At 67.0% G+C, this 56,257-nt stretch carries 62 protein-coding genes (2 of these 62 only partly in view); 45 read left to right on the top strand and 17 right to left on the bottom strand.

Annotation, left to right across the window (positions count from 1 at the left end; genetic code table 11):
* The 22 genes from DPM12_RS10105 to DPM12_RS10005 form a co-directional block, all read left to right on the top strand.
* On the top strand, nt 1-722 hold the 3' portion of the coding sequence (locus DPM12_RS10105; protein WP_112258187.1) for a homoserine dehydrogenase. Its footprint begins 571 nt before the window's first position; only the last 722 of its 1,293 coding nucleotides appear in the window; its start codon lies beyond the left edge, outside the window; its stop codon occupies nt 720-722.
* 44 nt (nt 723-766) lie between these two features.
* The gene (gene thrC / locus DPM12_RS10100; RefSeq protein WP_112258260.1) at nt 767-1,852 is read left to right on the top strand and encodes a threonine synthase; all 1,086 of its coding nucleotides are present in this window, start codon (nt 767-769) and stop codon (nt 1,850-1,852) included.
* The gene (gene thrB / locus DPM12_RS10095) at nt 1,849-2,796 is read left to right on the top strand and encodes a homoserine kinase (protein ID WP_112258186.1); all 948 of its coding nucleotides are present in this window, start codon (nt 1,849-1,851) and stop codon (nt 2,794-2,796) included. The genes thrC and thrB overlap by 4 nt, the downstream gene beginning before the upstream one ends.
* A gap of 322 nt (nt 2,797-3,118) precedes the next feature.
* A complete protein-coding gene (gene rho / locus DPM12_RS10090) occupies nt 3,119-5,152 on the top strand; it encodes a transcription termination factor Rho (RefSeq protein ID WP_342778770.1) in 2,034 nt (677 codons plus the stop codon).
* Nucleotides 5,153-5,324: 172 nt separating this feature from the next.
* Nucleotides 5,325-5,549: a 50S ribosomal protein L31 gene (gene rpmE / locus DPM12_RS10085; protein WP_112258184.1), complete on the top strand. Its 225-nt coding sequence runs from the start codon at nt 5,325-5,327 to the stop codon at nt 5,547-5,549.
* A gap of 192 nt (nt 5,550-5,741) precedes the next feature.
* Nucleotides 5,742-6,830 carry a peptide chain release factor 1 gene (gene prfA, locus DPM12_RS10080; protein ID WP_112258183.1) on the top strand — a complete coding sequence of 363 codons (1,089 nt, stop codon included), beginning with the start codon at nt 5,742-5,744 and terminating at the stop codon, nt 6,828-6,830.
* Nucleotides 6,831-6,866: 36 nt separating this feature from the next.
* The gene (gene prmC / locus DPM12_RS10075; RefSeq protein ID WP_112258182.1) at nt 6,867-7,766 is read left to right on the top strand and encodes a peptide chain release factor N(5)-glutamine methyltransferase; all 900 of its coding nucleotides are present in this window, start codon (nt 6,867-6,869) and stop codon (nt 7,764-7,766) included.
* A 44-nt stretch (nt 7,767-7,810) separates the two neighbouring features.
* Nucleotides 7,811-8,599: an L-threonylcarbamoyladenylate synthase gene (locus tag DPM12_RS10070; RefSeq protein ID WP_112258181.1), complete on the top strand. Its 789-nt coding sequence runs from the start codon at nt 7,811-7,813 to the stop codon at nt 8,597-8,599.
* 109 nt (nt 8,600-8,708) lie between these two features.
* A complete protein-coding gene (locus tag DPM12_RS10065) occupies nt 8,709-9,836 on the top strand; it encodes an MraY family glycosyltransferase (protein ID WP_112258180.1) in 1,128 nt (375 codons plus the stop codon).
* 69 nt (nt 9,837-9,905) lie between these two features.
* Nucleotides 9,906-10,445 carry a Cg1360 family ATP-synthase-associated protein gene (locus DPM12_RS10060; protein WP_158542843.1) on the top strand — a complete coding sequence of 180 codons (540 nt, stop codon included), beginning with the start codon at nt 9,906-9,908 and terminating at the stop codon, nt 10,443-10,445.
* A 39-nt stretch (nt 10,446-10,484) separates the two neighbouring features.
* The gene (locus DPM12_RS23425) at nt 10,485-10,760 is read left to right on the top strand and encodes a DUF2207 domain-containing protein (RefSeq protein WP_164465262.1); all 276 of its coding nucleotides are present in this window, start codon (nt 10,485-10,487) and stop codon (nt 10,758-10,760) included.
* Nucleotides 10,761-10,812: 52 nt separating this feature from the next.
* Nucleotides 10,813-11,529 carry a F0F1 ATP synthase subunit A gene (atpB, locus tag DPM12_RS10055; RefSeq protein ID WP_245951242.1) on the top strand — a complete coding sequence of 239 codons (717 nt, stop codon included), beginning with the start codon at nt 10,813-10,815 and terminating at the stop codon, nt 11,527-11,529.
* 56 nt (nt 11,530-11,585) lie between these two features.
* A complete protein-coding gene (atpE, locus tag DPM12_RS10050; protein ID WP_112258178.1) occupies nt 11,586-11,810 on the top strand; it encodes a F0F1 ATP synthase subunit C in 225 nt (74 codons plus the stop codon).
* Nucleotides 11,807-12,367, top strand: a complete 561-nt coding sequence (locus tag DPM12_RS10045; RefSeq protein ID WP_211658762.1) for a F0F1 ATP synthase subunit B — start codon at nt 11,807-11,809, stop codon at nt 12,365-12,367. The genes atpE and DPM12_RS10045 overlap by 4 nt, the downstream gene beginning before the upstream one ends.
* Nucleotides 12,367-13,173 (top strand): F0F1 ATP synthase subunit delta, encoded by an 807-nt coding sequence (locus tag DPM12_RS10040; RefSeq protein WP_112258177.1) that lies wholly within the window; start codon nt 12,367-12,369, stop codon nt 13,171-13,173. The genes DPM12_RS10045 and DPM12_RS10040 overlap by 1 nt, the downstream gene beginning before the upstream one ends.
* Nucleotides 13,174-13,249: 76 nt before the next feature.
* A complete protein-coding gene (atpA, locus tag DPM12_RS10035; protein ID WP_112258176.1) occupies nt 13,250-14,941 on the top strand; it encodes a F0F1 ATP synthase subunit alpha in 1,692 nt (563 codons plus the stop codon).
* Between the two features lie 81 nt (nt 14,942-15,022).
* Nucleotides 15,023-16,000, top strand: a complete 978-nt coding sequence (locus DPM12_RS10030; RefSeq protein ID WP_112258175.1) for a F0F1 ATP synthase subunit gamma — start codon at nt 15,023-15,025, stop codon at nt 15,998-16,000.
* Between the two features lie 6 nt (nt 16,001-16,006).
* A complete protein-coding gene (gene atpD / locus DPM12_RS10025) occupies nt 16,007-17,449 on the top strand; it encodes a F0F1 ATP synthase subunit beta (protein WP_112258174.1) in 1,443 nt (480 codons plus the stop codon).
* 86 nt (nt 17,450-17,535) lie between these two features.
* Nucleotides 17,536-17,904: a F0F1 ATP synthase subunit epsilon gene (locus DPM12_RS10020; protein ID WP_112258257.1), complete on the top strand. Its 369-nt coding sequence runs from the start codon at nt 17,536-17,538 to the stop codon at nt 17,902-17,904.
* A 33-nt stretch (nt 17,905-17,937) separates the two neighbouring features.
* A complete protein-coding gene (locus DPM12_RS10015; protein WP_211658761.1) occupies nt 17,938-18,378 on the top strand; it encodes a DUF2550 domain-containing protein in 441 nt (146 codons plus the stop codon).
* 42 nt (nt 18,379-18,420) lie between these two features.
* Nucleotides 18,421-19,698 carry a UDP-N-acetylglucosamine 1-carboxyvinyltransferase gene (murA, locus tag DPM12_RS10010; RefSeq protein ID WP_112258173.1) on the top strand — a complete coding sequence of 426 codons (1,278 nt, stop codon included), beginning with the start codon at nt 18,421-18,423 and terminating at the stop codon, nt 19,696-19,698.
* 23 nt (nt 19,699-19,721) lie between these two features.
* Nucleotides 19,722-20,573: a 3-hydroxyacyl-CoA dehydrogenase family protein gene (locus DPM12_RS10005; RefSeq protein ID WP_112258172.1), complete on the top strand. Its 852-nt coding sequence runs from the start codon at nt 19,722-19,724 to the stop codon at nt 20,571-20,573.
* A 64-nt stretch (nt 20,574-20,637) separates the two neighbouring features.
* Here the strand turns inward: DPM12_RS10005 and DPM12_RS10000 are convergent, their stop codons facing one another.
* The gene (locus DPM12_RS10000; protein WP_112258171.1) at nt 20,638-22,311 is read right to left on the bottom strand and encodes a chitinase; all 1,674 of its coding nucleotides are present in this window, start codon (nt 22,309-22,311) and stop codon (nt 20,638-20,640) included.
* Nucleotides 22,312-22,515: 204 nt separating this feature from the next.
* Here DPM12_RS10000 and DPM12_RS09995 point away from each other — a divergent pair, with 204 nt between their 5' ends.
* Nucleotides 22,516-23,403: an acyl-CoA thioesterase gene (locus DPM12_RS09995; protein WP_170313687.1), complete on the top strand. Its 888-nt coding sequence runs from the start codon at nt 22,516-22,518 to the stop codon at nt 23,401-23,403.
* On the opposite strand, the gene DPM12_RS09990 is transcribed toward DPM12_RS09995, so the two are convergent.
* Complete coding sequence (locus tag DPM12_RS09990) at nt 23,400-24,605, bottom strand: NAD(P)/FAD-dependent oxidoreductase (protein ID WP_112258169.1); 1,206 nt, start codon at nt 24,603-24,605, stop codon at nt 23,400-23,402. The two genes, DPM12_RS09995 and DPM12_RS09990, sit on opposite strands and share 4 nt — an antisense overlap.
* A gap of 127 nt (nt 24,606-24,732) precedes the next feature.
* On the opposite strand from DPM12_RS09990, the gene DPM12_RS09985 reads away from it, so the two are divergent.
* From DPM12_RS09985 to DPM12_RS09975, 3 genes are read left to right on the top strand one after another with little or no spacing between them, the layout of a single operon-like run.
* Entirely contained in the window at nt 24,733-25,191 is a 459-nt protein-coding gene (locus DPM12_RS09985) for a YbhB/YbcL family Raf kinase inhibitor-like protein (protein ID WP_112258168.1), read from the top strand.
* Nucleotides 25,192-25,193: 2 nt separating this feature from the next.
* Nucleotides 25,194-25,613, top strand: a complete 420-nt coding sequence (locus DPM12_RS09980; RefSeq protein ID WP_112258167.1) for a VOC family protein — start codon at nt 25,194-25,196, stop codon at nt 25,611-25,613.
* Between the two features lie 11 nt (nt 25,614-25,624).
* A complete protein-coding gene (locus DPM12_RS09975; protein WP_123788556.1) occupies nt 25,625-25,825 on the top strand; it encodes a hypothetical protein in 201 nt (66 codons plus the stop codon).
* A 34-nt stretch (nt 25,826-25,859) separates the two neighbouring features.
* Here DPM12_RS09975 and DPM12_RS09970 read toward each other — a convergent pair whose 3' ends face one another.
* A complete protein-coding gene (locus DPM12_RS09970; RefSeq protein ID WP_112258165.1) occupies nt 25,860-26,771 on the bottom strand; it encodes a diacylglycerol/lipid kinase family protein in 912 nt (303 codons plus the stop codon).
* A gap of 146 nt (nt 26,772-26,917) precedes the next feature.
* Here DPM12_RS09970 and DPM12_RS09965 point away from each other — a divergent pair, with 146 nt between their 5' ends.
* Nucleotides 26,918-27,598 (top strand): ABC transporter ATP-binding protein, encoded by a 681-nt coding sequence (locus DPM12_RS09965; protein ID WP_342778769.1) that lies wholly within the window; start codon nt 26,918-26,920, stop codon nt 27,596-27,598.
* A 3-nt stretch (nt 27,599-27,601) separates the two neighbouring features.
* Nucleotides 27,602-28,384 (top strand): ABC transporter permease, encoded by a 783-nt coding sequence (locus DPM12_RS09960; RefSeq protein ID WP_112258164.1) that lies wholly within the window; start codon nt 27,602-27,604, stop codon nt 28,382-28,384.
* Nucleotides 28,385-28,433: 49 nt separating this feature from the next.
* On the opposite strand, the gene DPM12_RS09955 is transcribed toward DPM12_RS09960, so the two are convergent.
* The 4 genes from DPM12_RS09955 to DPM12_RS09940 form a co-directional block, all read right to left on the bottom strand.
* Nucleotides 28,434-28,937 (bottom strand): AmiS/UreI family transporter, encoded by a 504-nt coding sequence (locus DPM12_RS09955; protein ID WP_211658759.1) that lies wholly within the window; start codon nt 28,935-28,937, stop codon nt 28,434-28,436.
* Nucleotides 28,938-29,107: 170 nt separating this feature from the next.
* Entirely contained in the window at nt 29,108-30,361 is a 1,254-nt protein-coding gene (gene fmdA / locus DPM12_RS09950) for a formamidase (protein ID WP_112258162.1), read from the bottom strand.
* Nucleotides 30,362-30,448: 87 nt separating this feature from the next.
* Nucleotides 30,449-30,904 carry an FmdB family zinc ribbon protein gene (locus tag DPM12_RS24485; RefSeq protein ID WP_112258161.1) on the bottom strand — a complete coding sequence of 152 codons (456 nt, stop codon included), beginning with the start codon at nt 30,902-30,904 and terminating at the stop codon, nt 30,449-30,451.
* Complete coding sequence (locus DPM12_RS09940; RefSeq protein ID WP_211658758.1) at nt 30,852-31,955, bottom strand: substrate-binding domain-containing protein; 1,104 nt, start codon at nt 31,953-31,955, stop codon at nt 30,852-30,854. The genes DPM12_RS24485 and DPM12_RS09940 overlap by 53 nt, the downstream gene beginning before the upstream one ends.
* A gap of 145 nt (nt 31,956-32,100) precedes the next feature.
* On the opposite strand from DPM12_RS09940, the gene DPM12_RS09935 reads away from it, so the two are divergent.
* The 4 genes from DPM12_RS09935 (at nt 32,101) to DPM12_RS09920 (ending at nt 34,060) form a co-directional block, all read left to right on the top strand.
* On the top strand, nt 32,101-32,499 hold the full coding sequence (locus DPM12_RS09935; protein WP_158542841.1) for a MarR family winged helix-turn-helix transcriptional regulator: 399 nt from the start codon (nt 32,101-32,103) through the stop codon (nt 32,497-32,499).
* A 250-nt stretch (nt 32,500-32,749) separates the two neighbouring features.
* Nucleotides 32,750-32,980, top strand: a complete 231-nt coding sequence (locus DPM12_RS09930) for a PTS sugar transporter subunit IIB (protein ID WP_112258158.1) — start codon at nt 32,750-32,752, stop codon at nt 32,978-32,980.
* Nucleotides 32,981-33,219: 239 nt separating this feature from the next.
* Complete coding sequence (locus DPM12_RS09925; protein ID WP_123788555.1) at nt 33,220-33,426, top strand: hypothetical protein; 207 nt, start codon at nt 33,220-33,222, stop codon at nt 33,424-33,426.
* Between the two features lie 205 nt (nt 33,427-33,631).
* Entirely contained in the window at nt 33,632-34,060 is a 429-nt protein-coding gene (locus DPM12_RS09920) for a pyridoxamine 5'-phosphate oxidase family protein (protein WP_112258156.1), read from the top strand.
* 81 nt (nt 34,061-34,141) lie between these two features.
* On the opposite strand, the gene DPM12_RS09915 is transcribed toward DPM12_RS09920, so the two are convergent.
* On the bottom strand, nt 34,142-34,600 hold the full coding sequence (locus DPM12_RS09915; protein WP_112258155.1) for a PTS sugar transporter subunit IIA: 459 nt from the start codon (nt 34,598-34,600) through the stop codon (nt 34,142-34,144).
* Nucleotides 34,601-34,728: 128 nt separating this feature from the next.
* On the opposite strand from DPM12_RS09915, the gene DPM12_RS09910 reads away from it, so the two are divergent.
* The 5 genes from DPM12_RS09910 to DPM12_RS09890 all read left to right on the top strand — a co-directional run bounded on the left by DPM12_RS09910 (nt 34,729) and on the right by DPM12_RS09890 (nt 39,813).
* A complete protein-coding gene (locus DPM12_RS09910) occupies nt 34,729-35,727 on the top strand; it encodes an AIR synthase related protein (RefSeq protein WP_112258154.1) in 999 nt (332 codons plus the stop codon).
* Between the two features lie 12 nt (nt 35,728-35,739).
* Complete coding sequence (locus DPM12_RS09905) at nt 35,740-37,428, top strand: cation:proton antiporter (RefSeq protein WP_112258254.1); 1,689 nt, start codon at nt 35,740-35,742, stop codon at nt 37,426-37,428.
* A gap of 139 nt (nt 37,429-37,567) precedes the next feature.
* On the top strand, nt 37,568-38,143 hold the full coding sequence (locus DPM12_RS09900) for a Uma2 family endonuclease (RefSeq protein WP_158542840.1): 576 nt from the start codon (nt 37,568-37,570) through the stop codon (nt 38,141-38,143).
* Between the two features lie 57 nt (nt 38,144-38,200).
* Entirely contained in the window at nt 38,201-39,040 is an 840-nt protein-coding gene (locus tag DPM12_RS09895; RefSeq protein ID WP_112258152.1) for an LLM class flavin-dependent oxidoreductase, read from the top strand.
* Entirely contained in the window at nt 39,037-39,813 is a 777-nt protein-coding gene (locus tag DPM12_RS09890) for a class I SAM-dependent methyltransferase (protein WP_112258151.1), read from the top strand. Before DPM12_RS09895 ends, DPM12_RS09890 begins: the two co-directional genes overlap by 4 nt.
* An 11-nt stretch (nt 39,814-39,824) precedes the next feature.
* Here DPM12_RS09890 and DPM12_RS09885 read toward each other — a convergent pair whose 3' ends face one another.
* Nucleotides 39,825-42,281 (bottom strand): phosphoketolase family protein, encoded by a 2,457-nt coding sequence (locus DPM12_RS09885; protein ID WP_112258150.1) that lies wholly within the window; start codon nt 42,279-42,281, stop codon nt 39,825-39,827.
* 143 nt (nt 42,282-42,424) lie between these two features.
* Nucleotides 42,425-42,856 carry a hypothetical protein gene (locus DPM12_RS09880; protein ID WP_112258149.1) on the bottom strand — a complete coding sequence of 144 codons (432 nt, stop codon included), beginning with the start codon at nt 42,854-42,856 and terminating at the stop codon, nt 42,425-42,427.
* A gap of 174 nt (nt 42,857-43,030) precedes the next feature.
* Between DPM12_RS09880 and trxA the strand changes: the two genes are divergently transcribed.
* On the top strand, nt 43,031-43,438 hold the full coding sequence (gene trxA / locus DPM12_RS09875; protein ID WP_112258148.1) for a thioredoxin: 408 nt from the start codon (nt 43,031-43,033) through the stop codon (nt 43,436-43,438).
* Nucleotides 43,439-43,549: 111 nt separating this feature from the next.
* Here the strand turns inward: trxA and DPM12_RS09870 are convergent, their stop codons facing one another.
* A complete protein-coding gene (locus tag DPM12_RS09870; RefSeq protein WP_112258147.1) occupies nt 43,550-43,780 on the bottom strand; it encodes a hypothetical protein in 231 nt (76 codons plus the stop codon).
* A gap of 262 nt (nt 43,781-44,042) precedes the next feature.
* Here DPM12_RS09870 and DPM12_RS09865 point away from each other — a divergent pair, with 262 nt between their 5' ends.
* Together DPM12_RS09865 and DPM12_RS09860 are read left to right on the top strand one after the other, a co-directional pair.
* Nucleotides 44,043-44,921 carry a universal stress protein gene (locus DPM12_RS09865; RefSeq protein WP_158542839.1) on the top strand — a complete coding sequence of 293 codons (879 nt, stop codon included), beginning with the start codon at nt 44,043-44,045 and terminating at the stop codon, nt 44,919-44,921.
* Nucleotides 44,922-45,085: 164 nt separating this feature from the next.
* Complete coding sequence (locus tag DPM12_RS09860) at nt 45,086-46,801, top strand: sensor histidine kinase (RefSeq protein WP_112258145.1); 1,716 nt, start codon at nt 45,086-45,088, stop codon at nt 46,799-46,801.
* 30 nt (nt 46,802-46,831) lie between these two features.
* Here DPM12_RS09860 and DPM12_RS09855 read toward each other — a convergent pair whose 3' ends face one another.
* Nucleotides 46,832-47,482 carry a response regulator transcription factor gene (locus DPM12_RS09855; RefSeq protein ID WP_112258144.1) on the bottom strand — a complete coding sequence of 217 codons (651 nt, stop codon included), beginning with the start codon at nt 47,480-47,482 and terminating at the stop codon, nt 46,832-46,834.
* Between the two features lie 375 nt (nt 47,483-47,857).
* On the opposite strand from DPM12_RS09855, the gene DPM12_RS09850 reads away from it, so the two are divergent.
* The gene (locus DPM12_RS09850; RefSeq protein ID WP_170313690.1) at nt 47,858-48,382 is read left to right on the top strand and encodes a DoxX family protein; all 525 of its coding nucleotides are present in this window, start codon (nt 47,858-47,860) and stop codon (nt 48,380-48,382) included.
* Nucleotides 48,383-48,575: 193 nt separating this feature from the next.
* Nucleotides 48,576-49,871 carry an NCS2 family permease gene (locus DPM12_RS09845; RefSeq protein WP_425467588.1) on the top strand — a complete coding sequence of 432 codons (1,296 nt, stop codon included), beginning with the start codon at nt 48,576-48,578 and terminating at the stop codon, nt 49,869-49,871.
* Between the two features lie 228 nt (nt 49,872-50,099).
* Here DPM12_RS09845 and DPM12_RS09840 read toward each other — a convergent pair whose 3' ends face one another.
* Both DPM12_RS09840 and DPM12_RS09835 read right to left on the bottom strand, forming a co-directional pair.
* Complete coding sequence (locus DPM12_RS09840; RefSeq protein ID WP_112258142.1) at nt 50,100-50,462, bottom strand: DUF2203 domain-containing protein; 363 nt, start codon at nt 50,460-50,462, stop codon at nt 50,100-50,102.
* A 57-nt stretch (nt 50,463-50,519) separates the two neighbouring features.
* Nucleotides 50,520-50,729, bottom strand: coding sequence for a hypothetical protein (locus DPM12_RS09835; protein ID WP_112258141.1), 210 nt, complete (start codon nt 50,727-50,729; stop codon nt 50,520-50,522).
* A gap of 162 nt (nt 50,730-50,891) precedes the next feature.
* Here DPM12_RS09835 and DPM12_RS09830 point away from each other — a divergent pair, with 162 nt between their 5' ends.
* The 3 genes from DPM12_RS09830 (at nt 50,892) to xylB (ending at nt 54,809) form a co-directional block, all read left to right on the top strand.
* A complete protein-coding gene (locus tag DPM12_RS09830) occupies nt 50,892-52,154 on the top strand; it encodes an ROK family protein (protein ID WP_112258140.1) in 1,263 nt (420 codons plus the stop codon).
* Complete coding sequence (gene xylA, locus DPM12_RS09825) at nt 52,151-53,344, top strand: xylose isomerase (protein WP_112258139.1); 1,194 nt, start codon at nt 52,151-52,153, stop codon at nt 53,342-53,344. Before DPM12_RS09830 ends, xylA begins: the two co-directional genes overlap by 4 nt.
* A 73-nt stretch (nt 53,345-53,417) precedes the next feature.
* Complete coding sequence (xylB, locus tag DPM12_RS09820; protein ID WP_112258252.1) at nt 53,418-54,809, top strand: xylulokinase; 1,392 nt, start codon at nt 53,418-53,420, stop codon at nt 54,807-54,809.
* A gap of 72 nt (nt 54,810-54,881) precedes the next feature.
* Here xylB and DPM12_RS09815 read toward each other — a convergent pair whose 3' ends face one another.
* The 3 genes from DPM12_RS09815 to DPM12_RS09805 all read right to left on the bottom strand — a co-directional run.
* Nucleotides 54,882-55,514, bottom strand: coding sequence for an MBL fold metallo-hydrolase (locus tag DPM12_RS09815; protein WP_112258138.1), 633 nt, complete (start codon nt 55,512-55,514; stop codon nt 54,882-54,884).
* Nucleotides 55,511-55,990 carry an NUDIX hydrolase gene (locus DPM12_RS09810; RefSeq protein WP_112258137.1) on the bottom strand — a complete coding sequence of 160 codons (480 nt, stop codon included), beginning with the start codon at nt 55,988-55,990 and terminating at the stop codon, nt 55,511-55,513. Before DPM12_RS09810 ends, DPM12_RS09815 begins: the two co-directional genes overlap by 4 nt.
* A gap of 108 nt (nt 55,991-56,098) precedes the next feature.
* Nucleotides 56,099-56,257 carry the 3' portion of a response regulator gene (locus tag DPM12_RS09805; RefSeq protein ID WP_112258136.1) on the bottom strand. 486 nt of this gene lie beyond the right edge of the window, so only the last 159 of its 645 coding nucleotides appear in the window; its start codon lies beyond the right edge, outside the window; the stop codon is at nt 56,099-56,101.

The raw sequence follows: 56,257 nt of genomic DNA, 5'->3' as shown, positions 1-56,257 counted from the left end.
AGGCCGATCCCACGACGGACGTCGAGGGATACGACGCGGCCGCCAAGGCGGCGATCCTCGCCGGCATCGCCTTTCATTCTCCGGTCACGCTGGCCGATGTTCACCGTGAAGGCATGAGTGGCGTGACGGCATCGGATGTCGCCAGTGCCAAGGCGATGGGTTCGGTCGTGAAACTGCTCGCGATCTGCGAGCTCGCTCCGGAAGGCGACGCCGTCGGCGTGCGCGTGCACCCGGCGATGATCCCGCGCGAGCACCCGCTTGCGGGTGTGCGCGGCGCCTACAACGCCGTTTTCGTCGAGGCCGAGTACGCCGGTCAGCTCATGTTCTACGGTCCGGGAGCCGGGGGAGCCCCGACGGCCAGCGCCGTGCTGGGTGACGTGGTGACCGTCGCACGCAACCGGCTCGGTGGCGTGACCGGCCCGGGAGGCTCCTGGTATGCGGAGCGGCCGGTACGGCCGACGGGCGAGACGGTCACGCGCTATCACATCAGTCTCGACGTGGCCGACCGCCCGGGCGTGCTCGCCGCGGTGGCGGCCGTGTTCGCCGAACAAGGCGTGTCGATCGAGACCGTACGCCAGCGAACCGAGGATTCCGGCGACGCCGAACTCGTCGTCGTCACCCACCAGGCCACTGACGACGCCCTCTCGGCGACGGTGCGCGGGCTGACGGACCTCGCGACGGTGCGTGACGTCATGTCGGTGATGCGTGTCGAGGGCGAATGACGGTGTCCGACGGCGCCGTGAATAATGGTGCCGTGACCGATGGAATGGTGGAAGCCGTGCCCCGTACCCGGCTGTGGCGCGGGGTGATCGACGAGTATCGAGATCGGCTGCCGGTGTCTGCCGGCACGCCCGTGGTGACGCTGCGCGAAGGCGGCACGCCGTTGGTGCCGTCGCCGTGGTTGTCCGCCCAGACCGGATGTGACGTCCACTTGAAGGTGGAAGGCGTCAACCCGACGGGCTCGTTCAAGGATCGCGGCATGACGGTCGCCGTGTCCAAGGCTGCCGAAGAGGGCGCGGAAGCCGTCGTCTGCGCCTCGACCGGCAACACCAGCGCGTCGGCCTCGGCCTATGCGGTTCGTGCTGGCATGCGGCCGATCGTGCTGGTTCCGGACGGGAAGATCGCCGGGCCGAAGCTGGCACAGGCGGTCGTGCACGGCGGGATCATCGCCTCGGTTGACGGCAACTTCGACGACTGCCTCCGCCTCGCCCGAGAGCTCGCCGAGACCTACCCGGTGGCGCTGGTCAACTCGGTCAACCCGTATCGGCTGGCCGGGCAGAAGACTGCGGCTTTCGAGATCGTCGACGATCTCGGGGATGCTCCGGACATTCACGTCTTGCCGGTCGGTAACGCCGGGAATATCTCGGCCTACTGGATGGGTTACCGGGAGTACGGCGCCGACGGCATGAGCACGCGCCTTCCGATGATGTGGGGATTTCAAGCTGCCGGAGCGGCGCCGCTGGTGCACGGTGCTCCGGTCGAGATGCCGGACACCGTGGCCAGTGCGATCCGCATCGGCAGCCCGGCCTCGTGGGAGAGCGCCGTGCAGGCGCGCGACGAATCCGGTGGCCTGATCGACATGGTCACCGACGAGCAGATCCTCGCCGCACAGCAGGAACTGTCCGGGCGTGAGGGACTGTTCGTCGAGCCTGCATCCGCTGCCGGCGTGGCGGGCCTGTTGCACTACGCCCAGCACGGTCGGCTCGACCCGGCCCGGCGCGTGGTCGTCACGGTCACGGGCCACGGCCTGAAGGATGTCGACACCGCCAGCTCCTTCTACGGCGAGATTCGCCCGTATCCGGTGGCGGCCGATGCGGACGACGCGGCCGAAGCGCTCGGTCTGACGCGGTGACACGAGCGGTACGGGTTCGGGTTCCGGCCACGGCCGCCAACATCGGCCCTGGTTTCGATGCGCTGGGCCTGGCCTTGGGCATGTACGACGTTGTCGACGTCGCGGCGGACACGCGTACCGGCGCGGAACCGCGTTCCCCGCTGGTACGCGTGTCCGTTGCCGGGAACGGCGCGGATGACGTGCCCCGGGACGAGAACCATCTGGTCGCACGGTCGGTGCTGAGCGCGCTCGCCGAATTCGGCAAGCAGCCGTCGATGCTCGATGTGCACTGTCACAACGTGATACCGCACGGCCGCGGGCTGGGTTCGTCGGCGGCCGCGATCGTCGCCGGAGTGCTCGCCGCCCGCGAGCTGGCCGGCGGTGAGATCACCGACGACGCCGTGTTGCAGCTGGCCAATCGTCTCGAGGGCCATCCCGACAACGTCGCACCGTGTCTGTTCGGAGGTCTCACGATCGCGTGGATCGACGACGCGGGCATGGCGCGCGCCACCCGCAGGGACGTTCATCCAGATGTCCGGCCCATGGTGTGCGTGCCATCGACGTCGTTGGCCACCGAGACTGCCCGGGGGCTTCTTCCGGCGTCGGTGCCACACGCCGATGCCGTACACAATGCGGGGCGCGCGGCCCTGCTCGTCGATGCTCTCACGGATCGGCCGGAGCTCCTGCTCGACGCCACCGAGGACCGTCTTCACCAGGCATACCGTGAGCCGGCGATGCCGGAGACCCTGGCGTTGGTGCGCACCATGCGCCGTCATGGGCTCGCCGCGGTCGTCTCCGGCGCCGGCCCGTCGGTGCTGGTGCTCGCCAGAGACGAGGATGAGGGGCGCGTGCGTGAGCTGGGGGCGGGGTGGCACGTGTCGACCTTGACGGTCGAGCATGCAGGCGCCACGATAGAAACACGGGCAGACGATATGCTGGGCTCACGACCAGCCGACACGTCGTGATTCGTGCCCCGGGGGGTCTGGTCTGGGTCTCAGTGCCCAATTCGTGCTACGCTCATACAGCACCGACGCACTGTTTGGTCGGTTAAACCATGGCGTAGCGGAATCTCTGCAGTGAGCCGTGGATCTGAGAACCCTCTTCCAGGGCTTACGAGCGCTAAGTTCCAAAACGAGGTTGACCACCAGTGTCATCGTGCATGATCACACGTCCTCGAGGGTGGAGCCCTCGAGGTGTTAGGCGCACCGGCATGACAGACGGAGCCGGTGCTGGCCCAGGGAAGGACCCTGAGTGACAAACACCGAAATTCCCGGCGTCTCCGAGGCGCTGGATCCCCAGACTGAACAATCGGCAGAAGAATCTGCTCAGGCCAAGCGGCAGCGTCGTCGTGCCCCTGGTCTCGAGGGCATGGTGCTCGCAGAGCTCCAGCAGGTAGCGAGCCAGCTGGGCATCAAGGGTTCTGGCCGAATGCGCAAGGCGCAGCTGATCGACGCCATCAAGGCCGCTCAGACCGACGGCCCGGCGCCGCGGTCGGCCACCACGTCCACGCAGTCCGCCGCATCGCAGGCGGAGGGAGCGGATTCCGCGACGCAGGAGTCCGCCGGCGAGTCGGACGGTGGCGCGGCTGGACAGGCGGCTCGGCGCGGACCACGGCGGGCTGGCCGGGCTCAATCGGCGCCGGCTGGTCACGACGATGCGCAGCAGACGGGCGACGCGAGCGGGGCCGCCACGTCGCGGGACGAGAGCGGCGCATCGCGCGACGGCTCCCCGTCCGACAGTGGCCAGGGCACGCGCGAGCGGAATCGCACCGGCGACGATGCGTCGGCGCCCGAGCGGTCGGGTGATCGCGACCAGGGCCGCAAGCAGGACAATCGCCAGGAGAACCGGCGGGACAACCGTCAGGAGAACCGGCGGGACAACCGGCAAGACAACCGCCAGGACAGCCGGCGAGGCGAGGGCGACGACAATCGGCGCCAGGACAACCGGCAAGACAACCGCCAGGAGAACCGGCAAGACAACCGCCAGGACGATCGGCAGGACAGCCGGCGGGGCGAGGGCGACGACAACCGCCGCCAGCAAGGTGGTGGCCGGCCCGACGATGACGACGATCAGAGCGGTCGGCGTCGGCGGCGCCGGGACCGCGGGCGCGGTGGGCGCGACCGCCGCAGCCGTGATCGCCCCGACGAGCCGCAGATTCTCGACGACGACGTCCTGATTCCGATCGCCGGTATCCTCGACGTCCTCGACAACTACGCGTTCGTCCGCACGTCCGGATACCTGCCCGGTCCCAACGACGTGTACGTGTCGCTGGCGATGGTTCGCCGGTACGGTTTGCGCAAGGGCGATGCGATCACCGGCGCGGTCCGGCAGCCTCGCGAAGGCGAGAAGCAGCAGAAGTTCAATGCGTTGGTCCGGGTGGACACTATCAACGGTGCCGATCCGGAGACGGGCAAGCAGCGTTCGGACTTCTCCAAGCTCGTGCCGCTGTATCCACAGGATCGGCTGCGCATGGAAACCGATCCTGGCCAGCTCTCGACCCGGGTCATCGATCTGGTTGGCCCGATCGGCAAGGGGCAGCGCGGCCTCATCGTCTCGCCGCCGAAGGCCGGTAAGACGATGATCATGCAGTCGATCTGCCATGCGATCACCGCGAACAACCCGGAATGCCACCTCATGGTGGTTCTCGTCGACGAGCGGCCCGAGGAGGTCACGGACTTCCAGCGCTCGGTCAAGGGCGAGGTTATCTCCTCGACGTTCGACCGCCCCGCCGACGACCACACCACGGTGGCCGAGCTCGCCATCGAGCGGGCGAAGCGTCTCGTCGAGCTGGGTCACGATGTCGTCATCCTGCTCGACGGCATCACCCGGTTGAGCCGGGCCTACAACCTCTCGGCGCCCGCCAGCGGGCGCATCCTCTCCGGTGGTGTGGACTCCAGCGCGCTGTACCCGCCGAAGAAGTTCTTCGGTGCGGCTCGAAACATCGAGGACGGTGGTTCGCTGACCATCCTCGCCACGGCGCTGATCGAGACCGGCTCCAAGATGGACGAGGTCATCTTCGAGGAGTTCAAGGGCACCGGGAACATGGAACTCCGGCTGCGCCGCGATCTCGCCGACAAGCGGATCTTCCCGGCCATCGACGTCGACGCGTCGGGCACGAGGCGCGAGGAGATCCTCGTGTCGAAGGAAGAGCTCAGGATCATCTGGCAGCTACGCCGTGTGTTGTCGGCGCTCGATTCGCAGCAGGCCGTGGAGCTCTTGCTGGACCGGTTGAAGGGGACGAAGAGCAACGCCGAGTTCCTCATGACGGTCCAGAAGAACATGCCCACCGTCGGTGGAAACGGCTCGAAGGACGAAGACTAGCGGTTTTCACCCCCGCCACGCCGTGACGCCCCGACGTCCTGGCCGTCGGGGCGTCCGGGTGCGTTTGGTGATGGTGAGCAGGGGTGGAATACTAGATCGGTGGTGCCGGTTCACGGTGTGGCGGTCAGGACCCATCGACCCGGCACCAGAAGAGATCCAGGAGTGAATTCCCATGAAGAGCGACATCCATCCGTCGTACGTCGAGACGACGGTCACCTGTACCTGTGGCAACACCTTTACCACGCGTAGCACGGCCGAGAACGGCGCGATCCACGCTGACGTGTGCTCGAAGTGCCATCCGTTCTACACGGGCAAGCAGAAGATCCTCGATACCGGAGGCCGCGTCGCCCGGTTCGAGTCTCGCTATGGCAAGAGGCGGTCCTCCGGCTCGAAGTAGCTCGACGTCGGGCGTGTCCCGGATGGCCCGGCGACATGCCGGTGCGGGCGCACGCCGCGTGGCGCGTGCGCCCGCATTGTCGTTGTGCGGCCCGGTGCCGCCCAGGTGGCTACCTGGGCGGCGCGCCGCGATCGGAGGCGAGCGAGTGATGCCAGGCGAGCCGGTGGCCTGCAGGTGAGAAAGGAACGGGCAATGTTCGAGGGCGTCCAGGCGCTCGAGGCCGAGTTCGAGGATCTCGAACATCGGCTCGCCGACCCCGCCGTGCATGCCGACCAGGGCCAGGCCAAGCGGCTCAGCCGCCGGTACGCCGAGTTGACGCCGGTGATCAAGACGTACCGGGCATGGCAGCAGGCGCACGCGGATCGGCGTGCGGCGCTGGAGCTGGCATCGGACGACTCCGCGTTCGTCGCCGAGGCCGACGAGCTCGAAGCGCGCGCGGACCAGCTGGCCGACCAGCTGCGCGTGCTGTTGCTGCCACGCGATCCGCACGACGGCCGGGACGCGATCGTGGAGATCAAGGCCGGTGCCGGTGGCGAGGAATCGGCACTGTTCGCTGGTGATCTGCTGCGGATGTACATGAAGTATGCCGAGCGGGTTGGCTGGAGCACCGAGATTCTCGACTCCGAGGAATCGGATCTGGGTGGATACAAGGACGTCACGCTGGCCGTCAAGGCCCGCGGCACGCCGGAACCGGGAATGGCGCCGTATGCCCGGTTGAAGTTCGAAGGTGGCGTGCACCGGGTGCAGCGGGTACCGGTGACGGAGAGCCAGGGACGGATTCACACCTCGGCTGCCGGCGTACTGGTGCTGCCCGATGTCGAAGACGAGACAGAGGTCGAGATCAACACGAACGATCTGCGAATCGACGTGTTCCGTTCCTCTGGACCGGGCGGGCAGAGCGTCAACACCACCGACTCGGCAGTACGTATCACCCACCTGCCCAGCGGTATCGTGGTCTCCTGCCAGAATGAGAAGAGCCAGCTGCAGAACAAGGAACAGGCTCTTCGCAGGCTGCGTGCCCGGCTCCTCGCCGCAGCGCAGGAGGAGGCCGAGCGAGAGGCCGCGGACGCGCGGCGTAGCCAGGTCCGCACGGTTGACCGTTCGGAACGCGTCCGCACGTACAACTTCCCGGAGAACCGGATCAATGACCATCGCATCGGTTTCAAGGCGCACAATCTGGACATGGTGCTGGAAGGGGAACTCGAAGCGGTGATCCAGGCGCTGGTGGACGCGGACACCGACGCCCGGATCGGGTCGTCCGATGCCGCGGGTGAGGGGTGAGGCCGCGATGCTTGCCGGGCGCGAGGAGAGGCGACGATGACGGCTTCGACGTCGCTTCGCGAACGCGTCGAGGCGGCGGCCCGGCAACTCGCCGAGGCCGGCGTGCCGTCTCCACGGCACGATGCTGAGATGCTGGCTGCGCACGCCCTGGGCATCGACCGTCCGGAGCTGGCGGTGCGGCTGGCGCGGCACGACGCATCGCAGGAGGCCGCTGACAGCTATTCCGAGCTCGTCGCCCGCCGCGCCAAGCGAGAGCCGCTGCAGCACATCACCGGAACGGCACACTTTCGCCAGCTCACGCTCAGCGTCGGGCCCGGCGTCTTCATCCCCCGCCCGGAAACCGAGCTGACAGCAGGCGCGGCGATCGATGCCGCGCGCGCGATCGTCGACAGCGGTGGGGTGCCCGTCGTCGTCGACATGTATGCCGGCTCGGGAGCCATCGCGATCTCGGCCGCCCACGAGGTGCGGCCATGCGTGGTGCACGCTGTCGAGTCCGACGACGACGCCATCGCGTGGCTGCGTCGCAACGCATACGGAGCCTCGGTGGTGGTCCACCGTGACGACGTCGGCGGAGTCTGCGATCGGAGCATGTCGATGCTGCTCGGAACGGTCGACGTGGTCGTGGCGAACCCGCCATACGTGCCCGTGGGAGCCGGCATCCGAGATCCCGAAGTGGCCGAGCACGATCCACCGGTCGCGCTGTGGGCCGGGGACGACGGGCTGGACGCCCTGCGCGTGCTCGAATCGGCGGCGGCACGGCTGCTCCGTCCGGGAGGAGTGGTGGTGGCCGAGCATGGCGACACGCAAGGCGAGCCGGCGGTTGAGCTGTTCACCGATACGGGACGCTGGGCCGATATCGCCGACCACCTGGACCTGAACGGGCGTCCGCGTTACGTGACGGCCCGCCTGGCGTGGGCTGCGGGTGACGGCGGGTGATGGCGCTGAACGTCCGAGACGTCGCTGGTGGTTAAATACTCGACGTGGCACTGCTTTATGACTGCAAGGACGACACGAAACGCACGCGGGGTATCAGCGTGGCCGTCCGGGCGGTGCGCGCGGGCCGGCTCGTCGTTCTCCCGACGGACACCGTGTATGGCATCGGTGCGGACGCATTCACTCCCGACGCCATCGCCAAGCTGCTCGATGCGAAGGGCCGTGGACCGGACATGCCGGTGCCCGTCCTGGTCGGCACGACTGAGGCGTTCACAGCCGTTGCCGTGACGAACGAGGCGGCCGAGGCGCTGGCGGCGGTCTTCTGGCCGGGTGGTCTGAGCCTGCTGTGTCACGAGCAGCCGTCGCTGGACTGGAATCTCGGCGACACCGGCGGGACCGTCGTCGTCCGGATGCCCGAACACGATGTCGCGCTGGAGGTACTGCAAAAGACCGGGCCCATGGGTGTGAGCAGCGCCAATCTCTCCGGGAACCCGCCATCTACCTCAGCTGGGCAGGCCCGGGAACAGCTGGGTGATGCGGTCGCGGTGTATCTGGAGGCGGGTCCCACCGTGTCGGACACGCCCTCCACCATCGTCGACGTGACCGGTGACGTGCCGACGGTGGTGCGCCTCGGCGCGATCGGTCTGGACGAGCTGCGCTCCGTCGTTCCGGAGATTGTCGGGCCTGACGACGAGCCGGGCGCGCCCGCTGGTCCGGAAGAAACCGAGGAGGAGGCGCGAGCCCGGCGCGAAGCGGAGCGAGCGGCTGCGGACGAGAACGAGAACGATGTCGGGCCCGCTGCCGGGAGTTCCGGCGACGAGACGGCGCCGGGCTAGGGGCACGACGTGTGGTTCGCGCGTGATGTCCGCCGGGAGCTGGCCGGTACGACGATGGAGCGAGACATCGGTGTGATGGCTCTATGCGGTTGAAAGGCGCTGTTGTGCGGTGCGAGAGTACCTGCTGACCTTCTTCGTCGCCGCTTCCATCACGTATCTGATGGTGGGGCTGTGCGGGCGGATAGCGCACTGGGTCGGTGCCGTGCCACCCACCCGGGATCGCGATGTGCATCACGACCCGATCCCGCGGCTCGGTGGCTTGGCCATGCTCGCCGGTGTCCTGGGCGCCATGCTGGTGGCGAGCTATCTCCCGCGAATGCGCGCCGTGTTCGCCGAGTCCACGGATGCCCAGGCACTGATCACCGCGGTGATCGTCATCTGTGTGCTGGGTGCGGCCGACGACATCTGGGATCTGTCGGCGCTGGCGAAGTTCGCTGGCCAGCTCCTCGCTGCGGGCTTGCTCGTGGTCCAGGGTGTGGAGTTGCTGTGGTTGCCGTTGCCGAACGGCGTGTTCACTCTCGATCCCGCACAGCGGGCCATCCTGACAGTGATCTTGGTTGTCGGGGCGATCAATGCCGTCAACTTCGTTGATGGTCTCGACGGCCTGGCGGCGGGCGTCGTCGGCATTGGAGCCGCGGCGTTTTTCTCGTATGCCTATCTGCTGGCCGTGGAGGGTGGCGAGACCCGGATGACCACTCCGGCCCTCACCGCGGTGGTCCTGATGGGCGTCTGCGCGGGGTTCTTGCCGTACAACATCCATCCGGCCCGCGTGTTCATGGGCGATTCGGGTGCGATGCTGCTCGGCCTGTTGCTTGCCGCCGGATCCATCACGTTGACCGGGCGATCGGCGAGCCAGGACGTCGAGGAGTCGAGTTTTCTGCTCACCTTGCTGCCGTTGGTGTTGCCCGCGGCGGTGATCGCGTTGCCGTTTCTCGACATGCTCATGGCAGTGGTGCGGCGCACACGTGCGGGCCGCTCGCCGTTCGCGCCGGACAAGCAGCACCTTCATCACCGTCTGTTGCAAGTCGGTCACTCTGTGCGGCGTGCGGTTATGATCATGTGGGTCTGGGCGGCACTCGTGTCCGGTGGCGTAGTCACCATCGCCCTCGTGGGCGGCTGGACGACGTACGCGCTGCTGGGTATCGCAATTCTGGCCCTGCTCGCCTTCACCATGCGCCGTCCACGCCGATTGCTCCAGCGCACGCCGGCGTCGGCCGGGGCTGACGGTGACGCCTGATCGCGGGCCGCGTCCGTGTCCCTACCTCGCCCGTGACGGGCGGAGCCAGACCACGTAGGCTGTAGGCTCGTGTCCGATACGATGCCTACGCCAGCGCCGGAGTCGAGCTCAGCGGCCGCCTCGCCGCGGCCGGGGACGTCGTCGTTCATCCGCCCCATGCGTCACGTGCTGGCCGTCACCGGCGGCGGCCTGGCCGTGCTGCTGCCCGTCGCCACCGTCGTGGGATGGCTGGCGGGCGGGCGTGATATCGGTCTCGGAATCCTTGTCGGGCTGGCCGTGCCCGCCGTGTTCTTCGGTATTACGGTGTTGACCGGCATGCTTGCCGCACGGCTCGACAACGCACCCTTCGTCGGCGTGGTCATGGCCGCATGGGTGGTCAAAATGGGTGGACTGCTCGCGATCATGGCGGTCCTCCGCGACGCCGGATTCTTCCACCGGACAGCTTTCTTCATCGCTTTCGTCGTCGGCGTGACCGGCTGGCTCGCCGCCGAAGTGATCGTGTTGCTGCGAAGCCGCGTGCCGTACGTGGAAGTAGCCCCACGGGCCGAAGCGGCGGAGGAAGCAGCCGGATCGGATGCCCTCTCCACCGGAGGGGCCAGGGGTGTGTGACGGGGCGATGTGTATGGCTTGGTATGGTCGGAGCGATCCATGAGCGCCCGGACACACACTCCGCACGGTGGGGAGTCGATCGTCTGGCACATCATGGGCACCCTGATCGCCGGGCCCGCCCTGTATGGGCTGATCGGCTTTGGGGTGGACGAAATCGCTGGCGTGTCGTTCGGACTGCCGATCGGCATCGTCATCGGTTTCGTGTTGTCGGGTTACATCATCTATATACGCTACGGCCGGGAAGCTGCCCCGGGCCCTGATCCAAACGGAGAAGACCCTGAGCACACTCACGACGACGGTTACCATCGCCGCTGAGGACGACGGCTTCCACGCTCCGTCGCTGGCCGACTTCTTCCCACCGGCGATCATGTTCGAAGGCACGCTCTTCGAATTCACCCGTGTGAATCTGATCCAGCTGATCATGACGGTGGCGGTCGCGTCGTTCTTCATCGTGGCGTTCCGCAACCCAAAGATCGTTCCGCGAGGTGTGCAGAACCTCGGTGAATTGGCCGTGCAGTTCGTGCAGACCCAGATCATCGATATGATCATGGGTGTTTCGGGACGGCGCTACTTGCCGTATCTGGCCACCTTGTTCTTCTTCATCCTGGCCATGAACTTGGCTGGCCTTGTGCCCTTCTTGAACTTGGCGGGCACGAGCGTCGTCGCCATTCCCCTGATGTTCGCCATCGTCGCCTGGCTCACTTTCAATATCGCGGGGATTCGCAAACACGGGTTCGTCCCGTACCTGAAGACGAACCTGTTTCCGCCCGGTGTGCCGAAGCCGGTTTACGTGCTGCTGACGCCCATCGAATTTCTCTCCACGTTCATCCTGCGGCCGGTCACACTGACGATCCGTCTGCTTGCGAACATGATGGCCGGGCACCTGATGCTCGTGCTGTTCTTCTCGGGAGCGACATATCTGCTGCTGGATGCCGAATGGTTCCTGAAACCCTTCGGTTTGGGCGCCGCGGCGATGGGTTTCTTCATCACGGCGTTCGAGATACTGATCGCACTTTTGCAGGCTTATATCTTCACCCTTCTCACCGCGTTGTACATCGCCGGTGCGGAGAGTGAGCACCACTGACGTCAACCCGGCGTCCGGGCGCCGTCCGGACGTTCGAAGAGAAGAAAGGAAACACCGTGGAGCTTCTTGCTCAGGTTGAGGGAAACGTCAATGCCATCGGCTACGGCCTCGCCGCCATCGGCCCGGGTATCGGCCTGGGAATCCTGATCGGTAAGGCACTCGAAGGTATGGCGCGCCAGCCCGAAGCCACCGGGGTCCTGAGGACCAACATGTTCATCGGTATCGCGCTGGTCGAGGCTCTCGCCCTGCTCGGTATCGTGGCGGGCTTCCTGTTCACGTGAGTATCGACATGGTTCACGCAGCTGAGGGCGACGTGCCAGAGGGCATAGATATCTTCATCCCGCCCTGGTACGACATCTTCTGGAGTGCGGTGATGTTCATCGCACTCTTCGGGATCTTCTGGAAGTATGTCCTGCCCAGGATGAAGACGGCGCTCGAGGCACGGTCCGAGGGCATCGAGAAGAAGCTGGAACAGGCCGAGGTCGAGCGGAACGAGGCTCGTGCACTGCTGGAGCAGTACCGCGAGCAACTCGCCGAGGCACGTTCGGAAGCTGCCCGCATCCGTGCGGACGCGCAGGCCGAACGAGAATCCATCGTGACCGAGGCACGTTCGGAGGCTCAGGAGGCGGCAGCCGCCGTGAACGAGCGGGCCGAGATGCAGCTCACGGCGGAGGCCGAGCGAGTGCGTACGGCGTTGTCCGGGGACATCGGGCGGTTGGCCACCGAACTCGCGGAGAAGATCGTCGGTGAGACCCTGGATCGTGAGCGGGTCAGCGCGACCGTCGATCGTTTCATCGATGAGCTTGAGGCCGCGGGCGGCGGACAGGAGCAGCGCTGATGCTGGGGTCGAGCCGGAACTCGTTCGAGGCGGCACGTGTCGCGCTCGCGCAGGGGGACACCCCGGTGAGCTTGGACATGGCGGCCGAACTGATGGCCGTCGCGAATGGCGTGGCGGCCTCGTCGGTGCTGCGCAACGCCTTGTCCGATTCCGGCAGCGAGCCTGCCGCGCGGGTGGCGCTGGCTCGGTCGGTCTTCGAGGGCAAGGTGGCCTCGGCCACACTCGATGTGGTCACCGATGTGGTCGGGAGGCGCTGGACCAGCGGACGGGATCTCGTCGATGCGATCGAGGCACTCGGATTCGAGGCCGTGTTCATCGTCGCCGAGCGGGAAGGGCGGCTAGACGCGGTCGAGGATGAGCTGTTCCGGGTGGATCGGACCGTCGCGAGCAACGGCGAGCTGCGGCATGCGCTGTCCGACCCGACGAGGGATTCGGCAGCACACGCCGAGCTGTTGGATGGCTTGCTCGCCGGCAAGGCCGACGAGCGCACGGTGATGCTGGTACACCAGGTCGTGCAGCATCCGCGTGGGCGACAGCTCGGCGACGCGCTGAATGCCCTGGTCGAGCAGTCCGCCCGCCGACGCGAGCGGCTGCTGGCGAGAATCAGGGTGGCCGCGCCGTTGCGGCCGGATCAGGAGACCCGGCTCACCGCGGCGCTCGCGCGGATCTACCAGCGCGAGGTCGATCTGCAGGTGGAGGTCGACCCGGAGGTGCTCGGTGGCGTCGTCGTTCGTGTCGGTGACGAGGTGATCGACGGCAGCGTGGCACATCGGCTGGAGGAAATACGGCGGCAGCTTTCCGCGTGAACGGAGAGCCGGCGTCACCATTGACGGTGAGGCAGAACAAACCACGGGTTCGAGGACGAAAGAGTAGGGACCAAAGATGGCGGAGCTGACGATCCGGCCGGAGGAGATCCGGGACGCGATCGAGCGACACGTCCAGTCGTACGCGCCGGAGGCCTCGCGTGCCGAGGTCGGCCGGGTTGTGGACGCCGGCGACGGCATCGCTCACGTCGAGGGATTGCACTCGGCGATGGCCAACGAGTTGCTGGAGTTCGAAGACGGCACGCTCGGGCTGGCACTGAACCTCGACGTGCGCGAGATCGGCGTCGTGGTGCTCGGTGAGTTCGCGGGTATCGAGGAAGGGCAGACAGTCCGGCGCACGGGTGAGGTGCTGTCCGTGCCGGTCGGTGACGGCTTCCTCGGCCGCACGATCGATCCGCTGGGCAAGCCGCTGGATGGGCTCGGCGAGATCGAGTCCGAAGGGCGGCGTGCCCTGGAATTGCAGGCGCCCTCGGTCATCCAGCGGCAGAGCGTGAACGAGCCACTGCAAACCGGGATCAAGGCGATCGACTCGATGACGCCGATCGGCCGGGGCCAGCGACAGCTGATCATCGGCGACCGGCAGACCGGGAAGACGACGATCGCGATCGACACGATCCTCAACCAGGTCGAGAACTGGAAGAGTGGCGATCCGAAGAAGCAGGTGCGCTGCATCTACGTCGCGACCGGGCAGAAGGGGTCGACGATCGCCGGTGTCCGCCAGGAGCTGCAAGACGCCGGGGCACTGGAGTACACGACGATCGTCGCGGCACCGGCATCGGATCCGGCAGGCTACAAGTACCTGTCGCCGTACACTGGCTCGGCGATCGGCCAGCACTGGATGTATCAGGGCTACCACGTGCTGGTCGTCTTCGACGATCTGACCAAGCAGGCCGAGGCCTACCGCGCCGTCTCGCTGCTGCTGCGCCGCCCGCCGGGACGTGAGGCATACCCGGGCGATGTGTTCTACCTGCACTCCCGCTTGCTGGAGCGGTGCGCCAAGCTTTCGGACGAGATGGGTGGCGGCTCGATGACCGGCTTGCCGATTGTCGAGACGAAGGCCAACGACGTCTCGGCCTACATCCCCACCAACGTCATTTCCATCACCGATGGGCAGTGCTTCCTGGAGACGGACCTGTTCCACTCGGGAATCCGCCCGGCGGTCAACGTCGGAATCTCGGTCTCGCGTGTGGGTGGTGACGCGCAGCTCAAGGCGATGAAGAACGTCTCCGGGACGCTGCGGCTCGACCTGGCCCAGTACAACGAGCTGGCTGCCTTCGCGGCGTTCGCCTCCGACCTCGACCCGGCCAGCAGGGCGCAGCTCGACCGCGGCGAGCGGCTGATAGAGATCCTCAAGCAGCCGCAGAGTTCGCCCGTCCCGGTCGCGCACCAGGTGGCAACGGTCTGGGCCGGGACGACGGGACAGCTCGACGAGGTACCGGTCGAGGACGTCCGCCGTTTCGAAGCCGAGTTCGTCGACTACCTCAGCCGTGAGTACTCCTCCGTGCTCCAGGCCATCGTCAGTACCGGCAAGCTGTCGGACGAGAACACCTCGCTGCTGGAAGAGGCCATCACGGCGTTCAAGCAGCAGTTCATCACCGCGTCCGGAGAGCCCTTGATCAAGGACGAACCGGTCAAGGCCATGGAAGAGGGAGATGAAGACCAGGTCACGCTGCGCCGGCGCACCCGCTCGGCGGAGGACGTGGAGAAGGCGGCCGGCCCGCAGGGAGACACCGGAGCGCCCTCGCCGTGACCCAGATCGAGGGAGTGAAGAGGCGGATCGAGTGAAAGAGACGATGCGATGATGCCGGCCGGAGAGAGGAGGTGCTGACCAGTGGGTGCAGAGCTGCGTGAGCTTCGGCGGCGGATCCGTTCCATCGAGTCCACGAAGAAGATCACAAAGGCCCAGGAACTGATTGCCGCCTCGCGGATCGTCAAGGCTCAGCAGCGCGCGGACGCGGCGAAGCCGTATTCGCAAGCGCTGGTTCGTGCGCTCGAAGCGGCGGCTTCGCGGTCCCGGCTCGACCACCACCTGCTGGAAGGTACCGGCACGCCGGTCCGGTCCGCGGTCTTGATCGTCACCTCGGATCGGGGGTTCGCGGGCGCGTACTCGGCGAACGTGATCCGCCAGGCCGAGGCACTGCGAGGACTGCTGCACGAGCAGGGGCAGGAGGTCCACCCGTACGTGGTGGGCAAGAAGGGCGTGAACTGGTTCCGGTTCCGGGGCCGCGAGATGTACGGCCAGTACGTCGACCTCACGGGCAATCCCACCTACGCCGATGCCCGGCGAATCGCCGACGACCTTCTCGAAGCGATCAACACGCCGACCGAAGACGGCGGAGTCGACGAGATCCACGTCGTCTCGACGCACTTCAAGAACATGGTCAGCCAGGAAGTGCGCGCCCGGCGGCTGTTCCCGATCGTCGTCGAGGACGTCCCGGAGCCGTTGCATCAGGCGGAGGCCGGCTCGCCAGGTGGTGCCGACGACGCATCCGCGGCTTCGCAACCGGCGCCGACTCCAGCGGAGGACGAGGCGCTGCCGCTCTACGAGTTCGAGCCTTCCCCCGACGAAGTACTCGATGCACTGTTGCCCCAGTACGCGGGTAACCTTGTGTACACAACGTTGCTCGATGCTTCAGCGTCGGAATGGGCGGCTCGGCGCCGTGCGATGAAGTCGGCGACCGATAATGCTGGAGAGTTGCAAGATGATCTTACCCGGCAGGCCAACGCGGCCCGCCAGGCGGAGATCACCCAGGAGATCAGCGAGATCGTCGGTGGCGCGAACGCGCTGGCCGCTGCAGGAAGCGAGTAGGAACAAATGACTGCCACTGTTGAGGACACCGCGATAGCGACCGGTCGCGTAGTACGGGTGATCGGGCCGACCGTTGACGTCGAGTTCGGCGATGGTCACATGCCGGAGATCTACAACGCGCTCACGGTCGACGTCGAACTCGGGCAAGAGGTCGGCGAGAAACGCACGCTGACCCTCGAGGTCGAACAGCACATCGGTGACGGGCTCGTGCGGGCCATCTCGATGCAGCCCACTGATGGATTGGTCCGTGGAGCGCCGGTGCGCGACACCGGCGGCGCCATCAAGGTCCCGGTCGGTAATGGCGTCAAGGGCCATGTGTTCAACGTTCTTGGCAAGCCACTGGACACGGACGAATCCGAGATCACCGCCGATGATTACTGGGGCATTCACCGCAAGCCGCCGGGTCTGGATCAGCTCGAAGCCAGCACCCAGATCCTGGAGACCGGCATCAAGGTGCTCGACCTCCTCACCCCGTACGTTCAGGGTGGAAAGATCGGGCTGTTCGGTGGCGCCGGTGTCGGCAAGACGGTGCTGATCCAGGAGATGATCACCCGGGTCGCGCGGAACTTCGGCGGGACGTCGGTGTTCGCCGGTGTCGGCGAGCGAACCCGCGAGGGAAACGACCTCTGGGTGGAGATGGACGAGGCCAACGTCTTGAAGGACACGGCCCTGGTCTTCGGCCAGATGGACGAGCCCCCGGGTGTCCGCATGCGGGTGGCGCTCTCCGCGCTGACCATGGCGGAGTACTTCCGCGATGTGCAGAAGCAGGACGTGCTGCTGTTCATCGACAACATCTTCCGGTTCACCCAGGCCGGTCAGGAGGTCTCCACGCTGCTGGGCCGGATGCCTTCGGCGGTGGGCTACCAGCCGACGCTGGCCGACGAGATGGGTGAGCTGCAGGAGCGCATCACGTCGACGCGGGGACATTCGATCACGTCGATGCAGGCCATCTACGTGCCGGCGGACGACATCACGGACCCCGCACCACACACCGCATTCGCCCACCTTGATGCGCGGACCGTGCTCTCGCGCCCGATCTCGCAGCTTGGTATCTACCCTGCTGTCGACCCGCTCGACTCGTCCAGCCGCATCATGGACCCGGCCATCATCGGCGACGAGCACTATCGGATCGCCAGCCGGGTGAAGGAGATCTTGCAGAAGTACAAGGATCTCCAGGACATCATCGCCATCCTCGGTATTGACGAGCTTTCCGAAGAAGACAAGATCACGGTCAATCGCGCCCGCCGGTTGCAGCGCTTCCTGTCGCAGAACATGTTCATGGCGGAGGCATTCACCGGTCAGCCCGGAGCGTTCGTGCCGTTGAAGGAGACCCTGGAGTCCTTCGACCTGATCTGCAAGGGTGAGTATGACCACCTGCCAGAACAGGCGTTCAGCTTCGTCGGCAACATCGAGGATGCCGAGCAGAAGGCGCAAACTCTGGCATCGTAGTCTGGTAGCCAGCACGCGGACAGCGTGCGGTGTGGTCGATCGCCGTCGATGTCGATGGCAGCGAGGTATACGGAAGGTATGTGAAGGTGGCGGGAGAGCTGAACGTCGAGCTGGTAGCGGCCGATCGCCAGGTATGGTCCGGCGCCGCGTCCCTCGTCGTCGCGAAGACGACCGAGGGCGAGATCGGCATCATGGCCGGTCACGAGCCGGTGCTCGCCGTGCTGGTGCCCGGGCCGGTGACGGTTCGCACCACGGACGGGGAGGCGGTCGTCGCGGCGGTCGACGGCGGCTTCTTGTCCGTCTCCCAGGACCACGTCGCAGTGCTGGCCGAGATGGCCGAGCTGGCCTCGGAGATCGATGTCAGCAGCGCGCAGGCTGCACTGTCGGAGGCTGGCGACGATCAGGCAACGCAACGTTGGGCACAGGCCCGCCTGCAGGTGGCTGGTGCATCGTAGGCTAGCCGCCTAGATACGGATCGGGGGTGATTGGTGGCGCTGATTGCGTGGGTTGCGGTGTTCATGGCGATACTCGCCGTGGTCGTCGCAGCCTCGCTGGTCGTGCTCTACCTTCGCCGCCGTGTCCTGCAGCGCGAGGGCGGATTCGACATGTGCATGCGGGTCGGAAGCGAGCATGGTTGGGCTGGCGGATGGGTCTTCGGCATCGGGCGTTACCGGGGCGAATATCTGGAGTGGTTCCGGACGTTCAGCTTCGCGCCCCGGCCGAAACGTTCGTTCGAGCGTTCTGAGCTCGTCGTCAGCAATCGGCGCACACCGGATGCGGAGGAAGATTTCGAACTGCCGGCCGGTCACGTCGTGCTCAGCTGCGCGGTCGGAGCGACCAGCGTGGAGATGTCGATGACCGACGCCGCGTCCACAGCGTTTCTCGCCTGGCTCGAAGCCGCGCCGCCCGGTGGCCACCTCGTCCGTTGACGGCCCGAGCTCGCGGTCCGTGGAAACAGGAGACACATAGCAGTGGAACGACTTCGAGTGACCGGTGGTGCCTCGCTGCGCGGTTCCGTCCGGGTGAGTGGTGCGAAGAACAGCGCACTCAAGCTGATGGCGTCCACCCTTCTGGCCGAAGGAAACAGCACGCTGCGCGACGTTCCCGCGATCACCGATGTTCATTACATGGCCGAACTGCTCCGCCGGTTGGGTGCCGACGTCACGCGTGCCGACAATACCGTCACTATCGGCGTCCCGGACAAGGTGGCGCACGAGGCCCCGTACGAGCTCGTGCGCCGGCTGCGTGCCTCGATCTGTGTACTCGGCCCGCTGCTCGCCCGATGCGGCGCGGCTGACGTCGCGTTACCGGGTGGTGACGCCATCGGGTCGCGCGGCCTGGACATGCACATCGCTGGCTTGCAGCGGCTCGGCGCCGAGGTCGACGTCGAACACGGCTACGTCGTCGCGCGGGCACCAAGGGGCCTGCATGGCACGCTCATCGGGCTTGATTTCCCCAGTGTCGGCGCCACCGAGAACATCCTCATGGCGGCCGTGCTGGCCCGGGGCGAGACCGTGATCGACAACGTGGCTCGCGAGCCCGAAATCGTTGATCTGTGCGAGATGCTCATCGAGATGGGCGCGCGCATCGATGGCGTGGGCTCGTCGACGCTGCGTGTCGAGGGCGTGGATCGGCTGGAACCTGCGGATCACGTGACGGTGCCGGACCGGATCGTCGCCGGCACCTGGGCGGTGGCGGCGTTGATGACGAGGGGAGACATCACCGTCACGAACGCCCGCGCCGACCATCTCGAGCTCGTGCTGGACAAGCTCACGCGCGCGGGTGCGGAGATCGAAGCTGGTGCCAACGGCGGCTTGCGCGTGGCCATGTCGGACCGCCCGCGCGCCATCGACGTTGTCACGCTGCCATACCCGGGTTTCCCCACCGATCTGCAGCCGATGGTCGTCGCCTTGAACGCCGTGGCCGACGGCACGGCGATGATCACCGAGAATGTGTACGAGGCACGGTTCATGTTCGTCAACGAGCTGGTCCGGCTCGGAGCCGAGGTGCGGATCGACGGTCACCATGCCGTCGTGCGCGGGCGCGAATCGTTGTCCGGTGCGCCGGTCGTCGCGACCGACATCCGCGCCGGTGCCGGCCTGGTCCTCGCGGGCCTGGTGTCCGCCGGCGAGACGCTCGTCTCTGCCGTGCAGCACATCGACCGCGGCTATCCGAATTTCGTCGGCCAGCTCGGTGAGCTGGGCGCGGAGGTCGTGCGCGAACCCGACCCGGACCGCTTCGACGACTAGCTACAACGAGGAGGCGGAACGCCATGGCGAGAACGGTTGCGGTCGTCGGCGCCGGCCTGATGGGATCCGGCATCGCTCAGGTCGCCGCGCAGGGTGGATGGAACGTCGTACTGCGCGACATCGACAGCGAGGCGCTCACCCGGGCGATGTCCACCATCGAGAAGAGCACGGCCAAGCTACGGGACAAGGGTGTGCTCTCCGAGCCCGGCAGGGAGGACGCCCTGGCCCGTATCGACACGACGACCGAACTCGACGCCGTCTCCGGTGCCGACATCGTCGTGGAGGCCGTCTTCGAACAGCTCGACATCAAGCAGGAGCTATTTGCCGAGCTGGACCGATTGGGCGCCGACGACGCGGTGCTCGCGACGAACACGAGTGCGCTTCCGATCACCAAGATCGCCGCAGCGACGCGGCGGCCGGAAGCCGTCGTCGGGACGCACTTCTTCTCGCCGGTGCCGATGATGGCGCTCTGCGAGCTCGTTCGTGGCCTGCACACGTCCGACGAAACGCTCGACCGGGCACGTGGCTTCGCCGAAGACGCGGGGAAGACGTGTGTCGTCGTCAACCGGGACGTTGCCGGATTCGTGACTACGCGTCTGATCAGTGCCCTGGTCATGGAGGCGGTGCGGTTGCACGAATCGGGCGTGGCCAGTGCGGAGGACATCGACGCGGCATGCAAGCTGGGCTTCGGTCACGCGATGGGACCGCTGGCCACTGCCGATCTGACCGGAGTCGACATCCTGCACCACGCCACCAGCAATATCTATGCCGACACCGCCGACCCCAAGTTCTTCCCGCCGGAGCTGCTGAGCCGGATGGTGGCCGCAGGTGATCTGGGCCGCAAGTCGGGCCAGGGATTCTACGGCTACCAATAAGGCGACCGGGCGCCGGATCGTCACCATCGCGTGCACCACCGGGCGCGATTACCGCTTGCATCGCTCACGGAAGCGTCGTCAGGTGCGGCGCCACGGTCTCGGCGAAGTTGTAGCCGTTGGTGGCGTCCCAGTTGATGGACCATGTCATGGCGCCGCGAATCTCGGGATAGGTATCGGGTGGGGAGAAGGCGCCACACTCGTCACCGGTGGCTAGGCAGTCCAGTGCGTCGTTGACCACCGTGGGGTTCACGTAGCCGCCACCGGCCGCTGAAGGGGTGGCCGGCAGGCCGAGACCAACCTGATCGGGGTCCAGCCCGTTCTCGAGCTGAATACATGCCAGCGCCGCGATGAACTCGACACTGCCCTGGGCGTAGACGTTGCCGTCACAGCCGTTCATCGAGCCCGAGTTGTAGTACTGGGTGTTGACGACGGTGAGGATGTCGCTGATGTTCAGCGCGAGCTGGAAGTAGTCGCTGGTCGTGAACTGCATGTCCAGGGTCTGGGGCGCCATGGTGATGACCAGCTCTGGGCCGACCCGGTCAGCGAGCTGCCGCAACGCGGACTCCATGTGAGCCGGGCTGATGCCGTGTTCGAGGTCGATGTCGACACCGTCAAAGCCATACTGCTGCATCAGCTCGTACAAGCTGTCGGCGAAGTTGTCCGCCCGCTCCTGCGTGTCTACGCGCACGTTGCCGCGCTCGCCACCGATCGAGAGAATCACCGCCGTGCCGCGCTCCTGCAGCTGTTCGACGTCGGCGGCGAGATCGGCGTCGGAGTAGCCGCCAAGGCTGTCCGAAACCTCGTCGGACACGGAGAAGTCGACTCCGCCGGGCCGCTGGACGTCCTCCGTGCCGAACGCTACGGCGACGACGTCGTAGCTGTCGGGAACGTCCGCGAGAGGCAATACCGTGGAGTTGTTGTCGAAGTTGTGCCAGTACCCGGTGAGCAATCGCTCTGGCAGCCCGTCCCCGGGATCCGGATCGTCGGTGGGTGTGGGGTCGTCCGTCGGCGTGGGGTCGTCCGTGGGTGTGGGGTCGTCCGTGGGATCGGTAGGTGTCGGGTCCGGATCGCCACCACCGCCATCGGCGGGGGTTATTGCGATCGCCGAGACGGTCGCATAGTTCGAGCCTCCGTTGGTGGTGAACCCGATCGACAGGTGCCCGCCGGATACTGACGCCGGGAATGACCGGTCACACGCCGTCGACGCCCCGCACTCGGCGAAGATGTCGAACTCTGACAGCACTGTCTCGCCGTCGACGTTCACATCGAACACTCGCTGCCCCGGACCCGTCGCCCAGTCCTCGACGGTCTTCACCGTGACCTCGTAGTCCCCGTCCGGAAGGTCGAAGGTGTATCCGGAGCCCGCAGCGAAGAGATTGTAGCTGTGGTACAGCTCATCGTCGTCGGTGCCGGTCACCGGCCCGGACATCGAGCCCGAGCCGAACAGCGTGCCATGCCCCCAGGGCCCGCTTCCGTAGGGTTGATCGCCCGCCCACACCATGTCGGTGGAGTCGGTCAGGTCTTCACCGTTCGCATTCACCCGGACAGTTGTGCTGTCGGCCGTGTCGTCGCCGCCCTGAGGGGCGGACAGGATGGCGCCCGATACCAGCAGTCCTGCGACGGTGGCGGCGACGGCCGCGACACTTGCCCGGCGAAGGGACGCGTATCGGTGCGGATCTCGTTGCCGATCGGTGTGCCGGGACCTGGCGGAGAACCGGGAGGCGAGGCGTCTACTCATGAAACCGTCCTTACTGGCCGATGACCCGGCACACGGTGGACATCAAATTCTTTAGGAAACTTTCTTATGATATTAAGATCATCATAATTCGAGAGATGTGCATCACGTCAAGACTTGGGTTTACGCCGAGTGGGGAACCAATCGTGGGCTGGCTCCGGGCGCGGACGGGGGAACGGGGCGGCAACGATGTGCGAATATCGTGTCGTGCCCGACACGCTGGATGAACTCATTGCATTGCTCGACCTCGAGACCATCGAGGACAACCTCTTCCGTGGCCGGCAACCGGCCACTCGCCTGCAGCGGGTCTTCGGGGGCCAGGTGGCCGGGCAGGCGCTGATGGCGGCGGTGCGGACGGTCCCGGCCGAGCGGATGGTGCACTCGCTGCACGCGTATTTCCTGCGCGCTGGCGATCCGACCGTGCCCATCGTCTACGACGTCGAGCTCGTCCGGGATGGCCGCTCGTTCACCACCAGGCGGGTGGTGGCGCGCCAGCACGGCCGCGGGATTTTCTATCTCACCGCGTCCTTCCACGTCGAGGAGGACGGGCTGGCGCATCAAGACGTCATGCCCCAGGCCCCGGCCCCCGACGATTGCCCGAAACTGGGGGAGTTGTTCGAGCGGCTGTCCGGCCAGCCCCGGTCGGCCTGGCACCAGGAGTGGGCGGCGCTCGACGTCCGCTATGTCGGCGACTCGCGGCCAGGCGGCGGTCTGGGCTCACCGGAGCACCCGGCGCTGGCCCAGCTGTGGTTCCGGGCGGCGGGGCGCCTGCCCGACGAACCGACGCTGCACCGGTGCGTCCTGGCCTACGCCAGCGATCTCACCCTCCTGGGCGCCACGCTGGTACCGCACGGCACGTATATTGGCGCTCCCGGCTTGCAGACGGCATCGCTCGATCACACCATGTGGTTCCACCGCCGCTTCCGCGCCGACGAATGGCTGTTGTATGACCAGGTGTCGCCGTCAGCGTCGGGCGCGCGTGGCCTGGCGCTGGGGCGGATCTTCACGCAACACGGGGAGTTGGTGGCGACGGTAGCCCAGGAGGGCCTCATCCGCTCCTCCGCCCGCCCCTCCTCCGCTGATCATGAACACTAGTCGGCCACATAGGTCGATTCCTGTTCATGATCAGCGGAGGAGGGGCGGATGGGATCGGTGCCGAGCCATGCCGTGAGCCGGTCCTGCTCCCACTGCTGCTTGGCGCGGAAGCTGGCGTCATCGGGAAGGGCGAGCCTGACGGCGGGCTCGGGTTCGGCGTAGAAATCGCCGGTGACCGTGGCCACCCGCTGGCCGGGAAGTTCCAGGAAGCAGTACCCGTAGCCGTCGAACGTCGGGCGATCGCCCCCGTAGAGATCGGTCGCCAGGTTCGCGGCAGCGATCCTTCCCGCGGCCTCGGCGAAGACGCCGGCCTTCGGCAGCTGGGCGGTCGCCGTGCGGATCAAGGTGCAGTCACCGGCCGCATACACCCGGTCCGCATCCGTGGCGAACGTGTGCCGATCCGGCTCGATCCACCCGTCGGAACCGGCGAGCGGGCTCTCGGCGACGACCGGCGGCGGTGCCGCTGCGGGCACGGCGAGCAGGAGCTCCCACTCGTGTGTCTGACCGCCTCGGAACCTGACCTGCCGCGCATCGGGATCGATCGACTCGACCGCGTGATCGGTGAGGACCGTGATGTCGCGGGCCTTCAGCTCGCCGGCGAGGTAGCGGTTCGCGTCGTCGCCGGCGACGGGGAGCGTCAGCTGGGCGGGCGTGGATACCGCGACGTCGACGCCGGCCCGCCGGCCCCGTGCGCGCAGCCACTCGTCGAGAAGGAGCGTGGCCTCGAAAGGTGCGGGCGGGCACAGATACGGAGTGCCGAGTACGCACACGAGCAACCGGCCGCTGGTCAGCTCGGACAGGGCGGCACGGATTCCCGGCAGGGCATCGGCGTGATAGAGGTTGTACGCGTCCTGGTGCAACTGTGCGGCATGCGCCGGTTGATAGGTGGCGCCGAGAGCGACGACGAGGCCGTCGGCGGTGAGCGTGCCCGCAGTGGTCTGTACGGTACGTGTGGCCGGGTCGATGGCCGTGACCTCGGCGCGGACGAACCGGATGCCGCGCTCGTCGAGGCGCTCCAGGGGCCGGACGCCATCGAGCAGGGGGCGAAATCCCACGAGATCCCAGAGCTTGGCGAAGCCGACGAAGAAGCGATCGCTTGTGGCCACCACGGTGATGTCGTCACCAGGCGGCAGCCGGCGGCGTAGCTCGTGGGCCGCCGCGAGCCCACCGAATCCACCACCCAGCACGAGAACGTGTGCCAATGGTTACCTCCGTATCCACACAGATCACGTTGCGTGACGCTACCAGCTTGTGCAGAAGTTCCGATGCCTTCTTGCCGGTCTGGGATAGGACTTCACCGAGACCGCACTTGCGAGGGAGGATAGAGACATGGGTTTGAATATCAAAGATCTGAAGATCACCAGTCCGGACATCGGGGCGGACGGCCAGCTTGCCGACCGTCACGCCAACGACCGGGACAACACGCCGCCCGTACTGCACATCAGCGGTGTCCCGCAGGGCACAGCCGAGCTCGCCATCATCTGTCACGACCCCGATGCGCCGCTTCCCTGGGGATTCACGCACTGGACGCTGTACGGCATTCCGGCGGAAACGGCGGAGATCGGTGCGGACGCGGACACGCGGTTCCGTCCGGGCCCCAATAACTTCGGCCGGACGGGCTACGGCGGGCCCCAACCGCCCGCGGGTCACGGGCCGCACCGCTACTACTTCTGGGTCTACGCTCTCCATCGCGCCGTCGAGGGTGAGCCGTCGATGCGGGAATTCCTGGAGAAGTACGCGGACGCGATCATCGAGCAGAACCGCGTCGTCGGCGTCTACGAGCGCTGACGATGCGCCGGGTCGGCTATGTGATCTGGTTCGTCGCTTCCCTCGAACGGTCCGTGGCGTTCTACCGTGACGTGCTGGGCCTCGAGGTCCGCCTGGAAGGTGACGGGTACGTCGAATTCACGATGGAGAACGTGAAGTTCTCCCTGTTCGACCGGGCCAAGCTCCCGGAGCTGATCGGCCGGCCGGGTGGGCAGCCGCCGTGCGGCGAGATCGCCTTCGTCGTCGACGACGTCGACGGCGAGGCCGCCCGGTTGTCGGAGGCGGGTGCACAGGTGCTCTCCGGACCCGTGGACCGGCCATGGGGGCAACGCACTCTTCACATCGCCGACCCGGATGGCAATGTCGTCGAGCTCGCCCAGAATCTCGACCGGCGGGGGTGGGCGCTGGCCGGCCGGTGGCGTTTGCGTACCGTGAGGGCGTGATGGAGGACCGTGTGACAGATCGCGGAGAACGGGATCCAGCCGGGCCGGGTACCGAGTGGCCGGGGAACGTGTCCCGTATCTGGCCCGGCGAGCCACGTCGGACGGCACGGCACGATGGCGAGGGCGAGCACGCCACCGGAGACGCGCGCGCTGACGAGGAATACGCGGCCGCCGGCGAGCTGCGCTGGATTTCGGTGCTCGCTGGAGTGTAGCCGCACCACCGGCGAGAACCGCGAGTATTCAGGATCAGACGGATGGAGGGGGAGAGGCAGGGAGGGCAGGCGTGAGCATGCGGAGCGCGCCGGGCCGGACCCGTACGGTCACCGGCAGCGTGCCGATCAGCTCACCGTCCCCGCCGGCCGGTAGCGGCGGGTCCGCCTCGATCGTCACCTCCTGCCCGCGCACGATCGTGACCTCTGGCCGGCGCACGTGGGTGCCCCGGTACAGCTCCCGCATGGCGAGGTTGACGAACGCGGGCAGGCGCAGATCTTCGAGCGTCACGACGTCCGCCTGCCCGTCGTCGATCCGCGCATCGGGTGCGGCGTGGCGGCCCCTGCCGTAATAGCCGGAGTTGGCCACCACCACCGTGTTCCCGCGAAAGTCACGCCGGTTGCCGTCGACGGTCACCCGGTACGCGCGCATGCGCCAGCCCAGCATCGCCCGGACCACGCCGTAGTGGTACCCGAGGGCGCCGAGCCCGCTCACCCTGTTCAGGTGCAGGTTGGCCACCGCGTCGATGCCGGCGTACACGCTGTTGACGACGATCCGGTCGGCTACGTGCAGGACGTCGACGGGCTGCGGTTCGGCGTGCAGCAGGATGCCGGCGAGGCGCGCCGGATCGCGGGAGAGGCCCAGCTGGCGGGCGAGATCGTTCCCGCGTCCCCCGGGGATGAGGCCGAGGGCACCGCCGGACCGGACCGCCACGCCGGCGAGGTTGCCGACGGTGCCGTCGCCACCGACCGCTACGACGACGTCGCCGCGCTCGGCTGCCTCGGCGGCGAGGTCGGCCGCGTGCCCGGCGTCGCGGCTATGCTCCACGCTCACCTTGCTTCCGGCCTGGCGGAGAATGCGGCTGACCTGGGTCAGCGTCGACGCCACCCGGCGACGGTCGCGATGCGCTCCGGCGTGGGGATTCACGACCGCGGTGAACGTGCGCACGGCCCCTCCGGTGACTGATCGGTGACGACGGGATGGTGGGCGGCGGGGTGACGACGGCGGCGAACGGCGTCGCGTGGGCGATGATAGCCAGCCGGGAAGCCCTGGTCGTGGACGGCAGTCCGGAGGCGCGCCGGTACGGTGGCGACGTGACGCGAGACGAGGACCTGTTCCGGTTCGATGACGTGGTGGTGGAGAGGTTCGGTATCCGGGCGCTCGACGGGTTCACCGCGTGCGTACCCGCTACGGGGGTCACCGGAGTGGCAGGCCCGTCGGGTTCGGGCAAGAGCACCGTGTTGCGGTTGTGCAACCGCATGGAGGTGCCGACATCGGGCCAGGTGCACTTCCGCCGCACCGACATCGCAACTTTCGACCCGCTTGCGCTCAGACGGCAGGTTGGCATGGTCTTCCAGCGGCCCACTCCGTTTCCGGGCACGGTGCGTGACAACCTGCTGGCCGCCGTCCCGCACGCGGGACGCTCCCAGATGGACGCGGCGCTGCGACGCGCCTCGCTCGACCTCACCTGGCTCGAGCGAGACGCGACCGCGCTGTCCGGCGGGGAGGCGCAGCGGGTGTGCATGGCACGCACCCTGATCACCGAGCCCGACGTTCTGCTGCTGGACGAGCCGACGTCGGCGCTGGATGCGGAGACCGTCCACGCGTTCGAGGACTCGGTGACCGAGCTCACCCGGAACGGCCTGGCGGTGCTGTGGGTCAGCCACGACCTCGCGCAACTGCGACGGGTGGCGGACATGGTGCTGCGGATCGAGAACGGGCGGTACGCGGGCGAGGAACGGTTCGGTGGTGTGCCCGGGCACGAGGAGGGGTGAGTCGTGGACGGAGACGTCAGCATTGCCGGGTTGGCGACGTCGCTGGCGCTGATCGGTGTCGCGGCGGCGATCTCGCTGTGGCAGCGGCTGGGGCTGGAACGCCAGATCCTGTGGGCGGCCACCCGCGCGCTCGTCCAGCTGCTGCTCGTCGGCGCCGCCCTCGCGCTCGTCATCGAGCCGGGCCGGCCGCTGGTGTGGTCGTGGCTGTGGATCGTGGCCATGGTCGCCTATGCGGGTGACGTGGCCCGCCGGCGTGCGCCCGAGGTGCCGGGACTCCTATGGCTGGCGATCCTCGCGTTCGGATCCGGTGCGGTAATCACGTTGGGCGTGCTGTTCGGCTTCGGGGTGATGCCGCTGGAGGGGCGCACCCTGGTGCCGCTCGCGGGAATGATGGTGGGCAACTCGATGACGGCCACGGTGCTGGTCGCTCGGCGCATGGTGGAGGAGGTGCGGGACAAGCGCGACGAGGTGGAGGCCCGCCTGGCGCTGGGCCAGCCAGCGCGGCAGGCCGCCACCCCGTACGTGCGAGCCGCACTGCGTTCAGCCGTCACCCCGCAGATCGAGACGACCAAGGCCACCGGCCTGGTCTTCCTTCCCGGTGCCATGACCGGGCTGATCCTGGCGGGGGTGCCGCCAACCCAGGCCGTGCTGGTGCAGGCCGTGGTGATGTTCCTCGTCCTGGGAGCGGTGGCGAGCACCACCGTCGTCATCGCGCTCGGCCTGGTGCGGCGGCTGTTCACCCCGGATCACCGGCTGCGCTGGCTGCCCCGCCCGGCGGAGCGGTGAGCCGGCACCACCGTCAGATGCATCCGTCGGATGTACTCGTTTGTACTCGTCAGATGTATTCGTTCAGTACCAGGAAGCCGGGCAGCCACGCGGTGCCGATGCCGACGACGATCGTGACGTATGCGGCGAGCTGCTGTATCGGCCGTTTGACCGCGAGCAGCAGGAAGTAGAGGAACCACAGCACCGCCCACGCGGCCCAGTTGATTCCGAGCCAGCTGAGGAAGACGGTGTCCGCCTCCGCCAGGGTGATGATCGAGACCGGGACCGCCGTGATCGCGACGAAGAGGCAATACCAGCCGAGGCCGGATCCCTCGGCCTCGATGTATTGGTTGTAGGCGACCCACAGATAGGTGAACGCGAACAGGAGGACATATCCGGCCAGCTGGATGGACGCCAGGTCTTGCTGGGCGACGGCGAAAATCGCGACCAGCGCCCCGACCAGGCCGGTGAAGATGTTCATGATGGCGACTTCTCGGGCGTTGATGCGGCCGAGAAGCCAGATACCGTTCACGAAGAGAACGGCGCCGACGTACAGAAGCACAAGGCCGAGCACTGTCTCGTCACCTCCGGGCTTCGGACACACCCGTCGCGGGTGTGTCGCTGTGATGGGTGGCTGCGGGTCCGGAGCATCCCCTGTCATGCTCCGGACCCGGCCGCACCGGTGTGGCTGTCCCGAAAGACCACGGGGTCGTGTCAGGACGCAGACTTCGAGAACGCGGGTCTTCAGGAGGCGACGGCGACCTGCCCGCGATCGCGTTTCGTCGGGCCCTCGGCCGTCGGGCGGATGTCGAAGTCGAAGATGGCGGTCGGGATGTAGAGCGAGCAGCACGCATTGGGCAGGTCGACCACGGCGCTGACCCGGCCTTCGACCGGGGCCGTGCCGATGAGGGCATAGGCCTGCTCGCCCGTGTAGCCGAACTTCTTGAGGTACTCGATCGCGTTCAGGCAGGCGTTCCGATACGCCAGGGTGGCGTCCATGTACTCGTTGGTGTTCGTGCCGTGCTCGACGGACACGCCGGTGAAGCAGACGAACTCGGAGTAGCGAGGTTCGACGTTACCGGGCATGAAGATCGGGTTGGTGGTGACGCCGTACTTCTCCATGCCGCCCTTGATGAGGTCGACGCCGAAGTCGATGAAGCCGCCCATTTCGATGGCGCCGCAGAACGTGATCTCGCCATCGCCCTGGCTGAAGTGCAGGTCGCCGCCGGAGAACTTGGCACCGGGCACGTGCACCGGGTAGAGCACGCGCGACCCGCGGGTGAAGTTCTTGATGTCGTGGTTTCCCCCGTTTTCCCGGGCCGGTATGGTGCGGGCACCTTCTTGTGCCACCTTGGCGAACTCGGAGGAGTTCCGGTCCAGCGCCCCGGCCAGCGCGCCGGTTGGGTCCGGTGGCAGCGCCAGCGGCGGGACACGATCGGGGTCGCGCGCGATGAGCTCGCGTTCCCGATCGTTCCACCGGGCCAGCAGCTCGGCCGAGGGAGCGGTACCGAAGAGCCCGGGATGCGTGATGCCCGCGTAGGAGACGCCGGGGATGTGCCGGGAGCTGGCCTGCTGCCCACGGAAGTCCCAGATCGTCTTGTACGCGTCGGGGTAGTAGTCGGTGAGGAACCCGCCGCCGTTGACCTTGGAGAAGATGCCCGTGTATCCCCATCCCTGTCCGGGAAGGGAACCAATCGACTGGGGAATCGGGCCCAAATCGAGGATGTCGATCACCAGCAGGTCGCCCGGTTCGGCACCGCGGATGCCGATCGGGCCGCTCAGGACATGGCAGCGTAGGAGGTCCATGTCGCGGATGTCGTTGGCCGAGTCGTCGTTGACGACCTGACCGTCCGTCCAATCCAGACATTCCATCCGGAACTCATCACCAGGTGACACTTCGGATGCGATCGGGATGTCCGGGTGCCACCGGTTGTGACCGGGGATGTCCTGGTCGAACATGGAGCGGGCGTAATCGATGGAGAATGCCACGTCGGGCATGGGACACACCTCCTGAGGCCAGGGTGTGGCGGGCCGTCATTGCCGACGGCGCCGCCGGGGTAAGTGGGATTGCAGCAGGCTGTGCCGTTACCAGCGCGGCAGGTGCTTCAGCCGCGGGTCGGTGGCACGTGGGGACCGGTCGGCCGGTCGTGGTGCGCGGGTGACGACGTCGGGTTCGTCCTGTGACTTCTCGGCCCGGCTCACGGCGTCCGCGAGTGGTCTGGGCATGCTGGCCAGATGCGGAGTGGAGTAGGAGCGCCGGGCATCGGATCCGCAATGCGCGCATCGATGCGTTGGTGGTGCCGCTCCCATGGCCCGGCTGATTTCGAAGACTCCGCAATGTGGGCAGCGGTATTCGTAGATCGCCACGGCACTCCCTTCTGTCCACGGGAGGTGGGGCCCCGCGTCCTCCAGTCGGGCGGCGCGTTTCTGATACCACCGCTGTGGAATATTTCCGTTACGGAAACAGTAGGGGGTGGGTGGGTCCCCGTCAAGCGTTGGGCAGCCGTGGGAGCTGAGTGACGACGTCGAAGACGGTGCCATCAGCGCGTGCCAGGTATACGCGCTGCCGCAGATGCCGGTCCTCGAGGTGGACCGACCCGCGCGGGCCGTGAAAACCGACCGGTTCCCGCGCTGTGCGCAGCAACCCGCGCACGTCCAGCGACCCCGTCCGCTGGACGAGGGTGGCGAGCAGGCGCATGGCCTCGTAGCAGGATTCACCCATGCTGTTCAGCACCGGCGCCTCGGGCCCGAAACGCCGCGTGTACCGGCCGAGCAGGTCCAGGGCGTCGGCCGTCGCCAGATCACCGAAGTACCCGGCGGCGGAGAACAGCCCGCCGGTAGCCTCGGCGCCGCTGGCGAGGAGCATGTTCTCGTCCATCAGCGAGCTCAGCCGGACCATCCGCTGGTCGAGACCGGCCGCGGCGAAAGCCCGGTTGAAATGCACGGCATCCTGTCCCACCAGGAGCATCAGGATTCCCTGCGCGCTGCTGCGCCGTAATCGTTCGATGACGGGAGAGAAGTCGTGCTGGCCCAGCGGGACGAAGAGCTCGTCGGTGATCTTCAGGTCGAGAAGGCCGACGAAGTCGTAGACGGCATCTGCCGACCCGCGTGGCCAGACGTAATCGTCGCCGACCACAGCCCAGCGCCTGATACCCATCTGCTGGCTGAGCCACGACAGCGCCGGGCCGATCTGGCGCTCGGGTGTCTCGCCGGCGAGGAAGACCCCGGGGTGGCGCTCGCCCCCTTCGTACAGGCTGCTGTAGACGTACGGCACGCCGCCGCGTAGCCGGGTGACGATGGCCCGGCGCACGTGGGACAGGTGCCAGCCGGTGATCGCATCGACCGCGCCGGAGCGCACCATCGAGTCCACCCGGTTGGCCACCGCGTCGGGCGGGCCGGCGCCGTCGATCGGCACCAGCCGTACCTCGCGTCCGAGCAGCCCACCCTCATCATTGATCTCCTCACCGGCGAGCACGGCACACGCCGTGCACGAGAGGCCGAAGATCCCGGCCGGGCCGTGCATGGGGATGACCAGTCCGACGTTGACAGTGGCATGCCGACCACGGGAACCACTCGCCGGGCTCAGCCGCAACGTATTGGAACGATAGACTGTTCGATCAGCCGGGGGGCGTGGCACGTCTACATGCCAGGGCACCCCGGCGTCATGGTCGGAACTCGAGGAAATCGTGCTCATGGGAATCACCGATGCCGAGCGAGTTCTCCAGATTGTAGGAGACTTGGATCGACTGCTGATAGAGGTTCGCGACCCAGCCCTGGATGAGGCCGGCATCGGGCGGGAACAGTGGCAGATCCTGCGCATGCTCGCCGACGGCGAGGGACACGCCATGGGCGAGGTTTCCGACATGTTCGGCCTTCCCGGAGCCACCGCGACCCGCCTCGTCGACTCGCTGGCCCAGCGGATGCTGGTGTATCGGCGGCACGACGAGCTGGATCGGCGTCGGGTTTTGATCTATCTGGCCGAACCCGGGCGCACGATGCTCGATCACGTCCAGAGCTCGATGCTCGGCCGTGCGGACGCGCTGCTGGCCGGGATCGACCCGGGCGAGCGAGCCGAGCTCGTGCGGTTGCTCGGACGTGCCGTGTCTACCTCTGATCAGCCAGCTCACCAGGAGTGACGACGTGCGTATCGGCAGATATGGGCGCTTCCGGGGAGGCGCTCGGGCGACGTCTCGTGGACCCGGCGACGTGATGGACATCATGCATGAGAGGCTCAGAGGCACCGTGCGTTCCGGCGTCGCGAACAGGGCGTGACCGGTTCTCACGGTGGGTGTGGTCCGCGACGCGGACGGTGACCCGTACAGCCAGCCTGGTCCAGGCTGACCCAGCGATCGATAGTGAAGCGAGAGACCCAGACGGAGGGATGGGATGAGCAACGCCGAGCAGATCCTCGCCGCCTTGGGCGGAGCGGACAACGTCGTCGAGATCGAGCCATGTATCACCCAGCTGCGTGCCGAAGTCGGTGATCCGTCGCTGATCGATGAGGACAGCCTGCGAGACAATGGCGTGTACGGGGTCCTGCGTGACGGCTCTGCCGTTCAGGTTGTGGTGGGACCGCAGGCCGACACGCTGGCCGGGGAGATCGTGTCACTCATGTAGGCGTGCGTCCTGGTGCCCGCTGCGTGACATGGTTACCCACCCGCGACGTTGCGCTTGCCAGCCAGCTCGTGCGCAGCAGAACCGACATTATCGAGGCTATGATCTCGACGATGTCGGTTCCTGTGGTCATGTGTCAGGACGTGGCTCCTTCGAATCGGGGGCAACCGAACGGTTGTGACACACGTCCCAGGACCATGCATGGGCAACGCGTGATGGAAGCGAATAGCAGATTCGAGACCATGTCGACCAGCTACGGACGCCGGGTCGAGGTGGGTAGGCTGCACTTGTCCGAACCCGGCTCGTCCGGCGATGGGCGGGTGATATTGGACATTCCCCGGCAGGATCCCGAATACGACGCCATGTGGGTGGCGCTGAGTCCCGTCGAGGCTCGGGATCTCGCCGATCTGCTGCTGCGGTACGCTGCCGCCGCAGAGTCCCACGGATAGTGGATGGCCGAGTCCGTGCAGAGAGGGCCGTTCGACCTGAGCGGGCTGGCTCGTCCATCGTCCCAGACATCCGGTATCACTAGAGACTTTTGCCCCTAGTGGGCAGCACCGGTCGTGTGAGGAAGTAAGAAGCATCAATAGCGGATGCGGCCTGCTCCGGCGCGGGGTGCTCCACCGGGTACGAGATGGATTTCTGGGGTGTGCGATGACGGGTGAGCGCCAGATGGTGCCCATGGACCGGTACGAGGCGCTAAGCCTGCTGGGCAGTGTCTCGATGGGGCGGGTGGTGTTCACCGACCAGGCGCTGCCGGCGATCCGTCCCGTGAACCATCTGGTGGACGGCAACGGAGGGGTGATCATTAGAACTCACGTGGGTTCGGCGATCAGCTCTCTGGTCCACGCATCCGGGTCCGGCGTGGTCCTGGCGTTCGAGGCGGACGACATCGATCAGGAAAAGCACACCGGCTGGAGCGTCGTCGTCACCGGCATGGCCAGTCTGGTCGAGGACGCGGAAGCGGTGAGCCACTATGAGCACGCGCTTCGCTCCTGGGTGAATTATCCGATGGATCAGATTATCCGTATCCAGCCCGATCTTGTGACCGGCTACTGGCTCACTGCCGACGGCTCGCCCTAGGCCATTGCGATGAGGAACCATGGCGATGAGGAAAAGGAATCCGCGCAGCGCCGGAGCCACGCCGGCGGCACCGTGCCCGGGTCAGCCGATCCACGTGAACAGTGAGCCGCCCGCGATCACATGGCTCTGCGTGTCGAGATCGGACACTGTCCCCGTGGGCGCATCCAGGGCCACGACCGGGCAGATCGGCGAGTAGCCTCGTGCCTCTACATCGTCCGGATCCCATACGATGATTGGTTCACCCGCCTTCACCGGCACGCCGTGGCTTCCGAGTATCCGAAATCCGGATCCGTCGAGCCGCACCGTGTCGATGCCGAGATGGACGAGAATGCTCGTGCCGGATTCTGCACGGATGATGAAAGCATGGGGGTGCAGCTTGGCGATCGTGCCGCTGAGCGGGGCGAGCACGGGTCGTGCGCCCGTGCGCTCGGGTTCGATGGCCAGGCCCGGCCCGAGCATCCCGGTGGAGAAGACCGGGTCGGGTACCTCGGTGAGCGGGAGCGTCCAGCCGGCGACCGGAGCCATGACGGGCAGAGTCACATCACGTCCTCGATCTCGCCTTCCAGCCGGTGACGTCGGACCCGAGCATACGGCCAAATCCGATGATCATGAACACGAGTGGTTCCATGTAGTCAGATAGTGTTCATGATCATGGGAGGGTGGGGCGTATGGCACCATCGTCGATTCCGGCCGGCAAGCTTCCGGCCGCGTTGCTCGCCGAACAGCTCGCCTCGTTCGGCCCGGCACCCGGCGAGGTGCGGCTCGGCCCGGCCGTCGGCGAGGACGCGTGCGCGATAGACATCGCCGACGGCACCCTGGTTGCAGCCACCGACCCCATCACCCTGACGACGAGTGACGCCGGCCGCTATGCGGTGCTTATCAATGCGAACGACGTCGCCGTCAGCGGAGTCTGCCCGCGCTGGTTCCTCGCCGCCGTGCTGCTGCCGGAAGGCACCACCGAGCACCTGGTCGAGACGCTGTTCACGACGATGCGAGAAGCCCTCGCCGAGGTGGGCGCGACCTTGGTGGGCGGTCACACCGAGGTGACGAGTGCGGTGACCCAGCCGCTCGTCGTGGGGCAGATGCTCGGCTTTGCCCCCGACGGCCGGGTCCTCTCGACCGCAGGGGCCGCGCCGGGCGAGGTGTTGGTCCAGATCGGCATGATCCCGGTCGAGGGCGCCGCCGTGCTGGCCAACGAGGCGGTTACCCGGCTGACCGATCTGACCTCGGACGTACTCGCCGGTGCCAGCCACGCGTCTCGCGTTCCCGGGATATCGGTCGTCGACGCCGCGTTGGCCGCGCGCGACCTGGGCGCGACCGCGATGCACGACCCGACGGAGGGCGGGCTGGCGGCGGGCCTGCACGAGTTCGCCACGGCGGCTGGTGTGGCTCTGCGCATCGATCCGCGAAACATCCTGTGGTTCGAGCCCGGCCTGGCAGTGTGCCGTGCTCTCGGTGCCGATCCCCTGGGGACCCTCGCCTCCGGATCGCTGCTCGCCACGTTTCCCGCCAGCCTCGCCGCGGACGCGGTCGGCGAATTACGGTCCGCGGGGCATCTGGCCACGGCCCTCGGTGAGGTCGACACGGGAACCGGCGTGCACGACACCGATGGCGGGGCCATCGGATGGCCGGAGAGGGACGAGGTCGCGCGCGTCCTCGCCGACTAGCACGGGGTGCACATGGAGTTTGACGCGTTTCCGCTCGTCGCCGTGATCCTCGCCCTGGCAGCAGCGGCGGCGATGCTGGCCACGCGGCTGCGTCAGCCGCTCATCGTGGCATTCATCGGGGTCGGGATCCTGGTCGGACCGGCCGGAACGGGGTGGGTGATCGCCGACGGCACCGTCGAGCTGCTCGCCGGGATGGGGATCGCCATCCTGTTGTTCCTCGTCGGGCTCCGGCTCGACCTGCACCTGATCAGAACCACCGGGCCGATCGCCCTGGCCACCGGACTTGGCCAGGTGGTCTTCACGTCGGTGGTCGGCTATCTGATCGCGATTTCGCTCGGGATGGACACGGTCACCGCGCTCTACGTGGCCGTGGCGCTGACGTTCTCGTCGACGATCATCATCGTGAAGCTTCTCTCCGACAAGCGCGAGATCGAGCGCCTGCATGGCCGGATCGCCGTGGGTTTCCTCATCGTGCAGGACATCGTGGTCGTGCTGGTGATGATCGTGCTGACGGCGTTCGGGCAAGAAGAAGCCGGTAACAGTCTCGCTCTGGACATCACGCTCGTACTGGCCAAAGGCGTGGCATTGCTGGCCGGAACGGCGGTATTCATGCGCTACGTCCTGCCGTGGTTGCTCCCGCACGTCGCCCGCTCGCAGGAGTTGCTGGTGCTGTTCGGCGTGGCGTACGCGGTCTCGGTGGCGGCCCTCAGCGACTGGCTGGGGTTCAGCTCCGAAGTCGGTGCGTTCCTCGCGGGGGTCTCGCTGGCGACCACGCCCTACCGGGATGCGCTGGGTGCGCGCCTGGTCAGCTTGCGTGATTTCCTGTTGCTCTTCTTCTTTCTGGAGCTGGGTGCGAAGCTGGAATTCGATGCTGCCGCCCAGCAGATCTCCGAGGCGATGATCTTCTCGGTGTTCGTCCTCGTCGGGAACCCGGTGATCGTGATGGCGATCATGGCGGCGATGCGCTATCCCGTGCGGGTCGGGTTTCTCGCCGGGCTGACCGTCGCCCAGATCTCGGAGTTCTCTCTAATCCTGGCCGCGCTGGGGCTCAGCCTCGGCCACATCAGCAACGCGACTGTCAGTTTGATCACGGTTGTCGGCCTGATCACCATCGGTGCGTCCGCCTATCTGATCCTGTACTCGCACCAGATCTACGAGCGCATCAAGCGGTGGCTGGAGATCTTCGAGCGGAGCGGGAGCCGCAAGCCCGACCCTGCCGACGCGGAACGTGACGTCGACGTGATCCTCTACGGTCTCGGCCGGTTCGGTGGGCACGTGGCCGACCGGCTCGGCAGTTCGGGCTACCGGGTGCTCGCTGTCGACTTCGACCCGCAGCGGGTGTCGGCCAACGATCGGGAAGGCGTGGCCGCGGTGTTCGGAACGGCCGAGGACACGCACTTCCTCGAATCGCTACCGCTGTCTCGTGCCCGCGGCGTCATCTGCACGGTTCCGGTTCCCGAGATCAGCAAGGCGCTGCTCCACGGGCTTCGCCACCATGGCTATCGGGGAAGGGTCGCGCTCACCGCGCACACGTCCCGCGATGCCGAACAACTGCGGGCCGCAGGCGCCGACGTCGTGCTCGAACCGTTCGCCTTCGCCGCCACCGCCACGGCCGACGCCCTGGACGAGGTCATCGGGCACCGGGATGTCCTCGGGCACGGAGACGACGGCGACGGCCCGGACCCCAGCCGCGCAGAATGATCGTCCGGCCCCGACACGATGCACACGTGAGGTCTGCCGGTGCCGTGCCCGCCTGTCGGTGCGCGGCTGTACCGTCAAGGTCTCAGCATCGAAGGAGGCCATGTGCGAGACTGGAAGCAGCACCAGGAGGTGTGCAGCGATGGTAGCCGAGGCGATCGACCCCATGGATTCGATCTTCGCGCACGAAGGCCCGTGGACCGAGGACGAGTACCTGGCTCTCCCGGCACCCACGGGGCAGCGCACCGAGCTGATCGACGGCGAGCTGGTCATGAGCCCGGTCGGTGACGCCTCACACCAGAACCTGGGGCAGCGGCTGTGGCGCGAACTCGATCGCGAGCTTCCAGACGAGTATGTACCGTTTCACGAGGCGAATGTCCGGCTGAGCTCGGGTCGGATCGTTATTCCGGACGTGGTGGTGACGACTGATCAGAGCGACTGGCTGGTGGTGGACGCGGCCGAGGTAGTCATGGTCTCTGAAGTGGTGTCGCCGTCCAGCCTGTCGATCGACCGAATCCTGAAACCGACTCTTTTTGCCGAGGCGGGCATTCCCTGGTACTTGCGGATCGAACGGGAAGCGGAACTCATGCTGATCCTGCAGCGGCGGAAAGGCGGCGGATACGTCGAGCACGCAAGCGTCGCCGCGGGCCAGCGGCTCGACCTTCCGGATCTCGGCTGCAGTATCGACGTCGACGCCTTGCTGCGCCGGCGAGGCTAGGACCGATTCCGTTCTCCGGACGGCGGTCACCTCCGGATTCCGAGGTATCGTACGGACATGCGCTCGGCACTCTGGGTTCCGATCTTTGGCGATCTTGCCGACCCGGGACTTCTCGCGAGCCTGGCATCTGAGGCGGAGACGGCCGGCTGGCATGGATTCTTCGTGTGGGATCACCTGGACTGGCGGTCGCCTATCCGGCACGTGACCGATCCATGGATCACGCTGGCCGCGATCGCCACCGCCACAGAACAGGTGCGGCTGGGACCCATGGTTACGCCCCTCGCGCGCCGTCGTCCGGCCAAGGTCGCCCGGGAAACTGCGACGCTGGATCGGCTTAGCTGTGGTCGCCTCACGCTCGGAGTCGGCCTCGGCAGTGACCGCTTCGGCAGCGAGTTCTCCAAGACTGGAGAGCAGCTCGATGAGAGGGTGCGCGGCCAGATGCTCGACGAGTCACTAGAAATCCTCACGGCTGCGTGGTCCGGCGAGCCAGTGCGCCACCATGGTCGCCATTACACTGTCGACGACATCGAGTTCCTTCCTCGGCCGGTTCAACGCCCCCGCGTGCCTGTGTGGGTTGCAGGATTCCCCGGAAACCTCAAACCGTTGCGCAGGGCTGCAAGATACGACGGGTTCTTTCCGGTCAATCTTGAACACCCGGACCAGCTCGGCGACATCGTGTCCACGATCAAGGACCTACGTCCGCAGGATGCGCCGCCGTGCGACGTAGCCGTCGCCCTCCCGCCTGACATCGACCCGATGCCCTACGCCAAGGCCGGTGCCACCTGGTGGATGCCGGAGCTCCCCCCTCACGCCTCTGCGGACTTCGTCCGCGGTGTCCTGCGTGACGGACCCCGGACACGCTCGGACGGTTCACATCCACACGGAAGCTTCGCATGAGGTACGCCGACCCATACGACGCCGAGCTGCGCCTGCACAATGAATACCTTCGCGTAGCCGCCGATGTCCGCCCGCGTCACCGTGTCCTCGACATTGGCTGCGGGACCGGGCAGACAACGCGGGAGGCTGCCCGCGTCGCCGTCGCCGGACGTGCACTCGGTGTGGACATCTCCGCACCAATGCTCGAGCATGCGCGCCTGCTCAGCGACGACGAGGGACTGCGCAACGTCTCGTTCGAGCAGGACGACGCGCAGGTTCACCCGTTCCCCTCCGCCTCGTTTGATCTCTGTATCAGCCGGTTCGGGACGATGTTTTTCGCTGACCCTGTGGCCGCATTCACCAATATCCGGCGGGCAATGTGCGCGGATGCTCGCCTGGTGCTCCTGGTCTGGCAGAACCGCGAACGCAATGAGTGGGTCAACGCCGTGCGAACAGCGCTCACCACGGGCACGGATGCGCCCACCTCGTTCGAGCGCGGACCGGATGCGTTCTCGCTCGGAGAGCCTGCCGTCACGGAAGGAATCCTGAAGGCGGCCGGCTTCACCGACGTCGGATTCGCTGATGTGCACGAGCCTGTCTACTACGGCCCCGACATAGACACCGCCTATGACTTCGTGCTCAGCTTACGTGAACCCAGAGAACTTCTCGCCACCATGGACGGCGCGACGGCCGAGCGGGCACGTCAGCGGCTCAGGGCACTGTTGGCCCAGCACGACACCGGTGACGTCTTTTTCGATTCCCGAGCCTGGATCATCACCGCCCGCTGCCATTGACCGCGTCCCGATCACGCGTGATCGGCTGCGGTGTCGTCGGATGGTGTCGCGGTGACCCCTTCGGCACGAGCATCCGGCCATACCCAGTCGCGGATCATCGGATCGTCCTCGCCGTGCTCGCGGGTGTATTGGCGGGCTCGCGTCCGCGCGTCGATCATCCGCTGACGCAGGCCGGCAGCCTTCGAGCGCAGGCTCGGCACCCGGTCGATGACGTCGATGACCAGGTGGAACCGGTCGAGGTCGTTGAGCATCACCATGTCGAATGGCGTGGTTGTGGTGCCTTCCTCCTTGTACCCGCGCACGTGCAGATTGTGATGATTCGTTCGCCGGTAGGTCAGCCGGTGAATCAGCCACGGATAGCCGTGATAGGCGAACACGATCGGCTTGTCGGTGGTGAACAGGGCGTCGAACTCGGCATGAGGCAGGCCCTGGGGATGTTCGCGCTCATCCTGCAGCCGCATGAGATCGACGACGTTGACCACCCGCACCTTCAGGTCGGGCAGGTGCTGGCGGAGTAGGTCCACCGCCGCCAGCGTCTCAAGCGTCGGTACATCCCCGGCACATCCGAGGACCACGTCGGGTTCACCGTCGTCGTTGCTGGCCCACTCCCAGATACCGATCCCGCGCGTGACATGCGCGAGCGCGGCGTCCATCGACAGCCACTGCGGGTGCGCCTGCTTGCCGGAGACGACGACGTTCACGAAGTCGCGGCTGCGCAGGCACCAGTCGTAGGTGGCGAGCAGCGTGTTGGCGTCCGGCGGCAGGAAGACGCGGATGACGTCGGCCTTCTTGTTGACGACGTGGTCGATGAACCCGGGGTCCTGGTGCGAGAACCCGTTGTGGTCCTGGCGCCACACGTGTGAAGAGAGCAGGTAGTTCAACGACGGGATGGGCCGTCGCCAGGGGATCTCCCGGGTGACCTTCAGCCACTTTGCATGCTGATTGAACATCGCGTCGACGATGTGGATGAAGGCTTCGTAGCAGTTGAACACGCCGTGCCGGCCGGTCAGCACGTAGCCCTCAAGCCATCCCTGGCACTGGTGCTCGGACAGCATCTCCACGACCCGGCCGGAGGTCGCCAGGTGCTCATCGCCCGGCAGGATCTCGGCCATCCAGACCTTGGAGCTGGCGTTGATGGTCGCTCCCAGCCGGTTGGAGACCGTCTCGTCCGGGCCGAAGACGCGGAAGTTTTCGGGGTTCTTCTGCACGACGCGGGCGAGCCAGTCGCCGAGGACGCGGGTGGCTTCGGCGACGCTGCCGCCGGGAGTCGGGACGTCGACCGCCTGCTCGCGAAAGTCCGGGAGAACGAGGTCGCGGGTGAGTACACCACCGTTGGCATGAGGATTGGCACTCATCCGGCGATCGCCCGCCGGATTGAGCCGGCGGAGGTCCTGGACCGGCCGGCCGTTGCCGTCGAAGAGCTCGTCCGGGCGGTAGGAGCGCATCCACTGCTCCAGCAGCTCGGTGTACTGGGCGTTGCCGCGGACGTGATTCATCGGTACCTGGTGCGAGCGGTACGTGTTCTCCACCTGCTGGCCGTCGATCTCCTTCGGCCCGGTCCAGCCCTTCGGGGTCTTGAAGATGATGGCGGGCCAGGCCGGGCGGGTCATACGGGCGCCGGTGGCCGCGTCGTCGCGGATCGTGCGGATCTCGTCCAGCACCTCGTCGAGCAGGGCAGCGAACCTCTGGTGGACCGAGAGGGTGTCCTCGCCGTCGAAGCCGCCCTCGAACCAGTAGGGCCGGTATCCGTTGCCGACCATGAACGCTTCGAGTTCCTCGCGGGGGATCCGGGCGAACAGCGTCGGGTTGGCGATCTTGTATCCGTTGAGGTGCAGGATGGGCAGGACCGTCCCGTCGCTGACCGGGTTGAGGAACTTGTTGCCGTGCCAGCCGGTAGCCAACGGCCCGGTCTCGGCCTCACCATCGCCGATCACGCTTGCGACGGTCAGACTGGGATTGTCGAACGCTGCGCCGTAGGCATGGGAGAGGGCGTAGCCAAGCTCGCCACCCTCGTGGATGGAGCCGGGCGTCTCCGGCGCGACGTGGCTGGGCACGCCTCCCGGAAACGAGAATTGGCGAAACAGTTCGCGCATCCCGTCGGCGTCGTCACCGATTCCCGAGTAGATCTCGCTGTAGGTGCCTTCGAGCCACGACGCCGCGACGAGCGACGGGCCACCGTGTCCGGGACCACAGATGTAGATCATGTTCAGGTCACGTTCGATGATCGCGCGGTTCAGGTGCGCGTACAGGAAGTTCAGGCCGGGCGTCGTGCCCCAGTGTCCGAGCAGCCGGGGTTTGATGTGCTCCGCGGCGAGCGGTTCCCGTAACAGCGGATTGTCCAGCAGGTATATCTGGCCCACCGAGAGGTAGTTGGCGGCGCGCCACCACGCGTCGATGCGGTTTATAGTGTCCGCGCCGACGGCAGCGGTCTCGTGCTCCCGCTGGTTCGGCGTCACGAGGTCGGTCATGAATCCATGCCCTCCGGTAGGTGCCTTCGGTGTCATCCTGCTGCGCCCATCCTGCCTGCTCGGGTAGCCATTACCCAGGGACCTTCGTCCCATGAGTGGCAGCGAGGAGACATCGACGTCGACAGCCTGACCGACGGGCGTCCTCAGCAGCATCCGCACTGGCTCGCGGCCTGGCTCTGTTGATGATGCTCGCTTTCCTCCCCAGCGGGCTCAGCGGACCTGGAGGTGCCGGTGGCTATCTGGGCGAACGTATCGAGAATGTCTTCCGGGCTGCCGATGCCCTGCTGCTCCGGGGCGGGACCGCGCACTGGCCCCGCATTCGCGGGCACCTGGATGTCGAGGAGGACGGTGCCGTCCGTCGCGGGTGTCAGGCGAAAGTCGAACCACGCGCAGCACTGCATTTCGTGCGCCAGCACGCTGATATCCAGACCTTCGTCGGTGGCCAGGGCCATGCGCAGGTGCTGTGGTGTGAGCCGCTCGGTGCGCCGTGCCTTGCCGAGCAGGACGCGGAAGTCCTCCTCACGAGCCGCAGCCCGGGCCGGGTCCTCGGTGCAAACGACCGGTTCAGCTGTCATGATGTTTCCTTCCGCCGTCGGGGATTTCTGGATCGTCGTCGGCTCTGGCGATCCACGACGACGGTAAGGCTGTACCCGGGTACGAGATGCAACCCGCGGAACGAGCCGGAATGAGAACGACCCGGCTTTCTGTTGGACACCCCTGGGCGTATCGAACGGAAAGGACATGGATCGATGGCAACGATCGAACTGACCACGGAGAACTTCGACCAGACCGCCAACGCCGACGGCATCGTCCTCGTCGACTTCTGGGCAGCCTGGTGCGGGCCGTGCCGGACGTTTGCGCCGATCTTCGAGAAGGCATCGGAGCGGCACCAGGACATCGTGTTCGGCAAGGTCGACACGGAAGAGCAGCAGGAGCTGGCCAGCACCTTCGGTATCACGTCGATCCCGACGCTCATGGCCGTTCGGGACGGCGTCGTCTTGTACGCGCAGCCGGGTGCGCTACCCGAGCAGGCGCTCGAAGAACTCATCGCCAAGGTGCGCGACGTCGATATGGACGAGGTCAGGCGGCAGATCGCCGAGCAGCCCGAGCAGGCGCAGCAGACCGAGCAGACCGAGCAGACCGAGCAGACTGGGTGAGAGCGTGCCGGCGCCCGAGCCCGCCCTGATCCGGAGCCCTTGACTCACCATCGCCCGTGCTCCGGCACGAGGAGCGGCGAGCTCACCAGATGGCGTGCGAGGAATGATTCGTCAGCGGCCGGTCTCGGCCTCGGCCGCGTACCGTTCTAGCCGGTCGGCCAGATCACGCGCTTCCTGGGGGCTGAGGCTCAGCCACAGCCGGTCGTATTCGGGATTGCTGCGGGGAACGTCCAGGACGATGCGTTGGACCGGCTCGTTGACGCCGGGAAGGCGAAGGCGGCCGACCTCGACGGTCCGCCCGTAGGACGTGCACATGGTCTCGTGTCGAATGCTCAACGACATGGCGTGCTCCTTCCCAGGGCGTCGGATTTTCGTTGCCGTGGCTATTACCCTTCCGCCGTCATGTCTCACATGACGGCCGCCGATCCTACGATCCTGATGAGCCAGCTGCGGATCCGTGACGTGATGGGACCTTCGCCCGTGCCGGAGAGGTCCACGTCCTCTACAGCGAACCCCCGAACCCTGGTGCGCTGGAAACATGACGATCACACCGCAGGACAGGAAGCAGCCGGCCGAGCCTCGGCCGCAGCGGCCCCCTATTGTCGTGGGCGTCGACGGATCGCCGTCGTCGCTCGTGGCAACGGAGTGGGCGGCCGACGAAGCGATCCGTCAGGGTAGCCCGCTCCAGCTCGTGTACGCCTACCCGGCTAACGCCTTGCACGAACCTCCGACCGCACCGATCGGTCGCCGGCGCGCCGAGATGGTGTTCGAGACGGTACGCGAGAGGTTGGTGACTCCCCGGTACAGCGGGTTGACGATCACGACACGTGCTCAGCAGGGAGCGCCCCGGCGCGTGTTGCGGCACATAGCCGGGAACGCCGGGATGCTGGTGCTCGGACGCCAGCACACGGGTCGGGTAGCCGAGCTCGTGCACCTGTCGACGTCGGTCCCGGCTGCGGCGAAAGACGGCGCTGTCCCGGTGACCGTGGTCCCGATGGAGGGGGTGCCGCCGCAGGACCCGCCGTTCGTCGTCCTCGGTGCCGACGGTTCGGCCCGGTCGAAGGCGGCCGTGGCCCACGCGTTTGCCATGGCGGGCAGCCTGGGTGCCCGTCTCGTCGCCGTGACGGGCATCGATGCCCCGGAGGGGTACTCGGAGGGGCGGCACCTGGGAGAGCGATGGGGTCAGCTCGTCGAGAAGGCCGCCACACAGCAGGCGGAGATCCTCGACGCTTTTCGCGGCATGTATCCCGGTGTGCAGGTGGAAGCGGTCGTTGACGAGCGTTCTCCGGCGCAGGCGCTCGGGCACTACGCCGCGGGAGCGGATCGGGTGGTCATCGGCGGCCGGGGTCACGGCTTGCTGACCGGAGCCTTCTTGGGCTCCGTCGCACGGGCCGTGCTCCGGGACATGCCGTGCCCGGTCACCGTGGTTCACGCCCATGGTGGCGAGCACGACAACGGCAAGGGCGTCGACGACGACGCGTGAGGCCACGCTCTACCTTGACCATGTGATCTTGCAACCATACCGCCAGAGCTTGCCCGTCGCCCATACGTGACCTGCACCGGAGTAAGCCAACCCGGATCTCGACAACAGCCGTCGGCAATGGAAAACTGAAGCGGGCGAGCTGCACGAGGGGTAATTCGTGGCGTATGAACGCTGAAGCCGGGCACATGCTGCCGAAACTGCCGCTGGATGAGCTTCTTGGTGAAGTCCAGGCGCGGTTGCAGGCTGTTGTGCAGGCGCGGGACAACGTGCACTCGTTACTCGAAGCCGTCGTGGCGATCGGCCGCGACCTCGAACTCGAAACCGTCCTGCGGAGGATCGTCGAGTCGGCGACGGAGCTCGCCGACTGCCGTTACGGCGCCCTGGGTGTCATCGGTGATGATGGCCAGCTAGCCCAGTTCGTCCCGGTCGGGATCAGCGAGGAGGAGATCTCCCGGATCGCCGAATGGCCGCACGGGCGCGGCATCCTCGGCCTCCTCATCAAGGAGCCGCAACCACTGCGGCTTGACCACATCACCGATCACCCGGAGTCGTATGGCTTCCCGGACAGGCACCCGCCTATGGAAAACTTTCTCGGCGTGCCCATCCGGGTGCGTGACGAGGTGTTCGGCAACCTGTATCTCACGGAGAAGAACGGCGATCGCGACTTCGACGAGCAGGACGAGGTCATCGTGTCCGCCCTGGCCACGGCCGCAGGTATCGCCATCGAGAACGCCCGGCTCTACGACGAGACCCGGCGCCGGGAGACATGGCTGGACGCCTCCGCGGCGCTGACCCAGGCGCTCCTCTCCGGTACCGAGCTCGACGACGCGCTTCAGCTCGTGGCCAGCCGCGCACGGGACATGGCCTCGGCGCAAACCGCAGTGGTGGCAGTGCCGCGTGGCGCGATGAGCCTGATGACCGTACTGGCTGCGGAAGGACATGGTGCCGAGGGTCTCGACGAGCTGGAGTTCTCCGCGGATGGCACGGTGGCGGGCTCGGTGCTGGAGAGTGCCGAACCGCGCGCGCTGAACGAACCGCGTTCCGGGGCCGAGGCTGCGCCCCTGCTCGAACGCCTCCCGGCTGGTCCGGCGCTGCTCGTTCCGCTCGGCACGCGAGAACGGGTGCGTGGTGTACTCGTGCTGGTCCGAAAGCAGGGCGCCGCACCCTTCTTCGGAGCCACGGTGCGGATGCTCAGTGCCTTTGCGAACCAGGCAGCGGTGGTTCTGGAGCTGGCCGATGCGCGAAAGGAAGCGGAGCGGCACGGCCTCGTCGACGATCGCGAGCGCATCGCGCGCGATCTGCACGACGTCGTGGTCCAGCGGCTGTTCGCGAGCGCGATGACGCTGACCGCCTCCGTGCGGCTGATCGACAGTCCGGACGTCGCAGAACGGGTCCAGCGCACAGTGGACGACCTCGATGCGACGATCCGGCAGATCCGGTCGACCATCTTCGCCCTGCAGTCGGCACGGGAGGATTCGCCGTCGACGCTTCGCGGGCGCATCGTCGCGCTGATCGAATCGGTCACCGAACAGCTGGGATTCGTGCCCGCGGTGCAGCTTGAAGGTCTGATCGACGCGCTGGTGCCGGACGAGATCGGCGATCACCTGATCGCCGTGATGCAGGAGTCGCTGTCCAATGTCGTCCGCCATGCCGGGGCCAACCGGGTCGATGTGCACATCGCCGTATCGGCGGCGGAGCTGTCCCTGACGGTCACCGACGACGGCGTCGGCATTGGCGAGCAGGGCCGGCGCAGCGGCCTGGCGAACATGACCGATCGGGCAACGAGCCTGGGTGGCAGTTGTGATGTCGGCCCGGGAACCTCCCGAGGTACGGTGCTTCGCTGGTCTGTCCCGCTCGGCGCTTCGGGCTCGGGCCGGTGAGGATTCCGTCGGGCCTTCCCAGCTCACGGTTCAATCATCAGAGCGGTGCGATTCCGCCTTGAGCTGTGCGGCCAGGGCGGCGGCCTGCGTGCGGCGGTTCATGTCCAGCTTGGCGAGCAGGTTGGACACGTAGTTCTTGACGGTTTTCTCCGCGAGGTACATCCGCTCGCCGATCTGGCGGTTGGTGAGACCTTCACCGATCAGTTCGAGAATGCGCCGTTCCTGCTCGGAGAGAGCGGCGAGTGGATCGGCGCGGTTGGCCTTCTCGCGTAGCCGCTCCAGCATCCGCGAGGTGCTCTCCGGGTCGAGCAGGGACTTGCCCCCGGCCAGCGCGCGCACGGCGCCGACGAGGTCGGTGCCGTGGATCTGCTTGAGGACGTACCCGGAAGCTCCGGCCATCACGGCGTCGAACAGGGCGTCATCGTCGGAGAACGAGGTGAGCATGAGGCACGCCAGCTCCGGCAGGCGGGAACGGACCTCGCGGCAGACGGTGACGCCGTCCCCGTCGGGCAGGCGCACGTCGAGGATCGCGACGTCGGGCCGCAACGCCGGGATCCGGCCGACCGCCTGCTCCGCCGTGCTCGCCTCGCCAATCACCTCGATGTCCGGCTCGTTTTCGAGGACGGCGGCGACGCCGCGGCGCACCACTTCGTGATCGTCCAGGAGGAATACCGTGATCATCTGGTTCTGTGGAGATTCCGTGGTAGAAGCGTTCACATCTATGACGGTATGCGGCTCGCGAGAGGGCTGCCCAGGGCCCTTGGTCCTCCCTGAGCCGGGACGGTGAGCGCCGAGGGGGAGCGGAGATCGTGCGCGGGCGCCGCATCACGGACCGAGTTCCGGGTGCCTGACGCCGCTGGCATAGGTCCCCGACATGAGCGGTCCAAAGTCCCGCGACGAGGCGACTATCGGCCGCGGCGCACGGCGGCTCGACTGGGGTTTCGTGAACGTAGCGGCCGGAAAACGCGGCTATCACTTCGAGGAGAGAGGTGGACGATGACCATGTCCAACGCCCCTATGGCCGGGCAGGCGGGCGCAGCTCGAACCACGGCCGAGATGGACCACACCGATCGGCAGGGCGATCAACTGGCCGAGCGCTGGGGCGTCCTCGGGTATCTCTTGGCGTTCCTGCGGCTCGGGATGGGCTGGACCTTTCTCTGGGCCTTCCTGGACAAGATGTTCGGCCTGGGGTTCGCGACGCCCAGCGAGGCGGCCTGGGTCAACGGTGGAAGCCCGACCACGGGATACCTCAGCAACGTCGAGGGACCGTTCGAGGGTGTCTTCACCAGCATGGCCGGTCACGCGTGGGCGGATTGGCTGTTCATGATCGGCCTGCTCGGTATCGGCGTCGCACTTCTGCTGGGTATCGGCATGCGGGTCGCGGCCGTGACTGGTGGCCTGTTGCTGCTCTTCATGTACCTGGCCGCGTTGCCGCTGGACAACAATCCGTTCATGGACAGCCACCTGCTGGAGATCGTGGTGCTCGCGGTTTTGGCGATCACCGGCGCTGGACGGGTGCTGGGTCTCGGCCGGATGTGGCAGCGGCTGCCGCTCGTGCGGACGAACCCCTGGCTCGTCTGACGCCAGTACGAGCTCCCTGGCGCCCCTCGTCTCTGGTATCTTCCAGGTCCCCGGTGTGTCGAATGGCGACGCACCGGGGATTCTTTGTGTGGCCAGCGTCGTCGACACCGGAGGAGGGACCATGAGCACGAGCACCGAGCGATCAGGTGACGGCCAGTCGGGCGCGACCGGCCGTGGCCGCGCCCACCACCTTCTGGATCGGGCTTTCCAGCTCTCCGCCAACGGCACCACGCCGGGTCGTGAGGTGATCGCCGGCGGTACCACGTTCCTGGCGATGGCCTACATCTTGTTCGTCAACCCGCAGGTGCTGGGTGAGACGGGGATGGATGCTGACGCCATCTTCGTGGCTACGGCGCTGGCCGCCGCACTGGGAACACTCGTGATGGGCCTGTGGGCGCGCTATCCGATCGCCCTGGCGCCGGGCCTGGGTCTCAACGCGTTCTTCGCCTTCACCGTGGTGCTCAGTATGGGCATCGAGTGGCAAACTGCCCTTGCTGGAACCCTCGTCTCGGGCGTGCTGTTCTTCATCCTGGCCGTCACCGGCGTTCGCGAGGCGATCATCAACGCCATTCCGATGACCCTCAAGCTGGCCACCGGAGCCGGTATCGGCCTGTTCATTGCGTTCATCGGGTTGCAGAACGCGCAGATCATCGTGGCCGACGACGAGACCACGGTGGCCCTGGGAAATCTGGAGCGCCCGGAGACCCTGCTGGCCATCTTCGGTGTCGCCGTCACCGTGTTGTTTCTGGTCCGCGGGCTGCGCGGCGGGATCTTCTACGGGATCGTGGTCACCGCGGCCCTCGGCATCGTCACCGGCGTGATCGAGCCACCGGCAGCCGCGGTGTCGGGGGTGCCGAGCCTGGCGCCCACGTTCGGCGAGGCGATCACGAACCTCCCGGAGGTGTTCACCACCGAAATGATCGTGGTGGTGCTCACGATGCTGTTCGTCGACTTCTTCGACACCTCCGGCACCTTGATCGCCATTGCGAACCAAGCCGGGTTCCTGCGTGATGGCGTGTTGCCGCGGGCCAACCGGGCGCTGGCGTCCGATTCGATCGCGAGCATGGGTGGCGCGGTGCTCGGGACGTCGACCACCACCTCCTACATCGAGTCGTCGGCCGGTGTCGCCGTGGGCGGCCGCACCGGCATGACCTCGGTGACGACGTCGGTGTTGTTCCTGCTGGCCTTGTTCTTCTCCCCGCTGCTCGCGGTGGTGACGTCGGAGGTCACGGCGCCCGCGCTGATCACCGTCGGCGTGTTCATGGCGCGCGGGCTGGGTGAGATCGAGTGGGGAAAGCTCGAGCACGCCTTCCCGGCCTTCGTGACGATGATCGCGATGCCGCTGACCTTTTCCATCGCGAACGGCATCGCCCTCGGACTGCTGTTCTTCCCGCTGCTGATGCTCGTCCGTGGCCGGGGGCGGGAGGTCCACCCGATGGCCTACGTCCTGTTCTTCGTGGTGCTGGCCTACTTCATCTGGCTCGTCTAGCCGGCAACCAGAGCAGGGCTCCTCGGGCAATCGACGCCCGGGTGGCGCGGGGTGGCGCGGGCTCGCATCGTGTTGCTGGCATAGGAACCGACATTGTCGAGCCCATGGTCTCGATGATGTCGGTTCTTCCCTTCGCGCGTCGTGAACGTCGCGCGTCGTGAATGTCGCGCCCTGCTGGGATGTGGTGCCCAGCCGGGTGATCGCCGGCGCTCGTCGGGAATCGTCGGACTACGGCAGGGGCCGGCGGCCGGCGAAGCCGAGGTCTCGCCGGTGATACCAGGCGATGTCCGGATCACCTTCCAGCCAGCACAGGTGGACGGGTACGCCGTCGAACTCGGCGGGAAAGTCCAGGAGCAGCGGTGCGAGACCCTTGAGTTCCGCGCCGGATTCCTGCACCGAGGTGACGAGCTCGTCCAGGCGCGCCTGGGTCGCCTTGAATTCGGGCAGTCCGCCCAGCTGTGTCGTCCCTCCCTCAGATTCGAGGGAGGCCGCGAGTTCGGCGGCATCCGCGCGTAGCTGGATGAGCTCGTCGATCACCGGCCGCAGCTGGGCGAGCTCGGCCTTCGCGTCCGATACCTCGAATGTCGCCATAGTCATCAGCCTGCTACAAGACCTCGTCGTCGGTGGCGGTCGCCGGCCCGTCCGGCATCACAGGGGATCGACCCGGAGCAGAAAACCGCGCACGTTGAGAAACCCGGAGAGAGTTTCCCGGTGCTCCTCACACGCCGTCCAGATCTTCTCCCGATCCGGCGTGTGGATCTTGGGATTGTTCCAGACGACGGCGTACGAGGCCGTCTCGCGGCAGCCCTTTGCAGAGCAGACCGCCCGCTCGCTGGTGGATGGATCCGCATCGGTCACATTTCCACCATGTCATGTCCCGGCGGATCTGGACACGACGAGGCATCTCGTGATTTTGTTGTTAGCGTAATCAAATTCGAGGAGTACGCCTGTTGACGTGCACGGTCTTGGTCGTCGGTACGGTCATGGCCGCATGCGTTACCCGGGAGAGGTGGCCCGATCGTGGTCCGGATCGAGCACGGCTCCACACACGAAGCCGTGCGGAGGCACAACCTCAGCGTCGTGCTGCGCCAGCTGCACCTGCAGGGCGCCCTTTCACGCTCGGAGCTCGCCGCTCGCACCGAGCTGAATCGCAGCACCATCAAGGCGCTGGTCGAACAGCTCGATTCGCTGGACTTGGTCGTGGAGGGAGACCTGGACCTGCGCGGGACGCGGGGCCGCCCGTCCACCATGGTCGGCATCCGCTCCGATCAGGTGGTCACCCTTGCCGTGGAGATCGCCGTGGACTCCATTGCCGTAGCGGTCGTCGGCCTGGGTGGTCACGTGCTGGACATACGCCGGGTCGATCGGGGGACCGACGGCGCAGCAGGCACGGACGTCGACGACATGCTCGGAACCATCCACGCCCTGGCCACCGAGCTATGCCAGCCCGATCGGCCCGTCGTGGGCGCCGGGGTCGCCGTCGTCGGTATCGTCCGGCGCGCCGATGGCTTCGTGCACGTCGCACCCAATCTCGGCTGGACCGCCGTACCGCTCGGTGAGCTCGTTGCCTCCCGGGTGGTCCAGGAGGTGCTCGGATACGACGTTCCCGTCTCGGTGGCCAACGAGGCCGACCTCGGTGTGCTCGCCGAGCACACGCGCGGTGCGGCCCAGGGCGCCGCCGACGTCGTGTACCTCTCCGGTGAGGTCGGCATCGGTGGCGGGATCATCGCCGACGGGCGCTGGTTGACCGGCGCCCGGGGTTATGCCGGGGAGATCGGGCACATGCCGGTCAACCCGGATGGACTGCGCTGTGGCTGCGGTGGCCGTGGCTGCTGGGAAACGGAGGCGGGCGAACGCGCCCTGCTCCGGCTCGCCGGCGACGCCAACAGGCCCGACGCGCCCGATGCGCCCGGCCGGCGCTCGGGTGCGGGAGCCGTCGACGAGATCGTCACGGCCGCGCGCGGCGGCGACCCCCAGGCGGGATACGCCGTTGGCGAGGTCGCCCGGTGGCTCGGGATTGGCCTCGCCGGGCTGATCAACGTTTTCGACCCGGAACGCGTGGTCCTCGGCGGCATGTACGGGCGCGCCTTCGACGTGCTGGAGCCGACACTCGTCGAGATCCTCAAGGACCGGGCGCTGACGCCGTCGTCGGGAACCGAGCTCGTCCCGGCGGCGCTGGCGACCGCGGCACCGCTGGTTGGTGCCGCGGAGCTCGCCTTCACGCCGTTGCTGGAACAACCCGATCGCGTCATGGACGCGCTGATGAACAGGAGATCGCAATGACCCGTAAACCCACGCCCGAAGATCGTTTCGCCTTCGGACTCTGGACCGTCGGCTGGCCCGCACAGGACACCTTCGGCGTTGGCACGCGCCCGCCGCTCGACCCGGTGGAAACCGTGCAACGGCTGGCCGACCTCGGGGCCTACGGCGTGACGTTCCATGACGACGATCTCATCCCGTTCGGCTCGCCCGACACGGAACGTGACCGGCTCATCTTCCGGTTCAAGAAGGCTCTCGAAGCAACCGGAATGGTGGTGCCGACCGCCACGACCAACCTCTTCAACCACCCGGTCTTCAAGGACGGTGGCTTCACCAGCAACGACCGGTCGGTCCGCCGGTTCGCGTTGCGCAAGGTGATGCGAAACATCGATCTCGCGGCCGAGCTCGGAGCGTCGACGTACGTGATGTGGGGTGGCCGTGAAGGCGCGGAGTCCGATGCCGCCAAGGACGTCGTCGCCGCCCTGGAGCGCTACCGCGAAGCGGTGGACACGCTGGCCCAGTACGTGACGGAGCAGGGATACGGCCTGCGGTTCGCGCTGGAGCCGAAGCCGAACGAGCCGCGCGGTGACCTGTTGCTACCGACCATCGGGCACGCGCTGGGCTTCATCTCGTCGTTGCAGTACTCGCACATGGTGGGTCTCAACCCCGAGGTCGGGCACGAGCAGATGGCCGGGTTGAACTTCGTGCATGGCATCGCGCAGGCCATGTGGCACGGCAAGCTGTTCCACATCGACTTGAACGGGCAGCGCAGCGTGAAGTTCGACCAGGACCTGGTCTTCGGGCACGGTGACCTGCTGAACGCCTTCTTCCTGGTCGATCTGCTCGAGCACGGGCCGCTCAACGGTGGACCGGCCTACGACGGCCCGCGGCACTTCGATTACAAGCCGCTGCGCACGGAGGACATCGACGGTGTGTGGGCCTCGGCGGCGGCGAACATGAGCACGTACCTGCTGCTGAAGGAGCGCGCGGCGGCGTTCCGTGCGGATCCGGAGGTCCAGGAGGCGCTGGCGACGACGCGGGTGCCGGAGCTGGCCGAACCCACGCTGGCTCCCGGGGAGAGCCTTCAGGACCTCGTGGCCGATCGCTCCGCCTACGAGGACTATGATGCCGACGCCGTGGGCGAGCGAGGCTATGGCGTGGTCGCTCTCAACCAGCTTGCTGTCGAGCACGCGCTCGGCGCCCGTCTTCCATGATCATGAACACTTGTCAGCCCATGTGGTCGGCAAGTGTTCATGATCATCAGAGGTGAGAAGAGGAGGTATGGGCATGGCGTTGGTCGCAGGGATCGACTCGTCCACCCAGTCCTGCAAGGTGGTGCTCGTCGACGCCGACACCGGCGCGATCGTCGAGACCGCTCGCGCGGATCATCCCGACGGCACCGAGGTTGACCCGCGTGCCTGGTGGGAAGCGCTCGAAAAGGCGGGCGACGGTCTCCTGGACCGCGCCGACGCCGTGGCCGTCGGTGGCCAGCAGCACGGCATGGTGACCCTCGACTCCGATGGCGAGATCGTTCGTCCCGCGCTGCTGTGGAACGATACCCGCTCCGCTGGCGCGGCGCGCGAGCTGACCTCCGAGCTGGGCGGCCCGCAGGAGTGGGCCGACACCGTGGGAATCGTGCCGGTGGCCAGCTTCACCGTGACCAAGCTTCGCTGGCTCGCCCGGGAGGAACCGGAGGCGGCATCCCGGGTCACGCAGGTGATGCTTCCCCACGACTGGCTCACCTGGCAGCTCATGGGGAAGCCCGACGAAGCGGTGACGGACCGGGGCGACGCGTCGGGCACGGGCTACTGGTCGGCGGCCACCGGCGAGTACCGCCCTGACCTGCTGGAGCTGGCGTTCGGCCGGCGGATCGGCGTGCCGCGTGTCGCGGGCCCGTCGGAACGGGTCGGGACGACGGCTTCCGGCGCCGCCGTGGCGCCCGGCACGGGAGACAACATGGGTGCCGCGCTGGGCCTCGGCATGGCTCCCGGCGATGTCGCGGTGTCGATCGGCACCAGCGGGACCGTGTTCGCCACGTCCGACGTGCAGGTGGCCGACGGTTCCGGGATCGTGGCCGGATTTGCCGACGCCACCGGCCGTCACCTCCCGCTCGTGTGCACGCTGAACGCGGCCCGGGTCATGTCGGCCACGGCCACCATGCTGGGAGTCGACCTGCCCGAGCTGGACCGGCTGGCGCTGCAGGCCGCTCCCGGCGCGGGCGGGCTGGTCTTGCTGCCGTACCTGGATGGCGAGCGTACCCCGGATCTTCCCGATGCCACCGGCACGCTCACCGGGTTGACCCGCGAGGCCATGACGCCGGCCAACGTGGCGCGGGCCACCGTCGAGGGCATGTTGTGTGGGCTTGCGGACGGCGTGGACGCGTTGCGGGCGCACGACGTGCCGGTGGAGCGGGTGCTGCTCATCGGCGGTGGAGCGCAGTCGGCCGCGGTTCGCGAGGTGGCGCCGGATGTGTTCGGCGTGCCCGTGGCCGTACCGACGCCCGGCGAGTACGTTGCCCTGGGGGCGGCGCGCCAAGCCGCGTGGGCACTCGTCGGCGGTGCCGAGCCGCCTGCCTGGGACGTGGAGATCGACGCGATTCTGGAGCCGAAGGGTTCCGCTGCCGGGATCCGGGAGAACTACGCGTCCGCCCGCCAGCACCAGCACCCCTCCACCCGCTGATCCCCCAACCCCCATCCCCATCCGCTCACCCCCATCCGCTGATCATGAACACTAAGCGACTACATAGGTCGCTTAGTGTTCATGATCAGCGGATGGGGGTGGGGCCGGGAGGGGTGGAACGGGGGTAGCAGGGGCGAGCCAGTGGTACTCGGCGATGCTGTGCGTGGTGAGGTGCCGGTTGATGGCTGCGAGCCCGCGCTCGTTGAGCTGCCCCTCGTGCATGCCGATCGCTTGCGCCGGGCGGACGGCACGAACGAACTCGATCGCCTCGGCTGCCTTGAGCCACGACGCCTGAAGCGGCACCAGCACGGTGTCGACGGGATGGTCGGGTACGTGAAGGGCATCACCCGGGTGGTATAGGCCATCCACCAGGTAGCCCACGTTGACGCAGCTGGATTCTCCATACACCGGGGCGTGCCACCCGCCGACGGCGCGGACGGTGAACCCGGCCGCGGTGAACTCCTCATCGGGGTGGATCGTCCGGACGTCGAGATCGGGGATCCGGGCGCCGGCGGGAGCGAAGACGGGAACGCCGGCGCCGGCCAGGCGGAGCCGGTCGATGTGATCGGCGTGCTCGTGTGTCACCAGGACCGCGTCGGCACCGAGCAGCGCCTGTGGCTCACTCCAGATACCGGGGTCGACGACGAGGACGCGCCCGTCACGTTCGAGGCGGACGCAGGCGTGGGTGTACTTGATGATCCTCATGTCCCGAGATGGTCTCGCAGCCGATCGAGGAAGGGACGCTGTCCGGAGACGATCTTGTCATGCGCCGTGGCGACGTCGAACCACTCGACGCGGTCGAGCTCGGGAAACTCCTGGATGCGCCCGGATCCGCGGGGCCATTCGAGCTCGAACGTGCCCGGCGTGACCGTTTCCGGGTCGAGGTCGGACTCGGCAGCCCACACCGTGATGGTCTTGCCGCCGGACTGTTTGACGTGCCCCAGGTCGACGTATTCGGTGTCGGGTGCGCGCAGGCCGAGCTCCTCCTCGAACTCGCGTCGGGCGGCATCCAGTGGTTCCTCACCGGGGTCGTACTCCCCTTTGATCACCGACCAGGCACCGGCGTCCCGGCGCGCCCAGAACGGCCCGCCCATGTGCCCGAGGAGAACCTCGACGTGCCCGCCGTCACGCCCACCGTTCCGGCGGAACAGCAGTACACCGGCACTCTGTTTCGCTGCCACGGCGCTGATTCTGCCACGAGGGACGGCCGTTGCCGATAGCGCTCGCGCGGTCGCCGATGGCGCTCGCGCGGTTGCCACTGGCACTCGCGGCCAGCGCCGCCCGCGTCGTCACGTGGAAGTACCAGGGGATGGGAGGATGCCGAGGCCGTAGGCCTTGGTGACGGCGGCGGTGCGGTCGTCGACGCCGAGTTTGGCGAAGATGCGCAGCAGATGTGTCTTGACGGTGGCCTCACCGATATACAGGTCGCGTCCCACGTCAGCGTTGGA

Origin of the sequence: Phytoactinopolyspora halophila (genome assembly GCF_003287285.1) — a bacterium.
Lineage (GTDB): Bacteria > Actinomycetota > Actinomycetes > Jiangellales > Jiangellaceae > Phytoactinopolyspora_A > Phytoactinopolyspora_A halophila.
The sequence above is the reverse complement of the archived record's forward strand: the minus strand, read 5'-3'. Positions and strand labels throughout refer to the sequence as shown.

Bases quoted from the DNA above. Each gene is read 5' to 3' on its own strand.
- xylA (WP_112258139.1), top strand. From the start codon at position 52,151: ATGACCCGTAAACCCACGCCCGAAGATCGTTTCGCCTTCGGACTCTGG.
- DPM12_RS23425 (WP_164465262.1), top strand. From the start codon at position 10,485: ATGAGCGCCCGGACACACACTCCGCACGGTGGGGAGTCGATCGTCTGG.
- thrC (WP_112258260.1), top strand. From the start codon at position 767: ATGGTGGAAGCCGTGCCCCGTACCCGGCTGTGGCGCGGGGTGATCGAC.
- atpD (WP_112258174.1), top strand. From the start codon at position 16,007: ATGACTGCCACTGTTGAGGACACCGCGATAGCGACCGGTCGCGTAGTA.
- trxA (WP_112258148.1), top strand. From the start codon at position 43,031: ATGGCAACGATCGAACTGACCACGGAGAACTTCGACCAGACCGCCAAC.
- DPM12_RS09910 (WP_112258154.1), top strand. From the start codon at position 34,729: ATGGCACCATCGTCGATTCCGGCCGGCAAGCTTCCGGCCGCGTTGCTC.
- atpB (WP_245951242.1), top strand. From the start codon at position 10,813: ATGTTCGAAGGCACGCTCTTCGAATTCACCCGTGTGAATCTGATCCAG.
- DPM12_RS10005 (WP_112258172.1), top strand. From the start codon at position 19,722: ATGGCGAGAACGGTTGCGGTCGTCGGCGCCGGCCTGATGGGATCCGGC.
- DPM12_RS09850 (WP_170313690.1), top strand. From the start codon at position 47,858: ATGGACCACACCGATCGGCAGGGCGATCAACTGGCCGAGCGCTGGGGC.
- DPM12_RS09900 (WP_158542840.1), top strand. From the start codon at position 37,568: ATGGTAGCCGAGGCGATCGACCCCATGGATTCGATCTTCGCGCACGAA.
- prfA (WP_112258183.1), top strand. From the start codon at position 5,742: ATGTTCGAGGGCGTCCAGGCGCTCGAGGCCGAGTTCGAGGATCTCGAA.
- DPM12_RS09985 (WP_112258168.1), top strand. From the start codon at position 24,733: ATGGGTTTGAATATCAAAGATCTGAAGATCACCAGTCCGGACATCGGG.
- DPM12_RS09880 (WP_112258149.1), bottom strand. From the start codon at position 42,856: ATGACAGCTGAACCGGTCGTTTGCACCGAGGACCCGGCCCGGGCTGCG.
- DPM12_RS09840 (WP_112258142.1), bottom strand. From the start codon at position 50,462: ATGGCGACATTCGAGGTATCGGACGCGAAGGCCGAGCTCGCCCAGCTG.
- atpA (WP_112258176.1), top strand. From the start codon at position 13,250: ATGGCGGAGCTGACGATCCGGCCGGAGGAGATCCGGGACGCGATCGAG.
- DPM12_RS09855 (WP_112258144.1), bottom strand. From the start codon at position 47,482: ATGATCACGGTATTCCTCCTGGACGATCACGAAGTGGTGCGCCGCGGC.
- DPM12_RS09815 (WP_112258138.1), bottom strand. From the start codon at position 55,514: ATGAGGATCATCAAGTACACCCACGCCTGCGTCCGCCTCGAACGTGAC.
- DPM12_RS10040 (WP_112258177.1), top strand. From the start codon at position 12,367: ATGCTGGGGTCGAGCCGGAACTCGTTCGAGGCGGCACGTGTCGCGCTC.
- DPM12_RS09895 (WP_112258152.1), top strand. From the start codon at position 38,201: ATGCGCTCGGCACTCTGGGTTCCGATCTTTGGCGATCTTGCCGACCCG.
- DPM12_RS09870 (WP_112258147.1), bottom strand. From the start codon at position 43,780: ATGTCGTTGAGCATTCGACACGAGACCATGTGCACGTCCTACGGGCGG.
- DPM12_RS09905 (WP_112258254.1), top strand. From the start codon at position 35,740: ATGGAGTTTGACGCGTTTCCGCTCGTCGCCGTGATCCTCGCCCTGGCA.
- DPM12_RS09930 (WP_112258158.1), top strand. From the start codon at position 32,750: ATGAGCAACGCCGAGCAGATCCTCGCCGCCTTGGGCGGAGCGGACAAC.
- prmC (WP_112258182.1), top strand. From the start codon at position 6,867: ATGACGGCTTCGACGTCGCTTCGCGAACGCGTCGAGGCGGCGGCCCGG.
- fmdA (WP_112258162.1), bottom strand. From the start codon at position 30,361: ATGCCCGACGTGGCATTCTCCATCGATTACGCCCGCTCCATGTTCGAC.
- DPM12_RS09860 (WP_112258145.1), top strand. From the start codon at position 45,086: ATGAACGCTGAAGCCGGGCACATGCTGCCGAAACTGCCGCTGGATGAG.
- DPM12_RS10000 (WP_112258171.1), bottom strand. From the start codon at position 22,311: ATGAGTAGACGCCTCGCCTCCCGGTTCTCCGCCAGGTCCCGGCACACC.
- DPM12_RS09885 (WP_112258150.1), bottom strand. From the start codon at position 42,281: ATGACCGACCTCGTGACGCCGAACCAGCGGGAGCACGAGACCGCTGCC.
- xylB (WP_112258252.1), top strand. From the start codon at position 53,418: ATGGCGTTGGTCGCAGGGATCGACTCGTCCACCCAGTCCTGCAAGGTG.
- DPM12_RS09980 (WP_112258167.1), top strand. From the start codon at position 25,194: ATGCGCCGGGTCGGCTATGTGATCTGGTTCGTCGCTTCCCTCGAACGG.
- DPM12_RS09920 (WP_112258156.1), top strand. From the start codon at position 33,632: ATGACGGGTGAGCGCCAGATGGTGCCCATGGACCGGTACGAGGCGCTA.
- DPM12_RS09890 (WP_112258151.1), top strand. From the start codon at position 39,037: ATGAGGTACGCCGACCCATACGACGCCGAGCTGCGCCTGCACAATGAA.
- rpmE (WP_112258184.1), top strand. From the start codon at position 5,325: ATGAAGAGCGACATCCATCCGTCGTACGTCGAGACGACGGTCACCTGT.
- DPM12_RS24485 (WP_112258161.1), bottom strand. From the start codon at position 30,904: ATGGCACCGTCTTCGACGTCGTCACTCAGCTCCCACGGCTGCCCAACG.
- DPM12_RS09925 (WP_123788555.1), top strand. From the start codon at position 33,220: ATGTCGACCAGCTACGGACGCCGGGTCGAGGTGGGTAGGCTGCACTTG.